Genomic DNA, 56,356 nt, shown 5'->3' with positions numbered 1-56,356 from the left:
TGCGACTCGAACTCGGCCTTGTCGACGTTCAGCACCTCACCGAGGGCGTTGAAGACCTTGCCCTTGGTGATCTGGCCGACCGGGACGGAGATCGCCGAACCGGTGTCGGAGACCTGCGCGCCACGGACGAGACCGTCGGTCGGCTGCATCGAGATGCCGCGGACCACGCCGTCGCCGAGGTGCTGGGCGACCTCGAGGGTCAGGGTCTTCTTGCCCGTGCCGTCGGGGTTGTCCACCTCGACGTGCAGGGCGTTGAACATGTCCGGAATCGCGTCGACGGGGAACTCCACGTCGACGACCGGGCCGATGACCCGCGCGACGCGGCCCGTCGCCGTGGTCGGCTCAACAGTGGTGGTCATTCTCATTCGCTCCCGCGGCTAGCGTCGGCGAGGGCGTTGGCACCGCCGACGATCTCGCTGATTTCCTGGGTGATCTCGGCCTGACGGGCCGAGTTGGCAAGCCGCGTGAGCGACTTGATGAGCTCGCCGGCATTGTCGGTCGCGCTCTTCATCGCGCGCCGGCGAGCGGCGTGCTCCGAGGCGGCCGACTGCAGCAGCGCGTTGTAGATCCGGCTCTCGACGTACCGCGGCAGCAGCGCGTCGAGGACGCCCTCCGCCGACGGCTCGAAGTCGTACAGCGGGAAGATCTCCGCCTTGGCCGGCTTGTCGTCGCTGAGCTGGACCTCGTCCAGCTTCAGCGGCAGCAGCCGGGCGTCCACCGCGGTCTGGGTCAGCATCGACTCGAACTTGGTGGAGACCAGGTGGAGCTCGTCGACACCGCCCGTCTCGGCCGTGAAGGCCTCGATCAGGTCGACCGCCACGGCCTTCGCGTCACCGTAGGTCGGCTTGTCGGAGAATCCCGTCCACGAGCCCGCGATCGCAAGATCGCGGAAGTTGTAGTACGAGACGCCCTTGCGGCCGACGATGTACGTCACCACGTCCTTGCCCTCGGCGCGAAGCTTCGCGCTGAGCGCGATGGCCTGCTTGATGGCGTTGGTCGAGTAACCGCCCGCCAGGCCGCGGTCCGCCGTGATCAGCAGGACGGCGGCGCGCGAGGCGTTCGGGTTCTCGGTGGTGAGCGGGTGCTTGGCGTTGGACCGGGTGGCCACCGCCGTCACCGCCCTGGTGAGCTCATCGGCGTACGGAGTGGAGGCGGCCACCGCGCGCTGCGCCTTGACGATGCGCGACGCGGAGATCATCTCCATCGCCTTGGTGATCTTCTTCGTCGCGGTGACAGAGCGGATCCGGCGCTTGTAGACCCGAAGCTGTGCTCCCATGGGTCGTTACGTCCTTTCCCTCGCTACCGGACTCAGGCCTGCTCGCCGAGCAGCTTGCCGTCGGCGGTGGTGAAGCCCTGCTTGAAGGCGGCGATCGCCTCGGTCAGCGCGTCGACGGTGCCGTCGGCCAGCAGACCGGTCTCGACGATGCCGGCCAGCAGGTCCTTGTGCTGCAGACGCAGGTGGTCCAGGAACTCGCGCTCGAAGCGGCGGATGTCCGCGACCGGGACGTCGTCCAGCTTGCCGGTGGTGCCGGCCCAGATGGAGGCGACCTGCTCCTCGACCGGGAACGGCTGGTACTGGCCCTGCTTCAGCAGCTCGACCATGCGCGCACCGCGCTCCAGCTGGGCCTTGGAGGCCGCGTCCAGGTCGGAACCGAAGGCGGCGAACGCCTCCAGCTCACGGTACTGGGCGAGGTCCAGACGCAGACGGCCGGCGACCGAGCGCATGGCCTTGATCTGGGCGGAGCCACCGACGCGGGAGACCGAGATACCGACGTTCACGGCCGGGCGGATGCCGGCGTTGAACAGGTCGGACTCCAGGAAGCACTGGCCGTCGGTGATGGAGATGACGTTGGTCGGGATGTACGCCGAGACGTCGTTGGCCTTGGTCTCGATGATCGGCAGACCGGTCATCGAGCCGCCGCCGAGCGCGTCGTTCAGCTTGGCGCAGCGCTCCAGCAGACGGGAGTGCAGGTAGAAGACGTCACCCGGGTAGGCCTCGCGGCCCGGCGGGCGGCGCAGCAGCAGGGAGACGGAGCGGTAGGCCTCGGCCTGCTTCGACAGGTCGTCGAAGATGATCAGGACGTGCTTGCCCTCGTACATCCACTCCTGGCCGATGGCGGAGCCGGTGTACGGAGCGAGGTACTTGAAGCCGGCCGGGTCGGAGGCGGGAGCGGCCACGATGGTGGTGTACTCCAGCGCGCCGGCCTCCTCCAGGGCGCCGCGGACGGACGCGATGGTGGAGCCCTTCTGGCCCACGGCGACGTAGATGCAGCGGACCTGCTTCTTCGGGTCGCCCGAGCGCCAGTTGTCACGCTGGTTGATGATCGTGTCGACGGCCACCGCGGTCTTGCCGGTCTGGCGGTCACCGATGATCAGCTGGCGCTGGCCGCGGCCGATCGGGGTCATCGCGTCGATGGCCTTGATGCCGGTCTGCAGCGGCTCCTTGACCGACTTGCGGGCCATGACGCCCGGAGCCTGCAGCTCCAGGGCGCGGCGGCCGCTGGACGCGATGTCGCCCAGGCCGTCGATCGGGTTGCCCAGCGGGTCCACGACGCGGCCGAGGTAGCCCTCGCCGACCGGCACGGAGAGGACCTCGCCGGTGCGACGCACCGTCTGGCCCTCTTCGATGCCGCCGAACTCACCGAGGATGACGACACCGATCTCGCGGGTGTCGAGGTTCAGCGCGAGGCCGAGCGTGCCGTCCTCGAACTTCAGCAGCTCGTTCGCCATGACCGAGGGCAGACCCTCGACATGCGCGATACCGTCCGCCGCGTCAGTGACCGTGCCGACCTCTTCACGCGAGGCGGCGTCCGGCTGGTACGACTGGACAAAGTCGGCCAGCGCGTCCCGGATCTCCTCCGGACGGATCGTAAGCTCCGCCATCAGGCTTCCCTGCTCTCCTAGTTTGCGATCCTCGGCCCGCCATTGAGGGCCGCAAGTATTCGACTCTCGGCCGGGTCTCTCGAACCGGCCGTACGATTTGCCGGCTCCGGGGGGAGCCGGTTCCCGACCGAGGGTCGGATGTGCTTCGGTGCTCAGCCTTCGAGCGACTGGCGAGCGCCTTCGAGGCGGCTCGACACGGTGCCGTCGATGATCTCGTCGCCGATCTGCACCCGGACACCGCCGACGACCTCGGGGTCGACATCGATGTTCAGGTGGACCTGGCGGCCGTACAGCCGGCCCAGAGCACCGGTGAGGCGCTCCTTCTGGCCGTCCGACAGCGGCACCGCGGTGGTGACCAGGGCCACCACGCGCCCGCGCCGCGAGGCGGCGAGCTTCGAGTAGGACTCCAGGCCCTGCTCCAGGCTACGGCCACGCGGGTTGGTGACCAGGGCCGTGACCAGCCGGACGGTGCCCGCGTTGGCGCGGCCGCCGAGCAGCTTCTTGACCAGGGCCGCCTTGGCGACGGTGCCGGCCTTGGGCTCGGTCAGCGCGGAACGCAGCTCGTGCGTGCCCGTCGCCACCCGGCCGAACCGGAACAGCTCGTCCTCGACGTCGTCCAGGACACCGGCCTTCTCGGCGGCGATGACCTCGGCGTACGCGGCCAGCTGCTCGGTGGCGTCGACCAGGTCGCGCGAGCCGGACCAGCGGCTGCGAACCAGGCCGGAGACCAGGTCGACGGTCTCACCGGAGACCTGCCCGGACAGCAGCGAGGAGAGCAGCTGGGCCTTGTCCTGGCCGGACCGGGAGGGGTCCGTCAGCACGCGGCGGAGCGACACCTCACGGTCCAGGAGGACCGTGACGGCGGTGAGCTCCTCGGCCAGCTTGACCGCGTCCACCGAGGTGGAGTCGGTCAGGCCTTCGAGGTTCTGCCGCCCGGCGGCGAGGGCCTCGCGGCTTGCGCCGATCACTTGGCCGCACCCTGAGCAACGGCGGCCTTGGCCTCCAGCTCGTCCAGGAAGCGGTCGATCACGCCGCTCTGCCGGGCGTGGTCCTCAAGGGACTCACCCACGATGCGGGAGGCCAGCTGGGAGGCCAGCGAACCCACGTCCTGGCGCAGGGCGGCAGTCGCCTGCTTCTTGTCGGCCTCGATCTGGGCGTGGCCGGCCGCGACGATGGCCTCGCGCTGGCGCTGGCCCTCCTCGCGCATCTCGACGAGCTGGGCGGCGCCCTGCTCGCGAGCCTGCTCGACGATGCGAGCAGCCTCGTGACGCGCCTCGGCGAGCTCGGCGCGGTACTGCTCAAGCAGGGCCTGAGCCTCGGCCTGAGCGGCCTCGGCTCGCTCCATGCCGCCCTCGATGGCGTCCCGGCGCTCCGACAGCACCTTCTCGATGCTGGGGAGGAGCTTCTTGCCGAGCAGACCGAAGACGATGAAGAAGCAGAGCAGGCCGATGATGATCTCGGGCCACGCGGGGAGGAGAGGATTCATCTTCTCCTCGGCCGCAAGCTGGGCCACGACGCTCATATCTGGACCTTCCTCGAATGGGTCTACGGCGGGATTACTTGTTGCCGAAGACGAACGGCATGACGATGCCGATGAGGGCGAGCGCCTCGGTCAGCGCGAAGCCGATGAACATGTTGGAGCGGATCAGACCCGCGGCCTCGGGCTGACGGGCCATGGCCTGGACACCGTTACCGAAGATGAGACCGACGCCGATGCCGGGGCCGATGGCGGCGAGGCCGTAGCCCAGGGAGGCGACGGAACCGTAGACAGTGCCCTCAGCGAGGAAGCTCATTGCAGTTGTCCTTTGCAGGGTGGTGAACCGGTGGTGATTGGCCACCGGGCGGTCCGGGAGGTTTGGTTCGGGGAGGGGCCGTGGCCCCCTGGCTCAGTGCGCCTCTTCGAGGGCACCGGCGATGTAGCTGCTGGCCAGCATCACGAAGATGTAGGCCTGCAGGAACTGGACCAGCAGCTCGAAGGCGGTGAGGCCGACGGCGACGATGAACGAGGCCGAGCCGTACAGCGCGCCCAGGGTCGGGCTGAGCAGGTACCAGGAGGCGATGGAGAACATCACGATCAGCAGGTGGCCGGCGAACATGTTCGCGAAGGCTCGGACCGCGAGCGTGAAGGGCCGCACGAAGATGTTCGAGAAGAACTCGATCGGCACCAGGATGAACATGACCCAGCCGGGGATGCCCGAGGGCCAGCAGAGGTTCTTCAGACCGCCGACGAAGCCGTGCTTCTTGAAGGTCAGCGTCATGTAGGTGATCCACACGACGGCCGCGAGGCCGGCCGGGAACGCGATCGCCGCCGTCACCGGGAACTGGGCGAACGGGATGATCGACATGATGTTCATCAACCAGATGAAGAAGAACATCGAGACCAGCATCGGGACGTACTTCTCGCCCTTTTTGCCGATCGTCTCCAGCACGATGGAGCGCTTGACGAAGTCGTAGCCGATCTCACCGACCAGCTGCAGCTTCCCGGGGACCAGCCGCGGCTTGGCGAAGGCGGCCCAGAAGAAGACGACCACCAGCAGCGCGACGACGATCGAGAGCAGCATCGGCTTGTTGAACTCGACGCTGCCGATCGAGAAGATCGGCTGGAACTGGAACTCGTTCAGACCCGGGGCCGGGAAGCCACAGCCAGCGTCCCCGAAGTGGCAACTGCCTGAGGCGAGGGACGTGAGTTCAGCACTCACCACGGACTCCTTCGTCGTGACGCATGGTTACGGCAACCTCGGTGTGTCGGCGTGGCCTGCGACCACGTAGCGGCACTGGAACTTGATGGGTTTCTCGCAGACCCCGCGCGGCAGTGCGCTGCACCACAGCGGGATCATCGAAGACGGCGCGGATCCGGGGGGCGATCCGTCCGTCAGGCGGACAGACCAGGCCTCTTCCCGTACTCCGTTGCTGCGACGGACGATAGCAGCCCGTCAGGACGGCATAAACACCGCCCCCCTCGTTGGGGGGACAGTCTGGCCTCGTCACTGTTGACGCCCCGAGTCGGAAGGCTTGTCGCCCTTGTTTTCGGAGGCGTCGGGGTCGACGTAGAAGGTCTTGGCCTTGAGTGCGCCGCGCACCTGGAAGCCCGTCCAGATCAGGGCGCAGCCCAGCAGCGTGAAGGCGAAGGCCTGCCGGTTGAAGAGTTCGGTGTCCTTGAAGACCGCGAGGACGATACCGACCAGCAGGATCTGAGTGGTGTAGACCAGGAGCGCCGCGGCCATCATGATCTGCGGGTTCGACCTGGTCAGCCGGTCGAGTGCGACCTGGCCGAAGCTGAAGAAGGCCATCACCAGCAGCGTTCCGAAGAGAGCGCCGAGCAGCCCCTTGCTACCCGCGACGGCAAAGGAGATCACCATCGCGATGATTCCGGCGACCGCAGTGGGGATCGCGGCGCCTCGGAGGATCCGGGCGTCGTTGGACGGCATGTCGGCAACTCCGGCGGCATGTCGGGTGGCGGGGGGACGGGCACAGAACGTGGTGGGTGACACCGGACCGAAAGGCCGCCGCAGGCCGGCCGCTTGGCGGCGAGCCCGTCGAGGGAGACCGACCAGGGACGGAAGTCCTCCACCTGTCAGGTCTTTCGGCGTGTTCTCGGTACTCGTGAACGGTATCACAAACTATTTGATGAGAGCTTTACCATGAATATGTGGCACCTGTCACACTGATGGCCCAACGATGCAGCCATCCGGGTGAAGCGGCGTGACGTCTCGTCAACTCGCCCGCTAGCCACGGCCGGTACCGCGTCCGCGACCGCCGACCGCGGACGAGCCGCCGTCCAGACCGCCGAGCAGTTCCTTGTCCTTCGCGGACAGCTCGGCCATCGGCGCGGAGGTCGGCGGGGTCGGGCCCTCGCCGCTGCCGCCGGTGGCAGCGCTCTCCGTACCGCCACTCTCCGTGACGCCGCCGCCTGTGGCGCCGCTGCCCGTGGCGGCGGTCCCGGCGGCCGGGGCGGTGTCCGCGACGGCCCGGGCCGGCTTGCGGCGGCGGTAGCGCGGCGGGACGAAGGCCTGCACGGCCCGCGGGGCGCGCGGGCGGAACTGCGGGGTCAGCAGCACCACCAGGCCGACCAGGCAGAGCCCGGCCAGGGTCAGCACCACCGTGCGGCCGGTGTTGGTGACCGAGAAGGCGACGGTGCCGAAGGCGATCAGCGCCGCCCAGAAGTACATGATCAGCACGGCCCGGCTGTGCGAGTGGCCGACCTGGAGCAACCGGTGGTGCAGGTGGCGCTTGTCGGCGGCGAACGGCGACTGGCCGGCCCAGGTGCGGCGGACCACCGCGAGCAGCAGGTCGGCCAGCGGCAGCGCGATGACCGTCAGCGGCAGCAGCAGCGGGATGTAGATCGGCACCAGGGCGTGCACGGTGGCGGTCAGCGATCCGGTCTCGCTGGTGATCAGGTCGGGGTCGACCCGGCCGGTGATGGAGATCGCGGCGACGGCGAGCATCAGGCCCAGCATCATCGAGCCGGAGTCGCCCATGAAGATCCGGGCCGGGTGCAGGTTGTGCGCCAGGAAACCGAGGCACATGCCGATCAGCAGCACGCTGAACAGCACGGCGGGGGCCGCGTCGTTGATCGAGTAGCCGTACCAGAGCCGGTACGAGTAGAGGAAGAAGGCCATCGCGGCGATGCAGACCATGCCGCCGGCCAGCCCGTCCAGACCGTCGATGAAGTTCACCGCGTTGACCATGACGACGACCATGGTGACCGAGATGACCATGCCCTGGGTGGGACTGACCGCGACCGCGCCGAAGCCGGGCACCGGGATCGTGATCACGGTGACGCCCTGCCAGACCATCACACCGGCGGCGATCATCTGGCCGCCGAGCTTCACCAGCGCGTCCACGCCCCATTTGTCGTCGAGCACGCCGAGCAGCCACATGATCCCGGCGCCGGAGAGCAGCGCCCGGATGTCGGTGCCCTCGGAGAAGATCTTGCTCAGGTTGTCCAGCTGGGAGGCCACCAGGATGCCCGCGCAGAGGCCGCCGAACATGGCGATGCCGCCGAGTCGCGGCGTGGGCTCGCGGTGCACGTCGCGGGCGCGGACCGGCGGCATCGCGCCGGCCGCGATCGCGAACTTCCGTACCGGGCCGGTCAGCAGGTAGGTGACGGCCGCGGTGCAGAACAGCACCAGCAGATACTCACGCACCACTGGCCTCCTGCGTCACTGTCCAACGGGTGGGTACCGAAAGTACCCCCGTGCCTGTCCGGGGTTCGAGGTGGGTCGCCACGGCACACACCTTATTGAGTCGGACGCGTGGGGTGTGCATCGCGGTTCGCCCTGGCGGGTAGGTAAGTCGGATGTCTGTGCTCCGGTCGCTCTCACCGGCGGTCGGCGAAGGCCTGCGCGAGCTCCCGGACCCGGGCGCCGGTCCGGGCGTCCGCGCCCTCCGTGAGCAGACGGCCGATCAGTCCGGCGATCTCCGCGAGCTCGGTCTCGCCCATGCCCTGCGAGGTCACGGTGCCGGTGCCGAGCCTGATCCCGGACGCCTCGGCGGGTGGCGCCGGGTCGTACGGCAGTGCGCTCTTGCCGAGCATCAGTCCGGCCGCGGCGCAGCGGCGCTCGGCCTCGGCTCCGCTGACGCCCAGCGGGCCGACGTCGGCGGTGACCAGATGGGTGTCGGTGCCGCCGGTCAGCGGGCGCGCACCGGCCGCCGCGAGCCCGTCCGCCAGCACCCGGGCGCCGGCCACCGTGCGCAGGGCGTACGCGCGGTAGCCGGGGGTGCCCGCCTCGGCCAGGGCGACGGCCTTGCCGGCCACCTCGTTCATCGCGGCGCCGCCCTGGCTGAACGGGAACACCGCCCGGTCGATCCGCTCGGCCAGCTCGGCGATACAGAGCAGCAGGCCGCCGCGCGGACCGCGGAGGAGCTTGTGGGTGGCGGCGACGGTGACGTCCACGTACGGCACCGGGGAGGGCGCCGCACCGGCCGCGACCAGGCCGGTGGTCTGTGCGACGGAGGCGATCAGATAGGCGTCGACCTCGTCGGCGATCTCCCGGAAGGCGGCCCAGTCGGGGTGCCGGGGGTAGGAGATGGATCCGGCCACGATCGCCTTGGGGCGGTGGAGCCGGGCGAGTTCGCGGACCTGGTCGAGGTCGATCAGGCCGTCGTCCCGGCGGACCCCGTAACCGATGAACTCGAACCAGCGGCCGGAGAAGTTGGCCCGCGATCCGCAGCTGAGGTGACCGCCGTGCTCCAGCGACATCGCCAGCACCACGTCGCCCGGCCGCAGCAGCGCCGCGTAGGCCGCCAGCATCGCCGAAGTGACCGAGCGGGGCTGGACGTTGGCGTGCGGGGCGGAGAACAGCTCGCGGGCCCGGTCGATCGCCAGCAGCTCGGCGGCGTCCGCGAGCGCGCAGCCGGTGTGGTGGCGCCGGCCCGGGTAGCCCTCGGCGTACTTGTCGATCAGCGGGCCGGAGAGCGCCGCCAGTACCGCCGCGCTGGTGAGGTTCTCCCCCGCCAGCAGCTGGATCGTCTCGGCCCGCCGCTCGGCCTCGGCGGCGAGCAGGTCGGCCAGCTGCGGATCGGCCCGGTGCAGCGCCTCGGACGCCCAACGGCGCCCCGTCGTCTCGGTGGAGCCGGTCGCGGCATCGGTGACGGTCATGGCGGGGCTCCCGGGCAGGGTCCGTGGCGTGCCTCCCGACCGGAGGCAGGGGGTCTCTCCAGCGTATGACCGGGCCTCCCGGCCGTCCTGCCGACGCGAGGCCGGTGCACCCGGCCGGACGCCGGGAGGGGCGCCGGGGCCAGAGCACCGGTGAGGCACGGAGTTACAGCCCCGGCCCCTGTTTCACACCCGCGCGGGCACTCCGGTGAGCGCGGTGACCACCGGGTCCACCGCGTGGAATATCTCCTCGCCGCAGTTGCGGAACATCCCGATCGGCGCGCCGTACGGGTCGTGCACCTCGTCCGACTCCGGGCTCGCGGCGAGCAGCCAGCCGCGCAGCGCGGCGGCGGCCCGGACCAGCGCGCGGGCACGCTCGGTGACGTCGGCGCCGCGACGCGGGTCGGGCAGGGTGCCCGGGTCGATCGTCCGCACCAGGCGGGTGAACTCCTTCAGGGTGAAGGTGCGCAGGCCCGCCTCGTGGCCCATCGAGATCACCTGGGCGCGGTGGTCGAGGGTCGCGGTGAGCACCAGGTCGGCCTCGACCACGTGCTCGTCCAGCAGCTCACGGCCGGCGAAGCCGCCGCTGTCGGCGCCGTACTCGTCCAGCACCGTGGCGGCGTGCTCCTCCATCGGCGCGCCCTCGTGGCCCCAGGTGCCGGCGCTCTCCACCAGGATGCGCCCGGCCACCCGGGGGCTGAGCCGGGTGTCCAGCTCACGCCGGGTGAGCCGCTCGGCGATCGGCGAGCGGCAGATGTTGCCGGTACAGACGAACAGGATCCGGAAGTGGTCCAGCGGCCGCGGGCCCACGCTCAGGTACGGCGATATGCCGGGCCCGGCATGGAGGGAGGCGGCCGTCAACTGCCGGCCTCCAGGTCGGGGACGACCTCCCTCAGCTGCTCGGCGCTGATCGCGCCGGCCCGCAGCAGGACCGGGACCTTGCCCGTGACGTCGACGATCGAGGAGGCGGTGGCGTGGTCGGCCCGGCCGCCGTCCAGGTAGACGGAGATGGCGTCGCCGAGCTGCTGCTGGGCCTCGTCGCAGGTGCTCGGGGACGGTCCGCCGGTCCTGTTGGCGCTGGAGACGGCGAGCGGGCCGGTGGTGTTCAGCAGCTCGATCGCGACCGGGTGCAGCGGCATCCGGACGGCGACGGTGCCCCGGGTCTCGCCGAGGTCCCAGCGCAGCGAGGGCTGGTGCCGGGCGACCAGGGTGAGCCCGCCCGGCCAGAAGGCGTCGACCAGCTCCCAGGCCTGTTCGGAGAAGTCGGTGACCAGGCCGTGCAGGGTGGTCGGCGAGCCGACCAGCACGGGCGAGGGCATGTTGCGGCCCCGGCCCTTGGCGGCCAGCAGGGCGGCGACGGCCTCCGGCGAGAAGGCGTCGGCGCCGACCCCGTAGAGGGTGTCGGTGGGCAGCACGACGAGTTCGCCGCGGCGGATGGCCGAGGCGGCCTCGCGCAGGCCGGTGGCGCGGTCCCCGGTGTCGGCACAGTCGTAGCGGCGGCTCATCGGTGCGGTCCCCTTCCGAGATTGCTCATTACAGCGATGCCTTGCGCGCCGTGGTGAAGCGCGGGCGGTTGTTGAGGTCGCGGTGGTCGGCTGCGTCCGTCCAGCCGCCCTCCTCGTTGAAGATCCACGGCACCTGGCCGCCCTGGGTGTCGGCGTGCTCGATCACCACGGCCCCACCCGGGCGCAGCAGCCGGGCGGCGACCCGCTCGATGCCGCGGATGGTGTCCAGCCCGTCCTCGCCGGAGAACAGCGACATCTGCGGGTCGTGGTCGCGGGCCTCCGGCGCGACGTACTCCCACTCGGTGAGGGGGATGTACGGCGGGTTGGAGATCACCAGGTCGAAGCGGCCGTCCCAGGAGCGGTCGTCCTCGAAGGCCCGGGTGGCGTCACCGGCGTGCAGGGTGACGCGGGCCCGGTCGGAGCTGGCCTCGATGTTGCGCCGGGTGTACCGCAGCGCGCCCTCGTCCAGTTCGAAGGCGTGCACGGTGGAGCGCGGCAGCTCCTGGGCGAGGGCGAGGGCGATGGCGCCGGAGCCGGAGCAGAGGTCGACCACCAGCGGCTCGGCGACGTCCATGTCCCGGACGGCGTCTATGGCCCACTCGACGACCGACTCGGTCTCCGGGCGGGGCACGAAGACCCCGGGGCCGACCTCCAGCTCCAGATAGCGGAAGAACGCCCGGCCGGTGATGTGCTGCAGCGGCTCGCGCGCCTCCCGGCGGGAGACGGCCTCCCAGTAGCGGGCGTCGAAGTCGGCGTCCTTGACCGTGTGCAGCTGGCTGCGCTTCACGTTGTGGACGTGTGCGGCGAGTTCCTCCGCGTCGAAGCGCGGCGACGGTACGCCGGCCGCGGCCAACCGCTGGGTGGCCTGGGCCACCTCGGCGAGCAGCAGGTTCATCCGTACGACCTCTTGTTTCTGCGCTCCGGCCTGGCTGCCGGTCTCAGTTCTGTTGGGCCGTGGCGAGCTTGGCCGCCGCGTCCGCGTCGACGCAGGACTGGATCACCGCGTTCAGGTCGCCGTCCAGGACCTGGTCCAGGTTGTACGACTTGAAGCCCGTGCGGTGGTCCGAGATGCGGTTCTCGGGGTAGTTGTACGTCCGGATCCGCTCGGAGCGGTCCACCGTGCGGACCTGGCTGCGGCGCGCGTCCGAGGCCTCGCGCTCGGCCTCCTCCTGCGCGGCGGCCAGCAGCCGCGAACGCAGGATACGCATGGCCTGCTCCTTGTTCTGCAGCTGGCTCTTCTCGTTCTGGCAGGAGGCCACGATACCGGTCGGGAGGTGGGTGATCCGGACGGCGGAGTCGGTGGTGTTGACCGACTGGCCGCCGGGGCCCGACGAGCGGTAGACGTCGATCCGCAGGTCGTTGGCGACGATCTCGACCTCGACCTCCTCGGCCTCGGGGGTGACCAGCACGCCCGCCGCGGAGGTGTGGATCCGGCCCTGGGACTCGGTGGCGGGGACGCGCTGCACGCGGTGCACACCGCCCTCGTACTTCAGCCGGGCCCAGACGCCGTGGCCGGGCTCGGTGCTGCCCTTGGTCTTCACGGCCACCGAGACGTCCTTGTAGCCGCCGAGGTCGGACTCGTTGGAGTCGATGATCTCGGTCTTCCAGCCGACCCGCTCGGCGAAGCGCAGGTACATCCGGAGCAGGTCGCCGGCGAACAGCGCGGACTCCTCGCCGCCCTCACCCGCCTTGACCTCCAGGATGACGTCCTTGTCGTCGTTCGGGTCGCGCGGCACGAGGAGCAGCCGCAGCTCCTCGGTCAGCTCCTCGCGGCGGGCCTCGGATTCCTTCACCTCGGCGAGGAACTCCGGCTCCTCGGCGGCGAGTTCGCGAGCGGCCTCGATGTCCTCACCGGCCTGCTTCCAGGCGCGGTAGACGCGGGTGATCGGGGTCAGCTCGGCGTACCGCTTGGCCAGCTTGCGGGCGTTCGCCTGGTCGGCGTGGACCGAGGGGTCGGCCAGCCTCGTTTCGAGGTCGGCGTGCTCGGCGAGGAGCTCTTCGACTGCCTCGAACATGGAGTGGCCTTCTTCCCGTGAGATCCGGTGGTGTGGGGGCGCGCGAGCACCGTGGGACGCGAACGGCGCCGGCCCCCGACGCCCCCGGAACGAGTACGGGGGCGTCGGGGACCGGCGCCGAGGGAGCGCTAGGCCTTCGCGCTGTGCTGCTTGCCGAAGCGGGCCTCGAAGCGGGCCACGCGGCCACCGGTGTCGAGGATCTTCTGCTTGCCGGTGTAGAACGGGTGGCACTGCGAGCAGACCTCGGCGCGGATCTCGCCACTGGCCTCGGTCGAGCGAGTGGTGAACTCGTTGCCGCAGGTGCAGGTCACACGGGTGACCACGTACTCGGGGTGAACGTTGGGCTTCAAGGGGTTCTCCTAGTGTTCGGGAGGGCACCGGGTCGGCGACTTGAATGCCGCACGTGAACCGGGACCGACGGACCAGTCTGCCAGGACCGGCCGCTTCTTCCCAAACCGGGTCCGGTCCGGGGATATTCCGGGCGCGTCCTAGCGGCTCGCGGTGGCGCCCGCTCCGCCGCCCGCCGGGGCCTTCGGAGCCTTCGCAGGGGCCGTGGGGGCCTTCGCGGGGGCCGTGGGGGCGGCCTGGGCCGGGTTCTGCGGCTGGTCCGCCACGATGGCCTGCGGGAGCGGCTGGTCGGCCTTCAGGGCGGCCCAGAGCTGATCGGCCTGGGGCTGCTGCTCGACCACCCGGTTGAGGTCGCCGGGGGCGGTCACCACCGGCAGGGTGACCATGCTGAGCTGGTCGGGGCCGATGCCCTTGAGTTCCTGGGCCAGCCCCACCAGGGAGTTCACCGAGGCCAGTGCCGAGTCGGTGGTGATGCTGCGGGTGAGGGTGTCGCCGACCGACCAGAGCTTGACCGGGTTGCCGAACAGCCCGATCCCGCCGGCCTGCTGGAGCAGCGAGCGCACCATCTGCTTCTGGAGTTCGATCCGGCCGAGGTCGCTGCCGTCACCGACGCCGTGCCGGGTACGGACGAAGGCCAGCGCCTGCTCGCCGTTGAGGTGGTGCTCCCCCGCCGGGAGGTCCAACCCGCTGTCCTTGTCGTGGATGGCCACCGTGGTCGTCACGGTGGCCCCGCCTATCGCGTCCACGACGTGGGCGAAGCCGACGAAGTCGACCTCGACGTAGTGGTCCATCCGCAGCCCGGTGAGCTGTTCGGTGGTCCTGACCGCGCAGGCGGCCCCGCCGGTCTCGTACGCGCTGTTGAACATCGCGCGCTTGGCGCCCGGGGCGGGCCTGCCGGTGGAGTCGGTGCAGTCGGGGCGGGTGACCAGGGTGTCACGCGGTATCGAGACGACCTCGGCGCGCGAGTGGTCCTGGCTGATGTGGACCACCATCGCGGTGTCCGAGCGGGCCGTGTCGCCGGTGTCCCCGCCGGCCAGGCCGCCGTTCGCGCCGGCCCGTGAATCCGAGCCCAGCACCAGGAGGTTGAACGAGCCGTCGGTCGCGGCCGGGGGCCGTGCGGTGCCCAGCCGGGCGTCGATGTCGACGCTCTTGAGGTTGCCGTTGAACTTCACGTAGGCGTAGCCGGCGGCCCCGACGCCGAGCACGACGAGCGCGGCGAACGCACACGCGACCGACCGCAGGACTTTGCGGCGGCGACTCGGAACCCTCTTGTGCTCGGCCATACGGTCCAGAGTAAATCGGACAACATGATCCAAAAGGCTCAATGTGTCCCAACCCTGGAACAAACACGGAACCCCGGACCGCTCGCGCGGTCCGGGGTTCCGTGTTCACGAGTGACCCGAGTGCGGTCAGTCGCCGGACCCGGGGGTCGTCTTGGCGATCTGCATCAGGAACTCGGCGTTGCTCTTGGTCTGCTTCATCTTGTCCAGCAGCAGCTCGATCGCCTGCTGCGAGTCCAGCGCGTGCAGCACCCGGCGGAGCTTCCAGACGATGGCCAACTCCTCGCTGCCCAGCAGGATCTCCTCCTTGCGGGTGCTGGAGGCGTCGACGTCGACGGCCGGGAAGATGCGCTTGTCCGAGAGCTTCCGGTCGAGCTTGAGCTCCATGTTGCCGGTGCCCTTGAACTCCTCGAAGATCACCTCGTCCATGCGCGAGCCGGTCTCGACCAGCGCGGTGGCCAGGATGGTCAGCGAGCCGCCGTTCTCGATGTTGCGCGCGGCGCCGAAGAACTTCTTCGGCGGGTAGAGCGCGGTCGAGTCGACACCACCGGACAGGATGCGGCCGGAGGCCGGCGCCGCCAGGTTGTAGGCACGGCCGAGGCGGGTGATGGAGTCCAGCAGGATCACCACGTCGTGGCCCAGCTCCACCAGGCGCTTGGCACGCTCGATGGCCAGCTCGGCGACGGTGGTGTGGTCCTCCGCCGGGCGGTCGAAGGTCGAGGAGATGACCTCGCCCTTCACCGACCGCTGCATGTCGGTGACCTCTTCCGGACGCTCGTCGACCAGGACGACCATCAGGTGGCACTCGGGGTTGTTGTGGGTGATCGCGTTGGCGACCGCCTGCAGCACCATCGTCTTACCGGTCTTCGGCGGCGCGACGATCAGACCGCGCTGGCCCTTGCCGATCGGCGACACCAGGTCGATGATCCGGGTGGTCAGCACGCCCGGGTCGGTCTCCAGGCGCAGCCGGTCCTGCGGGTACAGCGGGGTCAGCTTGTTGAACTCGGGGCGGCTGCGACCGCTCTCCGGGTCCATGCCGTTGACGGAGTCCAGCCGCACCATGGCGTTGAACTTCTCGCGGCGCTCGCCGTCACGCGGCTGGCGCACCGCACCGGTGATGGCGTCACCCTTGCGCAGGCCGTTCTTGCGGACCTGGGCGAGCGACACGTAGACGTCGTTCTGGCCCGGCAGGTAGCCGGAGGTGCGCACGAACGCGTAGTTGTCGAGGATGTCGAGGATGCCCGCGACCGGGATCAGCACGTCGTCCTCGCCGACCTGCGGCTCGACCACGCCGGCCTCGAAGCCCTCGCGGCGGGTGCCGCGGCCCCGGCGGTCACGGTAGCGGCCACGACGGCCCCGGCGACCGTCGCCGAACTCGTCGTCGTCGTAACCGCCCTGCTGCACCTGCGGCTGGACCTGCTGGCCGCCCTGACGGCTCTGCTGGCCGTCGCTCTGGGCGCTCTGCTGCTGGCCCTGCTGCGCGGGCTGGCGGTCGGTGCGGTCCCGGCGGTTGCGGCGGTCGCGACGCGACTCGCGCGAGTCGGCGTCCTGGCCGGCCTGGGCCTCGCCGCCCTCCTGACGGCCGTCGCGCTCGCCGCCCTCGCGGCGGTCGCGGCGGTCCCGGCGGTCGCGGCGGGTCTCGGTACGACCCTCCTCGCGGCCCTCGAAGGTGCGGGTGGCGTCCGGGCGGGCCTCGGCCTGCTTGGCCTCGGTGGCGACCGCGGCGGGCGCCTCGGCGGTCTCGGCGACCGGCGCGCCGGCGGCCGAGGTGGCCCGGCGGCGGGTGCGCTCGGCACGGGCCGGCGCGGCGGTCTCGGCGGCGGCCTGGACCGGGATCTCGATCTGGGCGGCCTGTGCCTCGGCGGCCGGGGCCTCGGCCTGCGCGGCGCGGCTGCGACGGGCGGGCTTCTCGGCCGGCTCGGCCTGCGCGGCGGCCTCGGCCGGAGCGGCCTTGGCGGCGCGCTTGGCGGCCGGGGCGGCGGTGCTGCCGCCGGCCGCGAGCAGCGGGTCCCCGCCGCTCTTCTCCTTGATGGCCTCGATCAGCTGGCTCTTGCGCAGGCGTCCCGTGCCGCTGATTCCGAGCGTCGAGGCGAGCTTCTGCAGCTCGGCCAGGACGAGGCCGTCCAGGCCCGCGGCGGCGGTGCGACGGCGCCGGGCCGGGGCCGCGGGGGCGGCGGCTGCGTCCGGCGCCTCGGCGTCCGGGCGCGCGCCCATCAGATCGGTGGTGTCGCTCACTAAGGGTCCTTCCCTGGAGCGGACGTCGGCCTGTCTGGCTCGGCGACCGGTTGTGCTGTCCTGACCAACGCTCGACTGCGTCGGTCCGAGGCGGTGATCCCCCGAATGGCGGTTGGCCCGTCGGGGGAGAGCTGCGAGGTGCGGTGCGTGAAGCACGGTGGTGCTGAGTGGCGCGGTCGAGTGCCGACCTGCGCTGTTGCCTGCGAATCCCGGGCCCCCGTCGCGTGACAGCGGCCCGTGCTCCGCCCGTCCTCGCCTCTAGGTGGGAGGCCGCGGGTGGGAGTCAGGTGCCATCACGGCTTCGGGATGCGGCCGCATGTGCGCAGGCAGGCTGCGTACGCGCTGCGGTGGGCTCCCGGAGAATCGTCGCCCCGGATATCGCCGGGACTCCGCGTGAGCGGAGTGCTGGGATCGGGACGCGGCGCACCGAGCCCCGGAGGGCACCTGGTGCAGCAATGAGGTTAACACTACCGACCCCCTCAGACATTCCCCAGCCTTGCGCTTACCAATCGTGTCCGGAGGACCCGGCTCCGGCCGTGCCGGACCGGGCCCAGCGGACGACGTGCTCAGACGTCGAGCGGGAGCACCGCGGCCCCGGCCCGGTCGAGTTCCAGCCGGTGGGCGGCGAACGCCGGGCCGCCACCGTGGCCGTGGTCACCGGCGAACGCCAGCACCTTGTCGGCGCCCGCCTCGTCGGTGAGCGCGAGGACGGTCGGCCCCGCGCCGGAGATCACCGCGGGGATCCCCTCCGCGCGCAGCGCGCCCACCAGGGCGGCGCTGTCCGGCATCGCGGAGGCCCGGTAGTCCTGGTGCAGCCGGTCCTCGGTGGCGGCGAGCAGCAGCTCGGGCCGCCGGGTCAGGGCCTCCACCAGCAGCGCGGCGCGGCCCGCGTTGACGGCGGCGTCGGCCAGCGGAACGGTCTTGGGCAGCAGGCCGCGGGCGGTCTCGGTGAGCACCTCGGTGGCCGGGACGAACACCACCGGGACGACCCGGTCGGACGGCTCCAGGGTGACGGCCCTGGCCGACTCCTCGTCCGTCCAGGCCACCGTGAAGTTGCCACGCAGGCAAGCCGCGACGTTGTCCGGGTGGCCCTCCAGTTCGGAGGCGAGGACCAGCAGCGCGTCGTCGTCCAGGGCGGACGGGCCGCCGATGGTGACGGCGCGGGCGGCCACGATGCCGGCGCAGATCGCGGCGGAGGACGAGCCCAGGCCGCGGCCGTGCGGTATCCGGTTGGCGCAGACCACCTCGAGGCCGCGCGGCTGGCCGCCGAGCCGGTCGAAGGCGGCCCGCATCGAGCGGACCACCAGGTGGCGCTCGTCGCGGGCCAGGGTGTCGGCGCCCTCGCCGGCGATGTCGACGGAGAGCCCGGAGTCGGAGACCCGGACGACCACGTCGTCGTACAGACCCAGCGCGAGTCCGAAGGCGTCGAAACCGGGGCCGAGATTGGCGCTGGTCGCGGGGACCCGGACCCGGACGGCGGCGGCACGGAACGCAGGACCGGCCATGCGGTGGACTCTCCTGGGGAAATCGGGCGGCGCGAAGCGCGTCGGTGCGAGGGTGGGGAGGGGCCGCGGGCCCCGGCCGGGGCGGGCGGTCACAGTCGTTGGTGCGGCCCGCACAGGGGCCGGACCCGGGGCATGTGCCACACGGCCGGACCCAGAGTATCGAAGACAGGTTCCACAGTGGTACACCCCGTAGGCCTTCGATCTGGTGTGTTGCCGCTTCTGGCCGGAATACATGCGGCGATGGCGTCGGAAAGCGCCATGAAATTGACACAAAAGTGTCAGCCGGGAACGGCGGTGGGCCGACCCCCGAAAGGGTCGGCCCACCGTGCGCCCGTGGGTCCGCCGGTCAGTCCAGCAGGCCGAGCCGCTGGGCGGCCGCCTCCGGGTCGACCGGGACGATCTGCGGCTGCGGCGCGCCGGCCACCGCCCAGTCCGGGTCCTTGAGGCCGTTGCCGGTCACCGTGCAGACGATCCGCTGGCCCGGGTCGACCAGGCCGGCCTCCGCCTTGGCCAGCAGGCCGGCCACCGAGGCGGCCGAGGCGGGCTCCACGAAAACGCCCTCCTGAGAGGCCAACAGCCGGTAGGCTGAGAGGATCTGACGGTCGGTCACCTTGTCGATGAGGCCGCCCGACTCGTCGCGCGCGGCGAGGGCGAAGTCCCAGGAGGCGGGGTTGCCGATCCGGATCGCGGTGGCGATGGTCTGCGGCTTGAGCACCGGGGCGCCGTCCACGATCGGGGCCGAGCCGGACGCCTGGAAGCCCCACATCCGCGGCCTGCGGGTGCTCAGGCCGTCCGCGGCGTACTCGCGGTAGCCCTTCCAGTAGGCGGTGATGTTGCCCGCGTTGCCGACCGGGAGGACGTGGATGTCGGGCGCGTCGCCGAGCATGTCGACGATCTCGAACGCGGCCGTCTTCTGGCCCTCGATCCGGACCGGGTTCACCGAGTTGACCAGCGCCACCGGGTACTTCTCGGACAGTTCACGCGCAAGGGTGAGGCAGTCGTCGAAGTTGCCGTCCACCTGAAGGATCCTGGCGCCGTGCACCAGCGCCTGGCCCATCTTGCCGAGCGCGATCTTGCCCTGCGGCACCAGCACCGCCGACACCATCCCGGCGCGCACCGCGTAGGCGGCGGCGGAGGCCGAGGTGTTGCCGGTGGAGGCGCAGATGACCGCCTGGGCGCCGTCCTCCTTGGCCTTGGAGATGGCCATCGTCATGCCCCGGTCCTTGAAGGAACCGGTCGGGTTGGCGCCCTCCACCTTGAGGTAGACGTCGCAGCCGGTGCGCTCGGAGAGCACCTGGGCGGGGACCAGCGGCGTGCCGCCCTCCAGCAGGGTGACCACGGGAGTCGTGGCGCTGACCGGCAGACGGTCGCGGTACTCCTCGATCAGGCCGCGCCACTGGTGGGTGTGCGCGCCTCGGGCGATCGCTGCGTTCATGGTGCTTCCTACTCCCCTTCAACCCGCATGATGCTGGCCACGTCCCGCACGCTGTCCAGCGCGCGGAGCTTGTCGACCGTCGCCGACAGCGCGGCGTCGGTGGCACGGTGGGTGACCACGACGAGCGAGGCGTCGCCGTCGCGGCCCTGCTGGCGCACGGTGTCGATGGAGACGCCGTGCTCGGCGAAGGTGGACGCCACCTGGGCGAGCACGCCCGCGCGGTCGTCCACGTCCAGGCTGACGTGGTACCGGGTGACCACCTCGTCCATCGGCTTGGCCGGCAGCCGGGTGTACACCGAGTCGCCGGGGCCGGTGGCGCCGGCGAGCTTGTTGCGGCAGACCGCGACCAGGTCGCCGAGGACCGCGGAGGCGGTCGGCGCGCCGCCCGCGCCCGGGCCGTAGAACATCAGCCGGCCGGCCGCCTCGGCCTCGACGAACACCGCGTTGTACGCCTCGCGGACGGAGGCGAGCGGGTGCGAGAGCGGGATCATCGCCGGGTGGACCCGGGCGGTGACCGACTCGCCGTCCGCCGCCCGCTCGCAGATCGCCAGCAGCTTGACCACGCAGCCCATCCGCTTGGCGGAGGCGATGTCGGCGGCGGTCACCTCGGTCAGGCCCTCGCGGTAGACGTCCGCCGCGGTGACCTTGGTGTGGAAGGCGATGCCGGCCAGGATCGCGGCCTTGGCGGCGGCGTCGAAGCCCTCGACGTCGGCCGTCGGGTCCGCCTCGGCGTAGCCGAGCGCGGTGGCCTCCTCCAGCGCCTCCGAGTAGCCGGCGCCGGTGCTGTCCATCTTGTCGAGGATGAAGTTGGTGGTGCCGTTGACGATCCCGAGCACCCGGTTGACCCGGTCGCCCGCGAGCGACTCGCGCAGCGGGCGCAGCAGCGGGATCGCGCCGGCCACCGCGGCCTCGTAGTACAGGTCCACCCCGGCCTCGGCGGCCGCGGCGTGCAGTTCGGTGCCGTCCTTGGCGAGCAGCGCCTTGTTCGCGCTGACCACCGAGGCGCCCTGCTCGAACGCCGACAGGATGAGGTGTTTGGACGGCTCGATACCGCCCACCACCTCGATCACCACATCGATGTCGCCCCGGTTGACCAGGGCCTCGGCATCGGTGGTGATCAGGTCCTCGGGCACGCCCGGGCGGGCCCGGCCCGCCCGGCGGACCGCGATGCCGACGAGCTCGACCGGCGCGCCGATGCGCGCGGCGAGGTCGGCGGCGTCCGTCGTCATGATGCGCGCCACCTCGGAGCCCACCACACCACAGCCCAGCAACGCCACCTTCAGCGGCCGCGTACGCATCATCCGACTCCGCTCTGCATTCATCGTGCTTCGGTAGTTCCGACGGGGTTTCGGGGGTCCGCCGGACCTTCGGTCTGTTCCAGTCTCCGGGACTTTCCGCACGGATCTACGGTCGTTCCATGATCTGAGACAAGGATTTCGTCATCCGATATCGAGACGCAGGAGATCCTCCTCCGTCTCGCGCCGGACGATCACCCGGGCCGAACCGTCCTTGACGGCCACCACGGGAGGCTTCAGGGCGTGGTTGTAGTTGCTCGCCATCGAGCGGCAGTACGCGCCGGTGGCGGGCACCGCGATCAGGTCGCCCGCGGTCAGGTCGGCCGGCAGGAAGGCGTCCCGGACGACGATGTCGCCGGACTCGCAGTGCTTGCCCACCACGCGGACCAGCATCGGCTCGGCGTCGCTGGAACGCGACACCAGGGCGACCGAGTACTCGGCGTCGTAGAGCGCGGTACGGATGTTGTCGGACATGCCGCCGTCCACGCTGACGTAGGTGCGCAGGCCCTCCAGCGCCTTGACGGTGCCGACCTCGTACAGCGTGAACGCCGTCGGGCCGACGATCGCCCGGCCCGGCTCCACGCTCAGCCGGGGGGCGCTCAGCCGGGCGGCGGCGCACTCGCGGCGGACGATCTCGGCCAGCGCGGCCGCGATCTCGGCCGGTTCGCGCGGGTCGTCCTCGCTGGTGTACGCGATGCCGAGGCCGCCGCCGAGGTCGATCTCGGGCAGCTCGACGCCGTGCTCGTCGCGGATCTCGGCGAGCAGGCCGACCACCCGGCGGGCGGCGACCTCGAAGCCGGCCGTGTCGAAGATCTGCGAGCCGATGTGCGAGTGGATGCCGCGCAGTTCGAGGCTCCGGTGGGCCAGGACCCGGCGGACCGCCTCGGCCGCGGCGCCCCCCGTCAGCGAGAGCCCGAACTTCTGGTCCTCGTGCGCGGTGGCGATGAACTCGTGGGTGTGCGCCTCGACACCGACCGTGATCCGGATCAGCACCTGCTGCCGGACGCCGTGCCGGGCCGCGATCGCCGCCAGCCGCTCGATCTCCTCATAGGAGTCCACCACGATGTGGCCGACACCGGTCTTCACCGCGTGTTCGAGCTCGGCCACCGACTTGTTGTTGCCGTGCAGCGCGATCCGCTCCGCCGGCATCCCGGCGGCCAGCGCCACCGCCAGCTCGCCCGGGCTGCAGACGTCCAGGTTCAGGCCCTCCTCGTGCAGCCAGCGCACGACGGCCTTGGAGAGGAACGCCTTGCCGGCGTAGTACACGTCCGCCTCGGTGCCGAAGGCCTCCCGCCAGGCGCGCGCCCGGGCCCGGAAGTCCTCCTCGTCCAGCACGTACGCCGGGGTGCCGAACTCGGCGGCCAGCCGCTTGACGTCGATGCCGCCGACGGTGGCCACGCCCTCGGCGTCCCGGGTGACGGTCCTCGACCAGACCTTCGGGTCGAGCGCGTTCAGGTCGCTCGGCGGCGCCTGGTAGTGGCCCTCGGGCAGCACGTCGCCGTGGCGGGGACCTGCGGGGTGTGCGGAGCGGCTCATCTGTCTTCTCGTCCTTGACCTATGGCGAGGGGCGGCGACGGTCTCCGTCGACCGTCCGCCGCCCCCGCTGCGCGCTTGGGGGTGGTGCTACATCCGCTCGGGCGCCGAAACGCCCAGGAGCGTGAGGCCGTTGGCCGTGACCGTTCGCGTGGCCTCGACCAGCCAGAGGCGGGCCCGGTGCGTGTCCGTGAGCTCCTCGTCGCCCTTCGGCAGGAACATGCAGTTCTCGTACAGGCGGTGGTACTTGCCCGCGAGGTCCTCCAGGAACCGCGCGACCCGGTGCGGCTCGCGCAGCTCGCCGGCCGTGGCCAGGACGCGCGGGAACTCGCCGAGGGCGCCGAGGATGTCGTTCTCCCACGAGGTGGAGAGCAGCTCGGGTTTGAAGTCCTCCGCCGCGCCCTTGTCCACGCCGAGCTGAGCGGCCTTGCGCGCCACTCCGCACATCCGGGTGTGCGCGTACTGGACGTAGTAGACCGGGTTCTCGTTGGTCTGGCTGGTCAGCACGTTGATGTCGAGCGTGATGGTGGAGTCGGTGGACGAGCGCGCCAGGGTGTAACGGGCCGCGTCCACGCCGATCCAGTCGACGACGTCGTCGATGGTGATGATGTTGCCGGCCCGCTTGGACATGCGGACCTCTTCGCCGTCGCGAAGCATCTTCACGAACTGGCCGATCCTGACCTCGATGTTGCGGTCCATGTCGTCGCCCGCGCAGGCCGAGATGGCCTTGAGCCGGTTGACGTAGCCGTGGTGGTCCGCGCCCAGCATGTACACCGAGACCTCGGAGCCGCGGTCCCGCTTGGAGAGGTAGTACGCGGCGTCGGCGGCGAAGTAGGTGGTCTCGCCGTCGGCCTTGATCAGGACGCGGTCCTTGTCGTCACCGAAGTCGGTGGTGCGCAGCCAGATCGCGCCGTCCCGCTCGAAGACGTGGCCCTGCTCGCGCAGCCGCTCGATGGCCTGCTCGATGGCGCCGGAGTCGTGCAGCGACTTCTCCGAGAACCAGGTGTCGAAGTGGGTGCCGAACTCGTCCATCGAGCGCTGGATCTCGGCCACCATGAGCTTGAGGCCCTCGGTGCGGAAGACCTGGAGCTGCTCGTCCCCGGGCAGGTCGAGCACGCCCGGGACGCCGTCGGTGATCGCCTTGGCGATGTCGCCGATGTACTCGCCGACGTAGCCGTCCGCGGGCACCTCGCGCCCGTTGGCGGCGGCCTGGAGCGAGGCGGCGAACTTGGAGATCTGCACACCGGCGTCGTTGAGGTAGTACTCGGTGGTGACGTCGGCGCCGGAGGCCTTCAGCACGCGGGCCAGCGAGTCGCCGACGGCGGCCCAGCGGACGCCGCCGATGTGGATCGGGCCGGTCGGGTTGGCGGAGACGAACTCCAGGTTGATCCGCAGACCCCTGAGCGCCTCGTTGCGGCCGTACTCCGCGCCCGCCTCGACGATGGTGCGGGCCAGCTCGCCCTGGGTGGCGGCGTCGAAGGTGATGTTCAGGAAACCCGGCCCGGCGATGTCGACCCCGGCGACCCCGGGCAGCTCTCGCAGACGGGCGGCGACCAGCTCGGCCACGGCTCGCGGCGGCTTGCCGGCCGGCTTCGCGAGCTGGAGGGCCACGTTCGTCGCGTAGTCGCCGTGGTCCCTGTTCTTGGGTCGCTCGACCGTCACGTGCTCGGGCACGGCGACGGCCAGCTCACCCGCCTCGACGGCGCCGCTCACTGCGGCCTGGACTGCCTGGGAAAGTTCTGCGGGGGTCACGACGCCAAGCGTAGGCGAGACGGGGTGCCCGCCCGCCACCCGGTTTACCGGTTGAGACACCCGGCCGCCGTGGCGGCGGGGGTGTCAGCCACGATCCGTCCGATCTGTTCGCTCAGGGCGAAATTCGCCCGGTGTCCCGCCCAGCACCATCAACCGCCGCACCAGCGCCACCAGATCGGCCGGGTCGAAGGGCTTGCCCAGGTAGCCGTCCACCCCGACCGACTCCCCCAGATCGAGATCGGCCGGCGTGCAGGCGCTGACGATCGCGATGGGCAGCCGGCGCGTCCCCGGCGCCGCCCGCAGTCGGGCCGCCGTGCGCAGACCGTCCAGCCGTGGCATCACCACGTCGAGCGTCACGACGTCCGGCTTCACCCGGCGGACCACCTCCAGGCACTCGGCCCCGTCGGCGGCGGTCACCACCTCGAAGCCCTCGAGTTCAAGATTGACCCTGATCAGCTGGCGGATCGCCTCGCTGTCGTCCACCACGAGGACCCGCCCGGACTCTCCAGACACCTCACCGAGGGTATCGGCGCGCCCCGCGCCCCGTCCGGCCTTTCGCCACTTCCGCTTCCGCTCCCCGCCGCCCGATCGACCGGCCGATCACCCGTCGGCGAAACCCGTGCACGGAGCACGCCCCGGGCCTGGTAATGTTCTCCACGTCGGAGCGAACGCGAAGACACCAAACAGGCCCCCGTAGCTCAGGGGATAGAGCACCGCCCTCCGGAGGCGGGTGCGCAGGTTCGAATCCTGCCGGGGGCACTTCGCGAGAAGTGCAACAGAGGCCCAGGTCAGTGGAGTTCATCCACGGATCTGGGCCTTCGTCATGTTCCGGGCCGTACCGGCCCCGTGCCCCGCCCGCCGGGCCGGCCGCCGGGGATGGCGGGCTGTGACGGCGGGCCGGGCGGCCGGCTCAGGAGGCCGCCGCCTCGGCCTCGGTGTAGAGGTCGGCGACGGTGTGGTCGAAGTAGGCGCTGTAGGAGGTGTCGGAGGTGTCCCCGCCCTGCTGGTAGCCGCCGATGGTGCCGATGACGTGGCCGGTGGCGGTGCTGATCCAGGGGCCGCCACTGGTGCCGCCCGGGTAGTCGGGGCAGTCGACGACGCGCTGGTAGGCGGACTCGCGGCCGGTGGTGTTGGCGCAGAGGATCGGGGCCTCGGAGTCGGCGGGGTAGCCGTAGAGGCGGACGGCGGAGCCGAAGGGCTCGTCGGTGCCGAGCTGGTTGGCGCCGACCACGTCCTCGATCCGCCGGCCGTTGCTGGGGGCGGTCTCCAGGATCGCGAAGTCCTCGTCCTGGTCGCCGTTCTGGGACCAGCCGGCGGCGGTGTGGACGGCGGTGACCCGCCAGGTGCCGTACGGGGCGGTGCCGTTGTGGTAGCCCGGGGCGAAGGTGACGCCGTCGGCACCGCCGAGGCAGTGGGCGGCGGTGAGCAGCAGGTTGCCGGTCGGGCTGTGCAGCACGCTGGCGGTGCAGAAGTGGTTGCCGGGCCCGACCCCGCCGCTGAACAGGGCGCCCACGGTGGCCGCTTCGGGGGTGGCCTGGGCCTCGGCGGTGGTGCCGGCCCTGACCGTGGTCGGCGCGGCGGTCGGCGCGGACGCGCGGGCGAGGAGCGACGGGTCCTCGGCCGAGGCCTCGTCCGAGGGGGTGGGCTCCGCCGTGGGGGTGGGCTCCGTCGTGGGGGACGGCGGGTCCCCGGCGGTCGACGGGGCGGCGGGCGGCGGGACGGCCGGGGCCGTGACCGCCGGGGGCGGGCTGCCGACGGCCGTCGCCTCGGAGGTCACACCGTGGGTGCCCGCCACCACCGTCGCCGCGGTGAGGGCGGCGAGAGCGGTGAACAGGACGGGGGCCAGAAGGCGTCGGCGGGGGTTACGGCGGCGGTGCTGGCCCATACCTGCTCTGCTCCTGCCTCGGGGGTCGGCGCGAGTACGGTCCGACTATGGCGGGTGGAGCTGGGAAGGGTGTTATGCGCGGCTGGGAGCCGGATGAGAAATAGGTCACTCCGCCGGACGTCCGGCGCCGCCGGCGCCCCCGGCACCGCCGCCCTGGCCCACCGGACCGGCCGGCGCCGCGGCCAGTTCGGCGGGGGTGATGAACGCGGTGTGCGTCCCGGCGGTGGTGCAGGCGAAGGCCCCGGCCACCGAGCCCGCCCGGGCGCAGTCCAGCGGCGGGCGGCCCTGGAACCAGGCGTGCAGGAACCCGGTGACGAAGGCGTCGCCCGCACCGTTGGTGTCGACCACCGGGCGGCCCGGGTCGACGGCCGGGAGGTGGCGCGGCGGGGCGTCACGGGTGAGCAGGTGGCAGCCCTCGGCGCCGGCGGTGGCGATCACGGCGGTGGCCCGGCCCTCGGCGAGGATTCCGCGCATCACCTCCTCGTGCCGGCCCCGGCAGCCGGCCACGGAGAGGAAGACCAGGTCGGAGTTGACCGCGTAGTCCCGGTGGTGCGGCTCGCGGCCGTCCCAGTCGTGCAGGTCGGTGGAGGTGGTGCGGCCGAGCCGGTGGAGGTCCCCGTACATGGCGCGGTTGGTGCCGGTGATGGAGAGGTGCACATGCCGGCTGCGCTCGACGTACGGCAGGTAGAACGAGCGCGGCAGCCGCAGGTCGGCGGGGTGGCGGGCGTCGAAGAAGGAGAAGCGCCGGCCGGCGGCGTCCACCAGGTTGACCGCGCGGGGGGTGCCGTGCGGCGAGACGAGGTGGGCGAAGGTCAGGCCCTGGCGGGCGTACTCGGCGAGCACCAGCCGGCCCTGCGGGTCGTCGCCCAGGTAGTCGATGAAGGCGGTGCGCAGGCCGAGGTGGTGGGCGCCGAGGGCGACGCCGTTGCCGGTGTGGGCGACGTAGTCGCGGACGGGCCCGACCTGCTGCGATTCGCCGGGCGGGACTTCGAGCCGGTCGACCCGGACGATGGTGTCGACGCCGGCGCCGCCGACGACGAGCAGGTCGAACTCGAACGGCTCGGGGTCCGGCACGGCGGCGCCTCCTTGGTCCTGGACGGTGCCCAGGAGGGTCCTGAGACGGTGCCCAGGAGTCAAGCAGGCCCCGGAGGCCGACTGCAAGACCTTGCGGCAACTTTCAGGAGGCCCGCTGTCTCCCGGTGGGCGTCACCGCCCCCGCCTTGGCGCTCGCGTCCGTCTCCCGCGCCGTGACCCGCGCCCGCGCGCCCGCCTCGGCACGCGTCGCGGCGCTGGCGCTGGCACCGGCACCGGCACCGGCACCGGCACCGGCACCGACCGCACCGACACCGACCGCCCTCGTGGCCTCGCCGGGCGCCGGGCGGTGGTTGATCAGCAGGAACGCGGCCAGCGCCGCGAGCAGCAGGACGCCCGTCGCCACCCAGGTGGCGGTCACATAGCCGTGCACCGCGCCCTGCGCCCGGACCCGCGGGTCGGCGGCGATCCGGGTGGCGAGGTAGCTCGCGGTGGCACTGGCCGCGACGGTGTTCAGCAGCGCCGTACCGAAGGAGCCTCCCACCTGCTGGGCCGAGTTGATGGTGGCCGACGCCGCGCCGGCCTCGTTCCGGGCGACGCCGAGGGTGGCCAGGCTCGTCGACGGCATGAACACCATGCCCATACCGAGGCCGAGCAGCAGTTCGGCGGGCAGCACCGTGCCGGCCCACGGGCTGTCCACCGTCATCCGGGTCAGCCAGGCCATCCCGCCCGCCGCGATCACCAGGCCCGAGGCGACCAGGTTCCTGGTGGGCACCCTGGTCGTCATCCGGGCCGAGAAGCCGGTCGAAGTGGCGACGATGGAGACCGTCATCGGCAGGAAGGAGAGGCCCGACAGCACCGGCGAGAAGTGCTTGATCACCTGCAGGTAGTAGGTGAGGAAGAGGAACAGCCCGTACATCCCGATCATGGTCAGGCCGATCGAGAGGGCGGCGCCGCCGCGGTTGCGGTCGGCGACGATGTGCAGCGGGAGCAGCGCGTGTCTGGTGCGCCTCTCGACCAGGACGAAGACCACCAGCAGGACGACGCCCAGCGCCAGCGCGCTCAGCACCAGCCCGTTGCCCCAGCCCCTGGTCACGGCCTCGGACATGCCGAAGACGACGGCCAGCAGGCCGCCGCAGCCCAGCACCGCGCCGGGCAGGTCCAGTCTGACCCGGTGCCCCTTGCCGATGTGGTCGGCGGTGAGGACGTAGGAGGCGGCGAAGGCCGCGGCGGCGGCGATCGGGGTGTTGACGAACAGGCACCAGCGCCAGTCCAGGTACTCGGTCAGCAGGCCGCCCAGGATCAGGCCGATCGCGGCGCCGCCGCCGGCGATCGCGCCGAAGACGCCGAAGGCCGTACCGCGTTCCCTGGGATCGGTGAAGGTGGTGGAGAGCAGTCCCAGTGCCGACGGGGCCAGCAGCGCGCCGAAGGCGCCCTGCAGGGCGCGGGCCCCGAACAGCATCGCCGGTCCGGACGCCGAGCCGCCGAACGCGGAGGCGAGGGCGAAGCCGATCAGGCCGACGGTGAAGACGCGTCTGCGGCCGAAGAGGTCGCCGAGCCGGCCGCCGAGGAGCAGCAGGCCCCCGAAGGCGAGCGTGTAGGCGGTGATCACCCACTGCCGGTTGGCATCGGAGATGCCGAGGTCCCGCTGGGCCGACGGCAGAGCGATGTTCACGATGGTGGCGTCGAGGACGATCATGAGCTGGGCGATGGCGATGACCGTCAGGGCCCACCATCGGCGGCTGTCCGCCGCCTCACGACCGGTGGCAGGGTGCGAAGACACTGGAGAGCCTTCCGGACGGGTACGGAGAGGTCGCGCAGTCGTCTTCCAGCCAAACGCCCATGGCAGGGAATGGCAAGGAAAAATCCCGCCAAATCCATAGGAATGGGACAAAAGAACCAGGTCACCGGGGTCGGAGGGACCAGAGCCCCGGGCCGGAGGACGAGGCCGCCCTCCGGCCCACGGGCCCCGCGGTCATCAGGTGTGACCGCCGGGGCCCGGGCGCCTCCGGCCGGAACCGGTGCCTACAGCGCGGTCAGCTCCGCGACCAGGTCGTCCAGGCCCAGCGAGCCCTGCGACAGCGCGGCCATGTGCCAGGCCTTGAGGTCGAACACCTCGCCCCGCGCCTCGTGCGCCGCCTGCGCCGCCGCCCGGCCGCGCAGCCAGGCGCGCTCGCCCAGCTTGTAGCCGATCGCCTGGCCCGGCATGCCCAGGTAGCGGACCAGCTCACTGTCCAGGAAGTCCGTGGACAGCCCGCAGTACAGGCCGAAGAACTCCCGGGCGGCGTCCGGCAGGACGGGCTCGCCCGGCCGGTACGGGGAGTCCGCGGGGAAGTCCAGGCCGACGTGCATGCCGATGTCCACGATCACCCGCAGCGCCCGCATCATCTGGGCGTTGAGGTAGCCGAGCCGGTGGCCGGGGTCGGTGAGGTAGCCCAGCTCGTCCATCAGGCGCTCGGCGTAGAGCGCCCAGCCCTCCAGGTTGGCGCTCACCCCGCCGATGCTGACCTGGTAGGTGGAGAGCCGGTCCGCGACGTAGTTCCACTGCGCCAGCTGGAGGTGGTGGCCGGGAACGCCCTCGTGGTACCAGGTCGAGACCAGGTCCCAGACCGGGAACGCCTCCCGGCCGATGGTCGGCAGCCAGGTCCGCCCGGGGCGGGTGAAGTCCAGCGAGGGCGCGGTGTAGTACGGCGCGGCGGCGCTGCCGGACGGGGCGATCATCGACTCGACCCGGGTGATCGGCTCGGCCAGGTCGAAGTGGGTGCCCTGGAGGTCGGCGATCGCCTGGTCCATCAGGCCCTGGAGGTACTCACGGGCGGGCTCGGCGCCCTGGATGGCCGGGCCGTCGCTCTCCAGCCACTTCATCGCCTCCATCGGGGTGGCGCCGGGCCGCACCTTCTCGGCCTCCACCCGCATCTGCGCCAGCAGGTCGTGGAACTCCTGCCAGGCCCAGCCGTACGCCTCGTCCAGGTCCAGGTCGGCGCCGGTCCAGTAGCGGACGAAGCGGCCGTAGCGCTCACGGCCGGTGGTGTCGGGGGCGTCGGCGGCGGCCGGGCCGTAGACGTCGCGCAGCCAGTCGCGCAGTTCGGCCAGCGCCCCGGCCGCGGCCACCGCGTGCTCGGACAGGCCCGCGCGCAGGCCCTCCGGGGCGTCCTGGACGAGCTCGCCGAACCAGCCGCCGGGCTGCTCCCCCTCCAGCCACTCGCCGATCTGCCCCACCACGGTGGTGACCTGGCGGGGGCCGGAGAGCAGGCCGCGCCCGATGCCCTCGGTCAGGGTCTCGCGGTACTGCGCCAGCGCGACGGGCACCCGGGCCAGCCGGCGGCCGAGCACCTCCCACTGCTGCTCCGTGTCGGTGGCCATCAGGGTGAAGACCTCGCGCACGTTGTGCACCGGCGAGCCCATGTTGCGGACCGCACGGAAGTTCTCGCCCGCGTCGTGGACGGCCAGTTCGGCGGTGAGCCGCTCGCGCAGCAGCCGGGCACAGCGGCGCTCGGCCTCGTCCTCGGCGGCGCCGGCCTGCTCGGCCTCGGCGAGCCGGGCAAGGGTGTGGCGGCCCAGTTCGGCGACCGCCTCGTCACCGGCCGGGGAGAGGTCGGGCAGCCGGTCGTCATCGGGGTGGAGGCCCAGGTACACCGCCGTCAGCGGGTCGAGCACGGCAAGGGCCTGGACGTAGGCATCGGCGATACGGCGTGGGGTGGTGCCGTCGGAGCTGATCAGTTCTTCAACCATTCGGACATCATTTCGCGGCCCGGGCCGATTGCAAGTCCCTTACGCGCCGCCTCGACCGGCCCGGTTCAGGCGCCGGACCGCCGGGCCCGCCACCACTGCCGGAGCAGGCCCGGATCCCAGGTGGGCCGTCCGCGCGCGAAGGGCCGGAAACAGAGGCCGATCAGCACCGCGCAGAAGTGTCCGAGATCCGTGAAGGTGTGCGACGTGATCAGCGGCACCAGGTAGAAGACCACCACCCCGCCCCCGTACAGCCACCGCAGGCGGCCGGCGAACCGGTAGGTGAGCACCGCGGCCACCCCGGCCAGCGCGTACGAGACGCCGACGTCCACGGTGCGGGCGAGGCTGTCGTGCAGCCGGCCGCTGGTGATGCCCCAGGCGACTATCCCCTCGCTGACGAAGGTGGCCCCGACGTGCGCGGTCGCGGCGACCGTGAACCAGCGCCAGGTGCCCAGCCAGCGTTCGGCGTTGGCGTGGAAGAGGGTGAAGAGGACGAAGTAGGAGAGGAAGCTCGCCTGCTCCGTCCAGATCGCGCTGGCGATCAGCGCGTGCACCGGGTGCGAGCGCAACTGGTCCAGATTGGTGGACCGGGCCGCCAGGAACCAGTGCAGCCTGGCCGGGTTCATCCGCGCCACGACGAAGCTGGTGGCCGCCAGCACCAGCAGCCAGAGGTACGTCCCCGGCGCCGACCCGATCCACCCCCCGACCGCCCGCGGCACCCGGCGGACGAGGCTCGCACGCGTGGACGTCTCTGGCATCCGGCCGGGCTTCCTCGTCGACGGTTCGGGCATTTCCCCCCATAGTGGGCGCCTCCCCCACCACCGCCCGGCACCCTCGGCTCGCGTGTTGCCCCCGCACGAGCAGCGCCAGCCCCCGGCCCGCGTCCGCCAGGGCACAGCGGACACGAGCGGCCTGAGCCGGACTCATGCCGCGGCGGCGAACGCGACGACAAGCATGGTCGTCATCGGTTCAGCCCTGCCGGGCTTCGGCTTCCCGCTCATGACGCAGCCCCTTCCGCAGGAGTTCGACGACCCGGTTGATCACATCGGGCGAGGCGGAGCCCATGCGAATGAGGTAGGTGCCGGTCAACCTGCCGTGGCGCCAGTCGACTTCGACGGTGGGCAGCCGTGTATCGGCGAGGGTGAGGACGGCGAGGAGGTCGTCGAGCGCGTCAGCGGCCTCGCGTCGGCGGTCGGCCGTGGCGCGGTCAAGTCGCGATTCCATCAGACCGCCTCCCCGGCCGGCCTGTCCGCCGCGCACTCGAACCACACGAGCTTGCCGCGCGCGGTCGGGAGCCACCCCCAGGCCTGCGCCAGCGCCTCGACCAGCAGCAGCCCCCGGCCGCCCGTGATCGGATCGTGCGTCCCCGACGGGTCCGGTGGCAGCCGACTCACATCGGCCACCTCCACCCGCAACCGCTCCCCGGTCCACCGGACCAGCACCCGGCACCGGACCCCCGTGTGCTCCACGGCGTTGGCGATCACTTCCCCGGCGCACAACTCCACGTCCCGCAACGCCCCGTCCGAGAACGGCACCTGCCAGGCCCGCGCGATCTCCACCACCAGCCGCCGAGCCCCCGGCACCGCATCGACACACGGCTCGACCCCCCACTCACGCGGCACCGGGAATCTCGCAGTGTTGAGCGGACTGATCATCATAAATCGCCCTCGCCTCTGATCGGATCTCCCGGGCCTCCCCGAGAGGAATCCAGATTCTCGTACGGCCCGATCGGCGATAAGGCCGCCGAGTGTTACCGAGGCGGTAATACGCCGACCTCAACGTAGATATGCTGATCCAGCACCGGCTATGCTCCCCACTGGAGGCTGCGCCACGATGACAGGCCCCCACTCCACACCTCAGCCTTTGATTTCTGTTGAGATCCTTGCGCGCGAAGACCTCCGCCTGGCACTCGCAGAACACGACTTCGCCAGCGCCTTCACACTGATCAAGAAGTACGGCGGCCTCTCCCAAAACAGGATCGGCGCCGCCTGCCAGCTCACCCCAGGCAAGATCTCCTTGATCATGTCTGGCAACCAGAAGGTCACTTCATATGAAGTAATTGTGCGAATTTCCGACGGCCTGGCCATTCCCGGCCATCTACTGGGATTGGCCGCACGCCCCTGGGAGGAATCTTTCACCGCAGCCCCGGAGACTCCGCCCACCGCACAAACTTCCTGCGACTTCCCGTGGCAGCCGACAGTAACTGCCGATCTCGCGACCCATCTCACCAGAACCGATCTCGCTATGGACAGACGCACCGCAGCCAAGGTCATCGCTGCCGCCGCCGTTACCGGCACGACACTCTTGGACCCCTTGGAAGGTTGGCTCGCTCAACCAGCCCGAGTGGAGAACCACCGCCGGCCAGGGAAACTTGGTAAGCACGAGGTCACCCAACTCGAACACGCAGCCATCGCTTTCCGGCAATGGGACCACCAGTTCGGCGGTGGTCTGCGCTGCAAAGCCGTGATGGGACAACTGAACGAGACGGCATCGGCCCTCGAAGACCGTCAAACACCGGAGATTGAAAAACGGCTCTACTGCATCATGGCGCAGCTCGCTGGTACTGCCGCGACCATGGCATGGGACTCTGGCCAGCAACGGCGGGCGCAGGACTACTACGGTCTAGCTCTTCGTGCGGCCCACGCAGGCGGGGATTGGCCGTTCGGGGCAAACGTACTCGCTGGAATGGCCCGGCAAATGCTCTACGGCGACCGCCCGAACGACGCGCTCGAACTTGTCCGGCTCGCCCAGGAAGGGAGCCGGAGCACCAACGGGCCACGTGTTCGCGCGATGCTGCGCACACGCGAAGCATGGGCGTATGCAGCAATGGGCCGAGTCCCCGCTTTCTGGCGAGCAACTGACCAAGCACAGGAAGAGCTCGACGCTGCCGGGCTGGCCAGCGAGGAAGCACACTGGATCGCCTACTTCGACCGTGCTGAGATTTACGGGGTGATCGGGGGGCGGCTGCTGGATCTCGCACGGCTCAACCCGCACACCCATGCCGACCCGGCAGCCGACTACATCCGGACCGCGCTAACAGAACGCGGGGCCGAGGCCGGCCGCTCACATGCACTCGACCGGATTGGGCTCGCCGAAACACGATTCCTGGCAGGTGACCTCACCAACGCCGTTGAAGAAACAGAATTGGCGGTCAGGGCAGCCTCACGAACGCAGTCCACCCGTGTCCGGACGCGGCTGGGTGCCCTCTATCAGTACACCGTGGGGCGCTCGAACAACGCTGCTGTCCGAGACGCTCGCGATAGCATCCGCGAGCTGCTGGCGAACTGACCGAAGGGGAACGGCATGACCGTCATCTCAGTGACTGGGCACATGGACCTGACCGAGGAGAGCACCCAGCTGGTCCGCGACGCGCTTCTGGAACTGCTCGGCCGACACACCGATGGTCAGCTCACCGGCGTTTCCTGCCTCGCCAAGGGCGCCGACTCCCTGTTCGCCGAAGCCGTCCTCGCCCGCCGAGGACGGCTCGTGGCCGTCATCCCCTCCGCCGACTACCGCACCGCCAAGGTGAAACCCGAGTTCGCCGAGCAGTTCGACCAACTCCGCCACGCGGCCACCGAAGTCACTGTGATGCCCTTCCCCGAAGCCAACCGCGCCGCTTACGAGGCCGCCAACCACGAACTCCTTCGCCGCGCAGACCTGCTGGTAGCCGTCTGGGACGGCCGACCCAGCGCCGCCCGTGGCGGTACTGCGGACACCGTCGCCGCAGCCCGCGCCGCCGGACTGCCCGTCGAGATCGTGTGGCCTGAAGGAGCAGCCCGGAAAGGCTGACGGGCCAAGGCCAGGCGACACTGAGGCAGGTCCGATGAAGGAGCTGTGGCCATGAGGTTTGGTCTTGTCGTGCGTTTCACCGCTCGTGACGCGGCAGCGGCTCGCGCCTTCGACGAGCTGACCGCGGAGACCCTGGAGGCGATCCGCGCGCTGGAGCCCGGCACTCTCGTCTACGCCTGCCACACCGTGCCGGACGAGCCGAACGTCCGGGTCTTCTACGAGCTGTACGCGGATCGCGAGGCGTTCGAGCAGCACGAACGGCAGCCTCACGTCCGCCGGTTCCTGGAGGAACGGGCCCAGCACCTCGCGTCGTTCGATGTCACCTTCCTGAACGAGGTCGCGGGCAAGGGCACGTCCGGCGAAGCCGTCTGCTGACGAAGGGACAGCCCCGCACAGGAAGTCGGTGGGGCCGACTTCCTGTACGGGGCAGGCGAGGGTGGCGGCGGTGTTCGTTCCGGAAGTGGGGTGCAGGCCGGGAACGGATCGGAGCGGGGCCCATTACGCTGGCCGCCATGGAAGCCAGCCCAGCGCCCTCGCCGCCCGTTTCCGACGGCCGCCCGCGTCGTAGCGGGTACCGGAGGCTGCCGGTGCAGCAGCGGCGGGAGCAGCTGATCTCGGTGGCCCTGGAGCTGTTCGCCTCACGGCCGCCGGAGGAGGTCAGCCTGGACGATGTCGCGGAGGCGGCGGGGGCGTCGCGGCCGCTGGTGTACCGCTACTTCGCGGGCGGCAAGCAGCAGTTGTACGAGGCCGCGCTGCGCAGCGCGGCGGAGGAACTGACCAGCCGGTTCACCGTGCCGCCGGCCGGGACCCCGACCGAGCAGCTGTCGGCCGTGCTGGACAGCTACTTCACCTTCGTGGCCGAGCACGACGCCGGGTACTCGGCGCTGCTGCGGGGCGGTTCGGTGGTGGAGACGGCGCGGACCTCGGCGATCGTCGACGACGTACGGCGGGCGGCGCTCCGGCGGACGCTGCGCCACCTCGGGGTGCGGGAGGCCGGGCCCCGGCTGACGCTGCTGGTGCGCTCGTGGATCTCGGTGGTCGAGGGCGCGTCGCTGAGCTGGCTGGACGAGGGCCGCACGCTGCCGGTGGCCGAGCTGCGGGACTGGCTGGTGGACCAGTTCGTGGCGATGGCCGCGGCGACGGCGCTGCGCGATCCGCAGTCGGCGGAGGTGCTGGCCGGCGTGCTGGCGCTGGAGGACCCGGCCGATTCACGGACCGAACGGCTCCAGGCCGTGCTCACCCGGTAGCCCCGCCCCCCGGGACCGGGTACCGGGCGGGGTGCTCAGGCCTTGCCGAGCACCTGGCGCCGGCGGCCGAGCCCGTCGATCTCGATCTCGACCACGTTCCCCGGCGCCAGGAGCGGGGTGCCCGGGCGGCCCGGGGTGACGCCGGCCGGGGTGCCGGTGACGATCACGTCGCCCGGCTCCAGCACCATGAACTGGCCGGCGTACCGGACCAGTTCCAGCACCGGGAAGATCATCCGGACGGTGGAGCCGTCCTGCCGCAGCTCGTCGGAGTGGCCGCACACCGGCCCCGGCCTCTTGCCTGCGAGGCATGTCAAGGCACCCGCCCGCGAACCAGGCGGCTCCGCCCTCCGCCCCCGTCCGCCCCCGGCGAACAGCCGCACGCCCAGGGCGAACAGCCGTTGTGGGCGGGGAGCCCGGCACACAGGATCGGGACATGGAGATCACCCGCGTACGACCCGAGTTGTCCATGATCACCCTGGAGTTCGGGACGGCCTACCTCTGGCGGGACGAGGACGGGCTGACCCTGGTCGACACCGGTGTCGCCGGATCGGCGGCGGCCGTCGAGGAGGCGATCCGCTCGCTCGGGGCGGACCCGTCGGCGCTGCGCACCATCGTGCTGACGCACCACCACGAGGACCACACCGGCTCCGCCGCCGAGCTGGCCGGGCGCTGGGGCGCCGAGGTGGTGGCGCACCGGCTGGAGGCGCCGGTGATCCGGGGCGAGCGGCCGCCGGTACTGCCGGTGCTGAGCCTCTTCGAGCAGGAGATCCGGGACGGCCTGCCGCCGCTGCCGTCGGCCCCGCCGTGCGCGGTGCACCGGGAGGTGGTGGACGGGGACGTGCTCGGCTTCGGCGGCGGCGCGGTGGTGGTGCACGTGCCGGGGCACACCGACGGCAGCATCGCGCTCCACCTGCCCGGCCCCGGTGTGCTGTTCACCGGGGACGCGGTGGCCAATCCCGGGGGCCGGACCATGTGCGGGGTGTTCAACACCGATCCGGTACGGGCCGCCGGCTCCCTCCGCCGCCTGGCGGGGCTGCCGGTGGAGACGGCGGTGTTCGGGCACGGCGACCCGATCACGGCCGGTGCGTCAGCCGCCCTGCGGGCCGCCGCCGAGCAGCCGCTGGAGCGGTAGCGGCCGCGCCTCCCCCGGCCGCGTCTCCCCCGGGCGCGCCTCCCCCCGGCCGACACGGTCCCGTTCGCGCTGCCAGTGGTCCAGGTCGCGCAGGGCGTCGGCGCGGGCGTCCGGCTCGCCGGCCAGCGCCGGGACCAGTTCGCGCAGCAGGGCGACGGCGGCGCCGGGACTGCCGCCGCGGGCCTGCCAGAGGGCCAGGTCGTGGCAGGTCCGCAGGGTGCGCAGGTCGGTGGGGCCGCAGATCCGGGCGAGGTCGGGGATCAGCGCCTCCAGCATCCGGACGGCCTCCTCCGGGGCGCCGTCCGCGCCGCGCTGCCAGGCCTGGTCGGCCCGGCGGCGCAGCTGTTCGGGGCTGGGGTCGTCCGGTCCGAGCAGGCCGGGCCGGACGTCCCGCAGCCGGCGCCGGACCTCGGCGGCGTCGGCGGGCCGGTCGGCCGGGTCCTTGGCGAGCAACTGGCGCACCAGGGCGGCCAGCGCCGGGTCGGTGGTGCGGACCGGCGGCGGGACGTCGTTCAGGTGCTGGTACATCATCGCGGCGGCCGTCCCGGCGTTGAACGGGCGCCGGCCGGTGCAGAGCTGGAAGAGCACGATGCCGAGCGCGTAGAGGTCGGCCCGGCCGTCGAGCGGGGCGCCGGCCCAGCACTCGGGCGCCAGGTAGGGCACGGTGCCGATGACGTTGCCGGTGGAGGTGAGGCCGACGGACTGGCTGAGCAGCCGGGCGATGCCGAAGTCCAGCACCTTGGCCTCGCCGGCCTCGGAGATCATGATGTTCTCGGGCTTGATGTCCCGGTGCACCACGCCCGAGCGGTGCGCGGCGTCCAGGGCCTTGCAGACCTGGCGGATCCAGCGCAGCGAGAGCGCCGGGTCGGGGATGCCCTCCTTGAGCACGGCGGACAGCGGCCGGCCGCGGACCAGCTCCATCACCAGGTAGTGGGTGGACCAGGCGCCGTCCTGCACCCGGCCGTAGTCGTGCAGGGTGACGATGTGCGGGTTGGAAAGGCTGCCGACGGTCCTGGCCTCCAGGATGAAGCGGTCGACCGCCTCCTGGTCGCTCGCGTTCTCCTCGGAGAGGACCTTGACCGCGACCGGACGGCCGAGTCTGGTGTCGTGGGCCGCCCAGACCACGCCGAATCCGCCCCGGCCGAGCTCCCGGTCCAGCCGGTAGCGGCCGTCCAGCACCTCCCCCGCCCTCATGCCTTCCCCCAGTCCGCCAAGTCCGATGGATCCGAACGGTGTTCACCGCGACCGGGGCCACCATAGCGGTGGGGGAAGACATCGGGGTGAACGGCTCACGGCTTCGGCTTGGGCAGGCCCTCCGGGTTCAGTTCGGAGGTCGGGACGGCCTCGTTGTCCAGGCCCCAGCGCTTGAGCACCTGGCCGTAGCTGCCGTTCCCGATGACCTCGTTCAGCGCCTCGTTGACCGCCTTGACCAGCCCGTTGTCCTTCCTGGTGGTCGCCGCGATCTTGCCGACCACATTGGCGCCGCCGCCCGAGTAGGTGCCGATGATCTCGGTCTCGCCGGTCTGGACGGCGTGGAACGAGGCGCTGGGGTTGGGGCCGACGTAGATGTCGATCCGGCCGGAGGAGAGCGCGAGGTAGTAGTCGGAGGAGTTCTGGTAGTACTTGATGTCGGCCGGCTTGAGGCCGTTCTTCACGTTCTCCTCGTTCCAGGAGACCAGCAGCTTCTCCTGGTTGGTGCCGGAGGAGACGGCGATGGTCCGGCCGGCGATGTCCTTGGGCCCGGTGATCTTCCAGCCGCTGCCCTTCCTGGCCTCGAAGCCGAGGATGTCCAGCCGGTAGGTGGCGAAGTCGTACTTCTCCTTGCGGGCCTCGGTGACGGTGATGTTGGAGAAGCCGACGTCGTACTTGCCGCTGTCCAGGCCGACGAAGATGTTCTCCCAGGAGACCGGGTTGAACTCCGCCTTCAGGCCGAGGACGTTGGCGATCAGGGAGGCGATGTCCGGCTCGACGCCGATGATGGTCCTGTCGTCGTTGGCGTAGAAGTCCAGCGGCGGCGTGGTGCCGAGCGAGTCGACGACCGTCAGCGTCCCTCTCTTTCTGATCTCCTCCGGGACCAGTGCCGCGATGGCGTCGACCTTCGGTGTGGTGACGCGGTTCTGATTGGGCGTCAGATTGACCGTGATGCCGTTGGGCGCGGTGCTGCCCTTGGCGGGCGCGAGTTCCGCCGTGGCGTCCGAGGAGCCGCCGCAGGCGGCCAGGGTGAGGGCGGCGGCGGCCGCGACGGCGGTCACGAGGGCACGGCGGGGCAGGGACATGGCGGAACTCCTTGACGGGTGAAGGGGTTTCGGGGACGGCACGAGCCGGGGTCAGAGGACCTTGGCGAGGAAGGCGCGGGTGCGCTCGTGCTGCGGGTCGTCCAGGACGGCACCCGGCGGGCCCTGCTCGACCACCACGCCGCCGTCCATGAAGACGACGGTGTCGGCGACCTCGCGGGCGAAGCCGATCTCATGGGTGACCACGATCATCGTGGTGCCGCTCCCGGCCAGGCCCCTGATGACGTCCAGCACCTCACCGACCAGCTCCGGGTCGAGCGCCGAGGTGGGCTCGTCGAAGAGCAGCACCTTGGGTTCCAGGGCCAGCGCGCGGGCGATCGCCACCCGCTGCTGCTGCCCGCCGGAGAGCTGCCGGGGGTAGGCGTCCGCCTTGTCCGCGAGGCCGACCCGGCCGAGCAGGTCCAGCGCGGCCGTCCGGGCCTCGGCCTTCCGTCGGCGCAGCGCGCTGACCGGCGCCTCGATGATGTTCTCCACCACGGTGAGGTGCGGGAACAGGTTGAAGTTCTGGAAGACGAAGCCGATGTTGGTGCGCTGGCGCAGCACCTCGCGCTCCTTGAGCTCGTGCAGCCGGTCGCCGGACCGGCGGTAGCCGATCAGCTCGCCGTCGATGGCGACGAAGCCCCTGTCCAGCTTCTCCAGGTGGTTGATCGCGCGCAGCAGGGTGGACTTGCCGGAGCCGGACGGACCGAGCACCACCGTCACCGAGCCGGCCGGGACGTCGAGGTCGACGCCGCGCAGCACGGCGAGCTGCCCGAAGCTCTTGTGCAGGCCCCTGACCTGCACCATGGGTTCGGCGGCGAGCGTGGTCATGAGCGTCCTCCGGGGGCCTTGTCGGCGGGGGCACGGGCAGCGGTACGGGCAGCGGTACGGGCAGCGGTACGAGCGGCGGTACGAGCGGCGGTACGAGCGGGACCGCGGCCGGTCCGGAGGCCCCGGACGAAGGCCAGGGCCCGCCGCAGCGGGGTGGGCGGCGGGGTGCGCTCGGCGCCCCGGGCGAAGTAGCGCTCGACGTAGTACTGGCCGATCGACAGCACGGTGGTCAGCAGCACGTACCAGACGGTGGCGACCATCAGCAGCGGCACCACCCGGCCGGTGCGGCCGTAGACGACCTGCACCTGGTAGAAGAGCTCGCCGATGGCCATCACATAGACCACCGAGGTGCCCTTGAAGAGCGAGATCACCTCGTTGGCGGCGGCCGGCAGGATGCCGCGCATCGCCTGGGGGAGCACGATCCGCCAGGCCTGGCGCCAGCGCGGGACGCCGAGCGCGGCGGCGGCCTCGCGCTGGCCGGCGTCGACGGAGATGATGCCGCCGCGGATGATCTCGGCGGCGAACGCGGCCTGGTGCAGGCCGAGGCCGAGCACGGCGGCGCCGATCGCGCCGAGCACGCCGACCGTCTCGAAGTCCGCGAAGGTCGGGCCGAACGGGATGCCGACGCCGAACCGCTTGTAGAGATAGGACAGGTTGAACCAGAAGACCAGCTGGACGATGAGCGGGATGGACCGGAACGCCCAGACGTAGGCCCAGGCGATGGACTGCAGGACCGCGCTGCGGGACAGCCGCATCGCGGCCACCACGGCGCCCAGCAGAAAGCCCAGCACGGTGCCGTAGAAGGTGAGTTCGAGGGTGCGGCCGACGGCCCGCAGGATGGTGTCGGCGGAGAAGAAGAGCCGGAAGGTGGCCCAGTCCCAGCCCGGGTTGGTGGCCAGCCCGTGGGCGAACTGGGCCAGGACGACGAGCGCGGCGAGGCCGGCCGCCCAGCGCCAGGGGTGCCGGGCGGGGACGGTCCGGAGCCCGGCCAGCTCACCCAGGTCGAGGGCGGCGGCCGGTCTGGCCGCCGGTTTGACCAGGGGGCCGGTCGCGGTGGTGACGGTCATGGTGGGATTCCTCCAGGAGACCTGACGCAGGGGGGCCCGAAGCCCGGACAGGGGATCACGCGTGCTCGGGCGGGCTGATCAGGGACTCCTTGATGGCCGAGTCGGCGACTCCCCACTTCGCGAGGATCCGCTCGTACGTCCCGTCCTTGATCAGCTGGTTGACGGCCGCCTGGAACGCGGGGGTGAGCGTGGAGCCCTTCTTGAAGGCGAAGCCGACGTCCAGACGGTGGAACTCACCGAGGAACCTCGTCCCGGACGCCTCCTGCGCGGCCTGGTAGCGCAGGCCGTTGATGGTGGACATCGAGATGTCCACCCGGCCCTGCTGGAGGCTGGTCAGCGCGGCGCCGGTGTCACTGAACGCCTTCACCTCGTACGGCTTCCTGCCCGCGTCGGTGCAGACGTTCTTCCTGCTGTTGAGCGTGGTCTCGAAGGTGGTGCCGGCACCGGTGCCGATGGTCAGGCCGCAGAGCTGGAGCAGGTCGGTGACCGGCTGAATGGTGGTGTTGTCCTTCTTGACCGCGAAGCCCTGGCCGTCGTCGATGTAGGTGACGAAGTCGATGGTCTTCAGCCGGGCCGTGGTGACGCCGAAGTTGCCGGTGCCGACGTCGAACTTGCCGCTGCCGAGGGCGGGCAGGATGGTCTCGAACGCGGCCTCCTCGCGCTGCACGGTCAGGCCGAGCACCCTGGCCACCGCGTCGGTGAAGTCGATGTCGATCCCGGCCGCCTTCTTGGTGGCCTGGTCGGCGTAGAACGCGCCGGGCGGGGTGCCGAACGAGGACCCGAACTTCACCGTGCCGGAGGTGCGGACGTCCTCCGGCAGCAGTGCGGCGGCGGCGTCCGACCTGGCGATCCCGGAGACGATGTCCTGCGTGGCGGCGGCGAGCGCCTCGCCGCCGCCACCCGGCCGGGCGGCGATCTTCGGGTCCGAGCCGCACGCGGCCAGCGCCAGGACCGGCAGCAGGGCGGTGGCCGCGTACAGGCGGCGGACGATGGTGGTTCTCACGGGAGTCGGTGCCTTTCGGGGGTTCGGACGGTGCGGCCGGGCAGGTGCTTCTCGAACGGCAGCGGGCCGATGGTCAGCGGGTCGGCCGTGACGTCGAAGAGCGGGGTGTAGCCGGTCGCCAGGTAGAGGCCCTTGGCCTCCGGCTGGCGTGGCCCGGTGGTGAGGTAAATACGGGTGTAGCCGGCCGCCTCGGCGGCCCGTTCCAGCTCCGTCAGGACCCTGCGGGCCAGGCCCCGGCGGCGGTGTGCGGAGTGCGTCCACATCCGCTTCAGCTCGGCGGTCCGCTGGTCGTACCGCTTGTACGCGCCCCCCGCCACCGGCTCGCCGTCCTCCAGCAGGAGCAGCAGGACGCCGGCCGGCTCCGCGAAGGCGTCCTTCGGGTAGCGGGTCATCTCCTGGTGGGCGTCCGCTCCGTACCGGCTGACGTACTCGTGGGTGAGTTCGCGCAGCAGCGGCTCGACCAGCGGGTCGTCGATGGTGACCCGGCGGACCTCGACGGCCAGGCCGGTACGGCTCACGCCTGCACCGCGATCAGCTGGTGGCGGTCGCGCTCGGCCCGGGCCGCCTTCGCGGCGCAGGACGCGTTCGGCCGGTGGACCAGCGGGATCTGGAGCTTGTCGGGCATGGTGACTGACCTTTCGGGTTGTGCGGACATCCGGTGGACCGCGGGTGGGCCGGGGCCGGAGCAGGCCATGGCGGAGCCGGACGCGGCACGCGAGGCGCGGAACACGGCTGCGCGGCGGCGACGGTGAAGGGGTGAAGGTGCAGGCGACGGTGGCGGAATCGGTGACCGGGGAACTGCCGGAGCGCAGTGGGGAGGAGGGCGAAGCGGAAGGCGGCAGCGTGCGCCTGATCAGCCGTCAGCGGTGGACGGCTTCCCGGCCCGCGTCGGGGCACCGAGGGAGGGGTCTCCGAGAGGAGAGCAGGGCCGGCTGGGCGGCCCGCTGCCGGGTCAGCCGCGACACGCCGCGGACCACACCCGACCGAAGTCGATGTGGTCGCGGGTGACCAGGGGCTGCTCGGCGTACATGGCCCCAAGTTGAACAGCCGCCGATGCGGTACGTCAACCACCCTCCATTACCGCTCTGTTGCGATCTCCTGTCGCCCCGCGACCCTGTCATCCCGCCCTTGACACGCGCCGATCGAGCATGCGTACGATCACAGCGGAGTGCAGTGCAGTGCCGGCCGCGTTGAGGGACGCGGGCCGGTGCGACGGCAGTACGTGACCACACCCGTACCTCCCCGCCTGCCCGCACCTCCAGCCTGGAGTCCTCCTCATGGCCACCCCGCAGGACGTCCTCCCCGCACCCGCCCTCCGCAAGAGCACCGGACCCACCGCCGACCCCGCCACCGGCCCCGGGACCGGCCCCGGGACCGGCCCCGGGACCGGCCCCGCCGAGGCCCGGATCGTCGCCCGCCGCCGCCCCGGGCAGTGGGTCTCCGCCGCCGTCGCCCTGCTGCTGTTCGCGATGGCCGTCAGCTCGGCGATCCGCAACGACGCCTTCCAGTGGGACGTGGTGGCCGACTGGTTCACCGCCACCTCCGTCCTGAACGGCCTCACCCTCACCCTCTGGCTGACCGCCGTCACCCTCACCCTCGGCTTCGTCCTCGGCACCCTGCTCGCCACCATGCGGCTCTCCACCAACCCGGTGCTGCGCACACTCAGCTGGGTCTACATCTGGATCTTCCGCTCCACCCCGCCCCTGGTGCAGCTGCTCCTCTTCTTCAACATCGGCGCGCTCTACCCGACCCTCGGCCTCGGCATCCCGTTCGGCCCGGAGTTCGTCACCGTCAAGACCGTCAACCTGATCGGCCCCACCCTCACCGCCGTGATCGGCCTCACCCTGCTGGAGGCCGCGTACGCCGCCGAGGTGGTGCGCGGCGGCATCCTCTCGGTCGACCGCGGCCAGCTGGAGGCCGCCTCCGCGCTCGGGCTGAGCCGTTGGCGGGTGCTGCGCCGGATCGTCGTCCCCCAGGCGATGCGCTCGATCGTGCCGACCGCGGGCAACATGCTGATCGGCGCGCTCAAGGGCACCAGCATCATCAGCGTGCTGGCCGTCTCCGACCTGCTGTACTCGGTGCAGCTGGTCTATCTGCAGAGCTACCAGGTCATCCCGATGCTGCTGGTCGCCACCATCTGGTACATCGTGATCACCACCGTTCTCTCCATCGGCCAGTACTACGTCGAGCGCCACTACGCCAAGGGCGCCACCCGCGAGGGCCTGCCGCCCACCCCGCTGCAGCGGGCCCGCGCCGCCTACCGCCGGCTGCGCACCGCCGCCGACGCCGATGCCGATGCCGATGCCACCGACGCCGCTGCCGTCGCCGGCCGGGCCGCCGGGGAGGCCCGGTGAACACCCTGGTGATCGTCGGCGCCGGGCCACGGGGCACCGGGCTGCTGGAGCGGATCGCCGCCAACGCGGCCGAACTGCTGCCCGCCCGGCGGCCGTTGCACATCCACCTGGTCGACCCCCACCCGCCCGGCGGCGGCCGGATCTGGCGCTACGACCAGTCCCCGCTGCTGCGGATGAACTCGATGGCCGAGGACGTCACGATGTTCACCGACGAGAAGTCCACCATCGAGGGGCCGGTCCGCCCCGGCCCCTCGCTCGCCGAATGGGCCGCCCGCAGCGAGGAGTTCGCGCCCTACCAGGAGATACCCGACCCCGGCGTCCGGGCCGAGCTGCGCACCCTCGCGCCCACCGACTTCCCCACCCGCCGGGCCCAGAGCGCCTATCTGGACTGGGTGTTCCGGCGCGCCGTGGCCGACCTGCCGCCGCAGGTCACCGTCACCGTGCACCGGGACACCGTCCGCCGGATCGAGGGCCCCGGCGACGGGCCGCAACTGGTCCACCTCGGCGACCGGGTGCTCACCGCCGACCAGGTCGTGCTCACCCTCGGCCACCTCGACTCCGCGCCACACCCCCGGTACGCCGCCGACGCCGACTTCGCCGCCCGGCACGGCCGCTTCCACCTCCCGCCCGCCTTCTCCGCCGACGCCGACCTCTCCGGCATCGCACCCGGCGAACGGCTCGTCCTGCGCGGTTTCGGCCTGGCCTTCGTCGACCTCGTCGCCCTGCTCACCGAGGGCCGCGGCGGCCGTTTCGAGGAGACCGCCGACGGCCTGGCCTACCGCCCCTCCGGCCGCGAGCCGGTGATCCACGTCGGCTCCCGGCGCGGCGTGCCGTACCACTCCAAGACCGGCTACCGCCTCCAGGGCCCGCCCGCCCCGCTCCCCCGCTACTTCGACGCCACCGCCGTGGACACCGTCCTCGCCCGCCCCGGCCCGCTCGAACTACGGCGCGACTTCTGGCCGTTGATGGCCAAGGACATCGGCTTCGGCCACTACCACGAGCTGTTCCACGCCCACCCCGAACGCACCGCGCTGCCCTGGCCGGAGTTCCTGGCCGGGTACGACCGGCACGACTGGTACTCCCCCGAGCTCGGCGAGCTGGTCGCCGCGGCCGTCCCCGACCCGGCCGACCGGCTGGACTTCGAACGGCTGGACTTCCCGCTGGCCGGCCTCGAACTCGGCTCGGCCGAGGAGCTCCAGCGGCACCTGCGCGACTACATCACCGCCGACGCCGACCGCCGCGCCGACCCCGCCCACAGCGCCGACCACGGCGCCTTCCTCGCCCTGCTCTCGCTCTTCGGGCAGGTGCCCCGCATCCTCGCCTCCGGCCGGCTCACCGCCCGCTCGGTCGGCGAGGAGGTGGACGAGTGGTTCTTCGGCTACTTCAGCTACCTTGCCTCCGGCCCGCCCGGCTTCCGGCTGCGCCAGTTGCTCGCGCTCTCCGAGGCGGGCGTGGTCCGCTTCCTCGGCGCGGGCGTCCGGGTGGAGCGGGACGAGACCACCGGCACCTGGCGGGCCTCCGGCGCCACCGTGCCCGGCCACACCGTCACCGCCACCGCCCTGGTCGAGGCGTACCTGCCCAGGCACGCCCTGGCCCGTACCCGCGACCCGCTGCTGGCCGGGCTGCACCGTGCCGGGCGGATCGTCGAGGAGGTGGTCGCGGACGAGAAGTACACCCACCGCTCCGGGCTGCTCACCATCGCCCCCGGTGACAGCCGCGTCCTGGACCCGGCCCTGGACGGCGCCCCGCACCCGCGCCGCACCGCCCTCGGTCCGCACACCAGCCTCCGCGCGGCCGCCGCCTTCGCCCGCCCGCGCACCGACTCCCCCGGCTTCCGCCAGAACGACGCCGCCGCCCGCACCCTGCTCCGCGCCCTCGCCGGGACCCAGGCAGCCGCCCTGGCCGCCTGAGCCCCCGTACCGCCGGGCCGCCGGGGAGCTGCGCCGCCGCCGAAGCCCGTACCGGGCCCGCGCCCGGCCACCCGCCAGGTGGAAGGATGGCCCGTCAGGGCCCGCAGCGGCGCGCGGCCCGGACGAGCCGGAGGAGAGCGGTCATGGCCAAGCAGGCCCCGCAGAGCGATCCCGCGCAGGACGCCCCCCAGGTGTCGGCGCCCCAGCACGCGGCGGCCGGGCTGCCCGCGGTCGGCCACAGCCTGCGGATGGCCGCCGAGCAGATGGGCGCCCGCCGCACCCTCGCCACCCTGCGCAAGGTCAACCAGCCGGACGGCTTCGACTGCCCCGGCTGCGCCTGGCCGGAGCCCGGCAGGACGCACACCGCCGAGTTCTGCGAGAACGGCGCCAAGGCCGTCGCCGAGGAGGCCACCGAACGGCGGATAACCGCCGAGTTCTTCGCCGCCCACCCGGTGGCCGAACTCGCCGGGCGCTCCGGCTACTGGCTCGGCCAGCAGGGCCGGCTCACTCGGCCGATGCTGCTCGACGAGGGCGCCACCCACTACGTCCCGGTCTCCTGGGACGACGCCATCGGGATCGTCGCCGAGGAGCTGCGCGCCCTGGACACCCCGAACGGCGCCGCCTTCTACACCTCAGGCCGGACCAGCAACGAGGCCGCCTTCGCCTACCAGCTGCTCGCCCGCCGCCTCGGCACCAACAACCTGCCGGACTGCTCCAACATGTGCCACGAGTCGTCCGGTTCGGCGCTCACCGAGACGCTCGGCATCGGCAAGGGCAGCGTCAGTCTGAAGGACCTCTACCAGGCCGACCTGATCATCGTGGCCGGCCAGAACCCGGGCACCAACCACCCCCGGATGCTCTCCGCCCTGGAGCGGGCCAAGCGCGCCGGCGCGACCGTCGTCAGCGTCAACCCGCTGCCCGAGGCCGGCCTCGAACGGTTCAAGAACCCGCAGCACGCCCGCGGCCTGGCCGGCCACGGCACCAAGCTGACCGACCTCTTCCTGCAGATCCGGCTCGGCGGCGACCTCGCCCTGTTCCGCGCCCTCAACCAGCTGATCCTGGAGGCGGACGACGGCGTCGACCGGGCGTTCGTCGAGGAACACTGCCACGGCTTCGAGGAGTTCGCCGCCGAGGCCCGGACCACCGACCGCGCCGAGGTGCTGGCCGCCACCGGCCTGCCCTGGGAGCAGATCGAGGAGCTGGGCCGGCTGGTGCTGGCCTCCCGGAAGGTCATCGTCTGCTGGGCGATGGGCCTCACCCAGCACAAGCACGCCGTGCCGACCATCCGCGAGGTGGTCAACTTCCTGCTGCTGCGCGGCAACGTCGGCCGGCCGGGCGCCGGGGTCTGCCCGGTCCGCGGGCACAGCAATGTGCAGGGCGACCGGACGATGGGCATCTTCGAGCGGCCGTCCGCCGCCTTCCTGGACGCGCTCGGCAAGGAGTTCGGCTTCGAGCCGCCGCGCGCGCACGGCCACGACTCGGTGGACACCATCCGCGCGATGCGCGACGGCCGGGTGAAGGTGTTCTTCGCGATGGGCGGCAACTTCGTCGCGGCCACCCCGGACACCGAGGTCACCGAGGCGGCGATGCGCCGCTGCCGGCTGACCGTGCACGTCTCCACCAAGCTCAACCGCTCGCACGTGGTGACCGGCGCCCGGGCGCTGATCCTGCCCACCCTCGGCCGCACCGACCGGGACATCACGGCCAGGGGCCCCCAGTTCGTCAGCGTCGAGGACTCGATGGGCCAGGTGCACTCCTCGCGCGGCGGCCTGCGCCCGCCCGCGCCGGGCCTGCTCTCCGAGGTGGCGATCGTCTGCCGGCTGGCCCGCGCCGTGCTCGGGCCGCAGGACAGCGTGCCGTGGGAGGACTTCGCCACCGACTACGACACCCTGCGGGACCGGATCGCCCGGGTGGTGCCGGGCTTCGAGAACTTCAACGACCTGGTCCGCCGGCCCGGCGGCTTCACCCTGCCGCACGGCCCGCGCGACTCCCGGACCTTCCCGACCGCGACCGGCCGGGCCAACTTCAGCGTCAACCCGCTCACCGCGCCCGAGGTGCCGGCCGGCCGGCTGCTGCTCCAGACACTGCGCTCGCACGACCAGTACAACACCACGATCTACGGTCTGGACGACCGCTACCGCGGCATCACCGGCGGCCGCCGGGTGGTCCTGGTGAACCCCGCCGACGCCGCCGAACTCGGCCTGCCCGAGGGCGGGTACGTCGACCTGGTCGGCGAGTGGAAGGACGGCGTGGAGCGCCGCGCCCCGCACTTCAAGGTGGTCCACTACCCGGTGGCCCGGGGCGGCGCGGCCGCGTACTACCCGGAGACCAATGTGCTGGTGCCGCTGGACTCCACCGCCGACATCAGCAACACCCCGACCTCGAAGGCCGTGGTGATCCGCTTCGAGCCGGACAGCGGCGCCCGCTGAGCCCGCCGGGCCCGGGGCCTGAGCCCCGGGCCCCGGGCGGGCCGGTCAGTTCTGGTTGGCCGGCAGGGTGCCGGTGGCGCCGGCCGTGGCGGACGCGGCCGACGACCCCTTGCCGGACGGCGAGCCGGTGCCCGTGGGCGCCTGGGTCCCCGTGCCGGACGGCGTCGTCCCCGTCGGGGTGCCGGTGGGAGTGTCGGTCGGCGAATCGGTGGGCGTCCCGGTCGGGGTGCCGGTGCTCGGCGTACCGGTGGGCGTACCCGTCGGGGTGCCGGTCGGCGTCGTGGTGGGCGTCCCGGTCGGGGTGCCGGTGGGCGTGGACGGCTGGCCCGGCGTCGCCGGGTCGGTCGGCGTCGTGCCGGGCGCCGGAGTGCCGGGGGCCGGCGTCCCCGGAGCGGGCGTGCCCGGCGCCGGGGTGCCGGGCGTGGCCGGGACCTGGTTGGCCGGGCTCGGGGCGATCGGGGTCACCGAGTCCCAGCCGGCCGGGAGGTCCGGCACCTTCCAGGCGCCGCCCTGCTCGTCCGAGGCGGTCTCCGGGTCCGGTCGGACGGCACCGAGGATCGGCATCGAGCCGATCGGCGACACCTTGATGACGGCGCCGGGCCGGGGCGCCTGGACGACCAGCCCGCCGCCGATGTACATCGCGACGTGGGTGGCGCCCTCGAAGTAGATGACCAGGTCGCCGGGGCGCATCTGGTTCAGCGGGATGTGCTGGAGCTGGGCCCACTGCTCCTGGCTGGTGCGCGGGATCGGCCGCCCGGCGTGCAGCCAGGCCTGCGAGGTGAGGCCCGAGCAGTCGAAGACGTCCGGCCCGGCGCCGCCCCACACGTACGGCTTGTTGAGCTGCGCCAGCGCGTACGTGATGGCGGCTCGGCCGGCCAGCGAGGGGGTGCGCTCGCCCTTGCCGAGCACGCCGGAGGCGAGGAAGGCCAGCTGGGCCTCGTCGGCCTTGGCCTTCTCCAGCTTCTCCAGCTCGGCGCGCTGGGCGCCGGTCAGCGAGGAGACCAGTTGCTCGACGGCGGTCAGGTCGGTGGCGACCTTGGCCTTGGCGGCGTCCTGCTGGGCGGCCAGCGCCTGGGAGTCCTTGAGCGCGTCCTCGTTCTGCTTCCGCAGCCCGGTGAGCGCGTCGCGGTCGGACTTGAGCCGGTCCAGGAAGTCGGACTGCGAGCGGCTGGCGGTGGCGAGCAGCTCGGCGATGGTGACCGCCTCGTACGGGTCCTTGGAGAGCAGCAGTTCGGCGTAGGCGGAGGCGGCGCCGTTGCGGTACTGGGCGGCGGCGAGCTGGGCGGCCACGTCGGTGCCGGCGTCCACCTGCTTCTGCTGGCGCTCCAGCCGGCCCTGGAGGTCGGCGAGCGCGGCCTGCTGCTCGGCGACCCTGGCGACGGAGGCGTTGTACTGCTCGGTGGCCGCCTCGGCGCCCTTGTACAGCTCGTGCAGCTGGTCGAGCAGCGGGCCGAGGGTGGCCTTGGCGTCGGCCAGCGGGTCGGTACCGGGGACGGTGGCCGGGGCGCCGACACCCGGGCCGCCCGGGTCGGGGGCGGCGTACGCGGCCTGGGTGGCCAGTGGCAGGGCGAGCGCGGCGGCCGCGAGCACGGCTCCGCAGCGCAGGGCGGCCCGCACCCACGGTCGTACGCCCGTCGACTCCGTGCGTTGTGCAGCCCCGCCCATGGGTTCGTCCTCCCCGCCCCTGCCCGACGTCCGGGGTCCCCGGACCCCGCCGATCCTGCCATGGGTTACTCGCCGGAAACAGGCCGCACCAGGACCGGCTGATGAATTCTCCGTTCATCTGTGAGACAGGTCTCAGCAAACCGGAGCGAACCAGGATTTTCTCCACTAATGTCCAGCTCAGCACGGGCAGGGACACCCTGCGGCAAGGCGATGGAAACCCGTGGGACACTCACGGAACCACGATTCCCGACCCAGTTCACCTTCCGTTTACCAAGCGTCCCTACCGTCGCGACCGACACCAACGTCCGTGCGACAACTACGACGATTGTTTGGGTATGGAACACATCTCGTTCCTGGTAGCCGTTGTGATCATCACGGCACTCGCCTTCGACTTCACCAACGGCTTCCACGACACCGCCAACGCGATGGCCACCTCCATCGCCACGGGAGCCCTCCGCCCGAAGGTCGCAGTCACCATCGCGGCCGTCCTCAACTTCGCGGGCGCGTTCCTCTCCGTGAAGGTCGCCACCACCATCTCCGGCGGCATCGTCAACGAGAAGGCCGGCATCCATCCCGAGATCATCTTCGCCGCGCTGGTCGGCGCGATCCTGTGGAACCTGCTCACCTGGCTGAGAGGTCTGCCGTCCAGTTCCTCGCACGCGCTCTACGGCGGCCTGATCGGCGCCACCGTGGTCGGCGTCGGCGTCAACGGGGTCAACTTCGACACCGTGCTCAGCAAGATCCTGATCCCGGCGATCGCCTCCCCGCTGGTCGCGGGCCTGGCCTCGTGGGGCGCCACCAAGCTGGCGTACGCGATCACCCGCAAGAGCGACGGCAAGACCGTCACCAAGGGCTTCAAGACCGGCCAGATGTTCTCCTCCTCGCTGATCTCGCTGGCGCACGGCACCAACGACGCCCAGAAGACGATGGGCATCATCACCCTGACGCTGGTCTCGGTCGGCGCCCTGCCCAAGGGCGCGCTGCCCCCCACCTGGGTGATCATCTCGGCCGGTGCGGCCATCGCGCTCGGCACCTACATGGGCGGCTGGCGGATCATCCGCTCGATGGGCAAGGGACTGGCGGACATCCAGGCGCCGCAGGGCTTCGCCTCCGAGTCGGCCGCCGCGACCGTCATCCTGACCTCCTCGCACATGGGCTTCGGCCTCTCCACCACCCAGGTCTGCTCGGGCGGCATCATGGGCGCCGGCCTCGGCGGCCCGAAGGGCGAGCTGCGCTGGAGCCTGGTCCGCCGCATGGTCTACACCTGGGGCCTGACCCTGCCCGCGGCCGCCGCGGTGGCGGGCGGCGCGGCCTTCCTGGTCGAGCAGGGCACCTGGGGCGTGGTCGTGGCCGGCGCCGCCCTGGTGGCCGGCTCGGGCGCGATGTGGCTCGTCTCGCGCCGCCAGCCGGTCGGCGCGGACAACGTCAACGACATCACCCCGGTCGAGGTCGCCCCGGCCCCCGCGCCCGTCACCCCCACCCCCGCCTCGACCACGGTCGCGGCCTGAGCGCCGCAGGCTGAGGAGCACACACCATGCACATCAAGTGGAACGCCCTGGCCCAGACCGCCGGTGTCAGCTTCGGCATCACCGTCGCCGTGGTCTCCGTCTTCGCGCTCGGCATCCTGGCGCTCTCCCGCCGCGAGGCCGTGACGGCCCGGCACGCGGGCACGGACGCCCCGGCCGCCGGCGGCAGCGGCCGGCTGGCGCTGGCCGGCGCGTACGCCTGCTTCGGCGTCTGCGCGGCGGCCGTCGTCTACGGGCTGACGCTGATCGCCGGCAAGTAGCACGGCCGTACGGCCGTGAAGGAGAGGGGCCGGGGAGTGGAATCACCACTCCCCGGCCCCTCTCCTCATCCCGCCGTCCCGACGCCGTCCGGCCGGTCGGCCGCCCCGGGCTCAGTCCTGCTGCGAGGTGCGCAGCGCGGTCTCCCGGATGAACAGCACCGTGATGAAGGCCAGCAGCGCGAACGGCGCCGCGACCAGGAACACCACGCCCACACCGTGCCCGAAGGCGTCCGTCACCAGCGGGACGACCGGGGCGGGCAGCTTGTGCAGGTCCGGGATGCCGCCACCGCCGGCGCCGGCGGCCGGGATGTGCGCGGCGGTGAGGTTCTCCGTCAGGTAGTGGCCGACCCTGTTGTTCATCAGGGCGCCGAGCGCGGAGACGCCCATCGCACCGCCCATGGTGCGGAAGAAGGTGACCACCGAGCTGGCCGCGCCGAGCTCGCTCCGCGCCACCGTGTTCTGCACCGCCAGGACGAGGTTCTGCATGGTCAGGCCGAGGCCGACGCCGGTGATGGCCATGTAGAGCGAGAGCAGCCCGTAGTGGGTGTCGGCCCGGACGGTGCCGAGCAGGGCGAAGCCGATCGCCAGCAGCAGGGTGCCGGAGACGAGGTACGCCTTCCACTTGCCGTACTTGGTGATCATCTTTCCGGCCACGGTGGAGGAGACGGCCAGGCCGAGGATCATCGGCAGGGTCATCAGGCCGGCGATGGTCGGGGACTTCTCCCGGGCCAGCTGGAAGTACTGGCTGAGAAAGGTGGTCGCGCCGTACATCCCGATGCCGACCAGCACGCTGGCGACCGCCGCCAGGGTGACGGTGCGGTAGCGGAAGAGGTGCGGCGGGATGATCGGCTCGGCGGCCCGGCGCTCGATCACCACGGCCAGGGCGCCCAGCGCCAGGCCGCCGCCGACCATGGCCGCGGTCTGCCAGGAGAGCCAGGCGTAGTTCTTGCCGGCCAGCGTGATCCAGATCATCAGCAGGCTGACGGCGCCGGTGATGACCAGCGCGCCCAGGTAGTCGATCTTCACCTTGCGCTTGACCACCGGCAGCTTGAGGGTGCGCTGCAGCACCAGGATCGCGGCCAGCGCGAACGGGATGCCGACGTAGAAGCACCAGCGCCAGCCCAGCCAGGAGGTGTCCACGATGACGCCGCCGATCAGCGGCCCGCCGATGGTGGCCAGGGCGAAGACGGCGCCGAAGTAGCCGCTGTACCGGCCGCGCTCACGCGGCGGGACCATCGCCGCCAGGCAGATCTGGGCCAGCGCGGTGACACCGCCGGCGCCGATGCCCTGGAGGGCACGGCAGGCGATCAGCTGTCCGGTGTTCTGGGAGAGACCGGCCAGCGCCGAGGAGGCGATGTAGATCACCAGGGCGATCTGCAGCAGCAGCTTCTTGCTGGCGAGGTCGGAGAGCTTGCCCCAGATCGGGGTGGAGGCGGTGAGCGTGAGCAGGGTGGCGGTGATCACCCAGGTGTAGGCGGACTGACCGCCGTGCAGGTCGGTGAGGATCCGCGGCAGCGCGTTGGAGACGACCGTCGACGAGAGCACGGCCACGAAGAGACCGAGCAGCAGGCCGGAGAGCGCCTCCATCACCTGCCGGTGCGTCATGGGCTGGTCGTCGGCGGTGGCGGCTCCGGTCGCGGCGTGGGTGGTGACGGTCATCTGGGTCCTTCTGCGGGGTACGGGGGATGCGAGAAATCGTTGCCTTAAGCAACCATAGGGGCGATGGTTGACTAAGGCAACTTTCTTCAAGCCCAAGTAAAGTCCCGCCGTACGACCCCGCCCCGGCCGGCGCCGGGGCCCCCGCAGCGGCTCAGGGCGCGACGGCCTCCCCGACCACGTCGTTGAAGCGGTGCAGCAACTCGGCGAAGCGGACCACGTCCTCCTCGGACCAGTTCTCCATCAGCTCCCGCACCCGCTTCACCCGGACGTCCCGGGCGCCCAGGTAGCGCCGCCGCCCGTCCTCGGTCAGCGAGACCAGCGCGGCCCGGCGGTCCTGCGGATCCGCCTCCCGGGACACCAGACCCAGCTCCTCCAGCGCTCTGATCTGCCGGCTCACCGTGGCCTTGCCCACAGCGAAGTGCACGCCGACGTCCGTCACCCGCACCCGGCCGGCCTGCTCGATGTAGCCGAGCATGCTGTACGCCATGCCCTCCAGCCGGGGATGGACCCGGCGGGACAGCTCCGCCACCCGGGCCCGGCCCCGCCGGAACATCAGCGCGACCTCGCGCTCCACCGCCAGCAGGGGATCTTCGTCACTCACCGTATTCGCCGCACTCACCGCGCCAGTATCCCGCAGGCCACCCCGGGCCGGACCCGGCGCGGGATGACAAACAACCTAACTAGTTGATGGTATGAAGTATCCGTTTTTCCCTCATACACAAGGAGATGTCGATGGCCGCCCCAGGGCAGGGACTCGTCGCCGAACTCAAGGGAGCGGTCACCCCGCGCGCGGCGCTGATGGTGATTGCCGTGCTCCTTCTCCAATTCGGCTTCATCACCTCGTACGTCGGGGCGCTGCACGAGCCGACCCCGCACAACCTGTCGATCGCGGTGGTCGCCCCGCCGCAGGTCTCCCCCAAGCTGGTCGAGGCGCTGGACTCGGTGCCGAACGACGCCGTCCGGGCCGTCACCGCGCCCGACGCGCAGACCGCCACCGAGCAGCTCAAGGACCAGAAGATCTACGCCGCGCTGGTGGTGAACCCGGCCGGCACCGAGGACACCCTGCTGGTCGGCAACGCCCGCGGCCCGGCGGCCGCCAAGGCCGCCGAGTCGGTCGTCACCGGCCTGAACAAGGCGCAGGGCCGGACGGTCGTGACCCAGGACGTGGCACCGCTGGCCAAGGGCGACACCAACGGCCTCTCCTCCTTCTACCTGGTGATCGGCTGGTGCGTGGGCGGCTACCTGGTCGCCTCGATCCTCGGCATCAGCGCCGGCTCGCTGCCCGCCAACCCGCACCGGGCGCTGATCCGGCTCGGCACCCTGGCGCTCTACTCGATCGCGGCCGGCATCGGTGGCGCGGTGATCGTCGGACCGGCCCTGAACGCGCTGCCCGGATCGTTCTGGGGCCTCTCCGCCCTGGGCGCCCTGGTGGTGTTCGCGGTCGGCGCGGTCACCATGGCACTGGAGTGCCTGTTCGACATCATCGGCATCGGTGTCGCGGTGCTGCTCTTCGTGGTGCTCGGCAACCCCAGCGCGGGCGGGGTCTTCCCGCCGCCGATGATGCCGCCGTTCTGGCGGGCCATCGGGGCGTGGATCCCGAACGGCGCGGGCACCGACGCGGCCCGCTCGATCGCCTACTTCGGCGGCACCAACCTGGGCATGCCCCTGCTGGTCCTCGCCGTCTGGGCGCTGGCCGGCGTCGGAATCACCTTCCTCGCCGTGCTGCGCAAGCCGCGCTACGGCCGCGAGATAGTGCACGCGTAGGGCGCCAGGGCCTGTCAGACAAGCCCTAGGCCGCGTATTCGGTCGTGATCAATGGGTTCGGGTGAGGTCCTTGATCCAGATCATTGCGCCGCGGAGGTGAAGGCCGGCGAGGTAGCTTTCCGGGCTCTTGTCATACCGGGTCGCGATGCCTCGCCAGGCCTTCAGCTTGTTGATCAGGCGCTCGACGGTGTTCCGCTCCTTGTAGAGCTCGGCGTCGTGGCTGACGGGCCGGCCGCCCCGGCTGCCCTTCTTCTTCCGGTTGGCGACCTGGTCCTTCTTCTCCGGGATGACCGCCTTGATGCGGCGTTTGCGCAGGTGGGAACGGTTGCCGCGGGACGAGTAGGCCTTGTCCCCGGCGACCGCGCCGGGTCGGGTGCGGGGACGGCCGACGGGTCCGCGGACCCGGACCTTCTCCAG

General features: G+C 71.7%; 51 protein-coding genes, 1 tRNA gene and 1 pseudogene (1 of these 53 cut by a window edge). 12 read left to right on the top strand and 41 right to left on the bottom strand.

Annotation, left to right across the window (positions count from 1 at the left end; all coding sequences use genetic code 11):
- From atpD to ACIQIB_RS15550, 23 genes are all read right to left on the bottom strand, one after another.
- Nucleotides 1-359 carry the beginning of a F0F1 ATP synthase subunit beta gene (gene atpD / locus ACIQIB_RS15660; RefSeq protein ID WP_363604812.1) on the bottom strand. 1,087 nt of this gene lie to the left of the window's left edge, so the window shows 359 of its 1,446 coding nt (coding positions 1-359); it begins with the start codon at nt 357-359; its stop codon lies off the left edge, out of view.
- A 2-nt stretch (nt 360-361) separates the two neighbouring features.
- Complete coding sequence (locus ACIQIB_RS15655) at nt 362-1,276, bottom strand: F0F1 ATP synthase subunit gamma (protein ID WP_363604811.1); 915 nt, start codon at nt 1,274-1,276, stop codon at nt 362-364.
- 32 nt (nt 1,277-1,308) lie between these two features.
- Nucleotides 1,309-2,883, bottom strand: a complete 1,575-nt coding sequence (atpA, locus tag ACIQIB_RS15650; protein ID WP_400758388.1) for a F0F1 ATP synthase subunit alpha — start codon at nt 2,881-2,883, stop codon at nt 1,309-1,311.
- A 152-nt stretch (nt 2,884-3,035) separates the two neighbouring features.
- Entirely contained in the window at nt 3,036-3,851 is an 816-nt protein-coding gene (locus tag ACIQIB_RS15645) for a F0F1 ATP synthase subunit delta (protein ID WP_363604807.1), read from the bottom strand.
- Complete coding sequence (locus ACIQIB_RS15640; RefSeq protein WP_363604805.1) at nt 3,848-4,405, bottom strand: F0F1 ATP synthase subunit B; 558 nt, start codon at nt 4,403-4,405, stop codon at nt 3,848-3,850. Before ACIQIB_RS15640 ends, ACIQIB_RS15645 begins: the two co-directional genes overlap by 4 nt.
- Nucleotides 4,406-4,439: 34 nt before the next feature.
- Nucleotides 4,440-4,676, bottom strand: a complete 237-nt coding sequence (gene atpE, locus ACIQIB_RS15635) for an ATP synthase F0 subunit C (protein ID WP_363604803.1) — start codon at nt 4,674-4,676, stop codon at nt 4,440-4,442.
- A 93-nt stretch (nt 4,677-4,769) separates the two neighbouring features.
- Complete coding sequence (gene atpB / locus ACIQIB_RS15630) at nt 4,770-5,582, bottom strand: F0F1 ATP synthase subunit A (RefSeq protein ID WP_363604801.1); 813 nt, start codon at nt 5,580-5,582, stop codon at nt 4,770-4,772.
- Between the two features lie 285 nt (nt 5,583-5,867).
- Complete coding sequence (locus ACIQIB_RS15625; RefSeq protein ID WP_363604799.1) at nt 5,868-6,311, bottom strand: hypothetical protein; 444 nt, start codon at nt 6,309-6,311, stop codon at nt 5,868-5,870.
- Between the two features lie 297 nt (nt 6,312-6,608).
- Complete coding sequence (locus tag ACIQIB_RS15620; protein WP_400758386.1) at nt 6,609-8,030, bottom strand: MraY family glycosyltransferase; 1,422 nt, start codon at nt 8,028-8,030, stop codon at nt 6,609-6,611.
- A 173-nt stretch (nt 8,031-8,203) separates the two neighbouring features.
- A complete protein-coding gene (gene glyA / locus ACIQIB_RS15615) occupies nt 8,204-9,484 on the bottom strand; it encodes a serine hydroxymethyltransferase (RefSeq protein WP_363604796.1) in 1,281 nt (426 codons plus the stop codon).
- Nucleotides 9,485-9,667: 183 nt separating this feature from the next.
- Nucleotides 9,668-10,309: a protein-tyrosine-phosphatase gene (locus ACIQIB_RS15610; RefSeq protein WP_363604907.1), complete on the bottom strand. Its 642-nt coding sequence runs from the start codon at nt 10,307-10,309 to the stop codon at nt 9,668-9,670.
- Nucleotides 10,310-10,338: 29 nt separating this feature from the next.
- Complete coding sequence (locus ACIQIB_RS15605) at nt 10,339-10,986, bottom strand: L-threonylcarbamoyladenylate synthase (RefSeq protein ID WP_363604794.1); 648 nt, start codon at nt 10,984-10,986, stop codon at nt 10,339-10,341.
- A gap of 28 nt (nt 10,987-11,014) precedes the next feature.
- Nucleotides 11,015-11,881 carry a peptide chain release factor N(5)-glutamine methyltransferase gene (prmC, locus tag ACIQIB_RS15600; RefSeq protein WP_363604793.1) on the bottom strand — a complete coding sequence of 289 codons (867 nt, stop codon included), beginning with the start codon at nt 11,879-11,881 and terminating at the stop codon, nt 11,015-11,017.
- A gap of 43 nt (nt 11,882-11,924) precedes the next feature.
- Nucleotides 11,925-13,001 (bottom strand): peptide chain release factor 1, encoded by a 1,077-nt coding sequence (gene prfA / locus ACIQIB_RS15595; protein WP_363604792.1) that lies wholly within the window; start codon nt 12,999-13,001, stop codon nt 11,925-11,927.
- Between the two features lie 128 nt (nt 13,002-13,129).
- A complete protein-coding gene (gene rpmE, locus ACIQIB_RS15590; protein WP_363604790.1) occupies nt 13,130-13,351 on the bottom strand; it encodes a 50S ribosomal protein L31 in 222 nt (73 codons plus the stop codon).
- A 138-nt stretch (nt 13,352-13,489) separates the two neighbouring features.
- Nucleotides 13,490-14,632 carry an LCP family protein gene (locus ACIQIB_RS15585; protein WP_363604788.1) on the bottom strand — a complete coding sequence of 381 codons (1,143 nt, stop codon included), beginning with the start codon at nt 14,630-14,632 and terminating at the stop codon, nt 13,490-13,492.
- Nucleotides 14,633-14,758: 126 nt separating this feature from the next.
- Nucleotides 14,759-16,864 (bottom strand): transcription termination factor Rho, encoded by a 2,106-nt coding sequence (gene rho / locus ACIQIB_RS15580; RefSeq protein WP_400758383.1) that lies wholly within the window; start codon nt 16,862-16,864, stop codon nt 14,759-14,761.
- Nucleotides 16,865-17,430: 566 nt separating this feature from the next.
- Complete coding sequence (gene thrB / locus ACIQIB_RS15575; RefSeq protein WP_400758382.1) at nt 17,431-18,369, bottom strand: homoserine kinase; 939 nt, start codon at nt 18,367-18,369, stop codon at nt 17,431-17,433.
- A gap of 346 nt (nt 18,370-18,715) precedes the next feature.
- Nucleotides 18,716-19,804 carry a threonine synthase gene (gene thrC, locus ACIQIB_RS15570; RefSeq protein WP_400758380.1) on the bottom strand — a complete coding sequence of 363 codons (1,089 nt, stop codon included), beginning with the start codon at nt 19,802-19,804 and terminating at the stop codon, nt 18,716-18,718.
- An 8-nt stretch (nt 19,805-19,812) separates the two neighbouring features.
- A complete protein-coding gene (locus tag ACIQIB_RS15565; protein WP_363604783.1) occupies nt 19,813-21,105 on the bottom strand; it encodes a homoserine dehydrogenase in 1,293 nt (430 codons plus the stop codon).
- 138 nt (nt 21,106-21,243) lie between these two features.
- Nucleotides 21,244-22,635 carry a diaminopimelate decarboxylase gene (gene lysA / locus ACIQIB_RS15560; protein ID WP_400654599.1) on the bottom strand — a complete coding sequence of 464 codons (1,392 nt, stop codon included), beginning with the start codon at nt 22,633-22,635 and terminating at the stop codon, nt 21,244-21,246.
- A gap of 87 nt (nt 22,636-22,722) precedes the next feature.
- The gene (gene argS / locus ACIQIB_RS15555; RefSeq protein ID WP_400758379.1) at nt 22,723-24,384 is read right to left on the bottom strand and encodes an arginine--tRNA ligase; all 1,662 of its coding nucleotides are present in this window, start codon (nt 24,382-24,384) and stop codon (nt 22,723-22,725) included.
- An 84-nt stretch (nt 24,385-24,468) separates the two neighbouring features.
- On the bottom strand, nt 24,469-24,897 hold the full coding sequence (locus ACIQIB_RS15550; RefSeq protein WP_400758377.1) for a response regulator: 429 nt from the start codon (nt 24,895-24,897) through the stop codon (nt 24,469-24,471).
- Nucleotides 24,898-25,071: 174 nt separating this feature from the next.
- Here ACIQIB_RS15550 and ACIQIB_RS15545 point away from each other — a divergent pair.
- Nucleotides 25,072-25,143: transfer RNA gene (locus ACIQIB_RS15545), tRNA-Arg, on the top strand.
- 151 nt (nt 25,144-25,294) lie between these two features.
- On the opposite strand, the gene ACIQIB_RS15540 is transcribed toward ACIQIB_RS15545, so the two are convergent.
- The 7 genes from ACIQIB_RS15540 to ACIQIB_RS15510 form a co-directional block, all read right to left on the bottom strand.
- The gene (locus ACIQIB_RS15540; RefSeq protein ID WP_400758376.1) at nt 25,295-26,269 is read right to left on the bottom strand and encodes a trypsin-like serine peptidase; all 975 of its coding nucleotides are present in this window, start codon (nt 26,267-26,269) and stop codon (nt 25,295-25,297) included.
- Nucleotides 26,270-26,374: 105 nt separating this feature from the next.
- Entirely contained in the window at nt 26,375-27,343 is a 969-nt protein-coding gene (locus ACIQIB_RS15535) for a carbohydrate kinase family protein (RefSeq protein WP_363604777.1), read from the bottom strand.
- 103 nt (nt 27,344-27,446) lie between these two features.
- Entirely contained in the window at nt 27,447-29,084 is a 1,638-nt protein-coding gene (locus ACIQIB_RS15530) for an MFS transporter (RefSeq protein WP_400758374.1), read from the bottom strand.
- 242 nt (nt 29,085-29,326) lie between these two features.
- A complete protein-coding gene (locus ACIQIB_RS15525) occupies nt 29,327-31,033 on the bottom strand; it encodes a DUF885 domain-containing protein (RefSeq protein WP_400758372.1) in 1,707 nt (568 codons plus the stop codon).
- Between the two features lie 65 nt (nt 31,034-31,098).
- Complete coding sequence (locus tag ACIQIB_RS15520; protein ID WP_400758370.1) at nt 31,099-31,788, bottom strand: rhomboid-like protein; 690 nt, start codon at nt 31,786-31,788, stop codon at nt 31,099-31,101.
- Nucleotides 31,789-31,999: 211 nt separating this feature from the next.
- Entirely contained in the window at nt 32,000-32,254 is a 255-nt protein-coding gene (locus ACIQIB_RS15515) for a hypothetical protein (RefSeq protein WP_363604772.1), read from the bottom strand.
- The gene (locus tag ACIQIB_RS15510; protein ID WP_400758483.1) at nt 32,254-32,685 is read right to left on the bottom strand and encodes an ATP-binding protein; all 432 of its coding nucleotides are present in this window, start codon (nt 32,683-32,685) and stop codon (nt 32,254-32,256) included. The genes ACIQIB_RS15515 and ACIQIB_RS15510 overlap by 1 nt, the downstream gene beginning before the upstream one ends.
- A 208-nt stretch (nt 32,686-32,893) precedes the next feature.
- On the opposite strand from ACIQIB_RS15510, the gene ACIQIB_RS15505 reads away from it, so the two are divergent.
- From ACIQIB_RS15505 to ACIQIB_RS15490, 4 genes are all read left to right on the top strand, one after another.
- Nucleotides 32,894-34,318 (top strand): hypothetical protein, encoded by a 1,425-nt coding sequence (locus ACIQIB_RS15505; RefSeq protein WP_400758368.1) that lies wholly within the window; start codon nt 32,894-32,896, stop codon nt 34,316-34,318.
- Between the two features lie 15 nt (nt 34,319-34,333).
- Complete coding sequence (locus tag ACIQIB_RS15500) at nt 34,334-34,819, top strand: hypothetical protein (protein ID WP_363604767.1); 486 nt, start codon at nt 34,334-34,336, stop codon at nt 34,817-34,819.
- 51 nt (nt 34,820-34,870) lie between these two features.
- The gene (locus ACIQIB_RS15495) at nt 34,871-35,194 is read left to right on the top strand and encodes an antibiotic biosynthesis monooxygenase (protein ID WP_363604765.1); all 324 of its coding nucleotides are present in this window, start codon (nt 34,871-34,873) and stop codon (nt 35,192-35,194) included.
- 137 nt (nt 35,195-35,331) lie between these two features.
- A complete protein-coding gene (locus ACIQIB_RS15490) occupies nt 35,332-36,066 on the top strand; it encodes a TetR/AcrR family transcriptional regulator (protein ID WP_400758365.1) in 735 nt (244 codons plus the stop codon).
- Between the two features lie 35 nt (nt 36,067-36,101).
- On the opposite strand, the pseudogene ACIQIB_RS15485 reads toward ACIQIB_RS15490, so the two are convergent.
- Nucleotides 36,102-36,329 (bottom strand): annotated as a pseudogene (locus tag ACIQIB_RS15485) (fumarylacetoacetate hydrolase family protein); the annotation flags it as partial.
- Nucleotides 36,330-36,499: 170 nt separating this feature from the next.
- On the opposite strand from ACIQIB_RS15485, the gene ACIQIB_RS15480 reads away from it, so the two are divergent.
- Nucleotides 36,500-37,198, top strand: coding sequence for an MBL fold metallo-hydrolase (locus tag ACIQIB_RS15480; protein WP_400758363.1), 699 nt, complete (start codon nt 36,500-36,502; stop codon nt 37,196-37,198).
- On the opposite strand, the gene ACIQIB_RS15475 is transcribed toward ACIQIB_RS15480, so the two are convergent.
- The 6 genes from ACIQIB_RS15475 to ACIQIB_RS15450 all read right to left on the bottom strand — a co-directional run bounded on the left by ACIQIB_RS15475 (nt 37,154) and on the right by ACIQIB_RS15450 (nt 42,890).
- A complete protein-coding gene (locus ACIQIB_RS15475; protein WP_363604756.1) occupies nt 37,154-38,392 on the bottom strand; it encodes a serine/threonine-protein kinase in 1,239 nt (412 codons plus the stop codon). The genes ACIQIB_RS15480 and ACIQIB_RS15475 overlap by 45 nt on opposite strands.
- A gap of 95 nt (nt 38,393-38,487) precedes the next feature.
- On the bottom strand, nt 38,488-39,474 hold the full coding sequence (locus tag ACIQIB_RS15470; protein ID WP_363604755.1) for an ABC transporter substrate-binding protein: 987 nt from the start codon (nt 39,472-39,474) through the stop codon (nt 38,488-38,490).
- Nucleotides 39,475-39,525: 51 nt separating this feature from the next.
- Nucleotides 39,526-40,302 (bottom strand): amino acid ABC transporter ATP-binding protein, encoded by a 777-nt coding sequence (locus tag ACIQIB_RS15465; RefSeq protein ID WP_400758361.1) that lies wholly within the window; start codon nt 40,300-40,302, stop codon nt 39,526-39,528.
- Complete coding sequence (locus ACIQIB_RS15460) at nt 40,299-41,369, bottom strand: amino acid ABC transporter permease (protein ID WP_400758358.1); 1,071 nt, start codon at nt 41,367-41,369, stop codon at nt 40,299-40,301. Before ACIQIB_RS15460 ends, ACIQIB_RS15465 begins: the two co-directional genes overlap by 4 nt.
- 55 nt (nt 41,370-41,424) lie before the next feature.
- On the bottom strand, nt 41,425-42,372 hold the full coding sequence (locus tag ACIQIB_RS15455) for an ABC transporter substrate-binding protein (protein ID WP_363604750.1): 948 nt from the start codon (nt 42,370-42,372) through the stop codon (nt 41,425-41,427).
- Nucleotides 42,369-42,890 carry a GNAT family N-acetyltransferase gene (locus ACIQIB_RS15450; protein WP_363604749.1) on the bottom strand — a complete coding sequence of 174 codons (522 nt, stop codon included), beginning with the start codon at nt 42,888-42,890 and terminating at the stop codon, nt 42,369-42,371. The genes ACIQIB_RS15455 and ACIQIB_RS15450 overlap by 4 nt, the downstream gene beginning before the upstream one ends.
- Nucleotides 42,891-43,649: 759 nt before the next feature.
- Between ACIQIB_RS15450 and ACIQIB_RS15445 the strand changes: the two genes are divergently transcribed.
- The 3 genes from ACIQIB_RS15445 to ACIQIB_RS15435 all read left to right on the top strand — a co-directional run bounded on the left by ACIQIB_RS15445 (nt 43,650) and on the right by ACIQIB_RS15435 (nt 49,065).
- The gene (locus ACIQIB_RS15445) at nt 43,650-44,726 is read left to right on the top strand and encodes an amino acid ABC transporter permease (protein ID WP_400758356.1); all 1,077 of its coding nucleotides are present in this window, start codon (nt 43,650-43,652) and stop codon (nt 44,724-44,726) included.
- A complete protein-coding gene (locus tag ACIQIB_RS15440; RefSeq protein ID WP_400758354.1) occupies nt 44,723-46,636 on the top strand; it encodes an FAD/NAD(P)-binding protein in 1,914 nt (637 codons plus the stop codon). Before ACIQIB_RS15445 ends, ACIQIB_RS15440 begins: the two co-directional genes overlap by 4 nt.
- Nucleotides 46,637-46,779: 143 nt before the next feature.
- A complete protein-coding gene (locus ACIQIB_RS15435; RefSeq protein WP_400758352.1) occupies nt 46,780-49,065 on the top strand; it encodes an FdhF/YdeP family oxidoreductase in 2,286 nt (761 codons plus the stop codon).
- Nucleotides 49,066-49,110: 45 nt separating this feature from the next.
- Here ACIQIB_RS15435 and ACIQIB_RS15430 read toward each other — a convergent pair whose 3' ends face one another.
- A complete protein-coding gene (locus ACIQIB_RS15430; RefSeq protein WP_400758350.1) occupies nt 49,111-50,730 on the bottom strand; it encodes an NlpC/P60 family protein in 1,620 nt (539 codons plus the stop codon).
- 335 nt (nt 50,731-51,065) lie between these two features.
- Here ACIQIB_RS15430 and ACIQIB_RS15425 point away from each other — a divergent pair, with 335 nt between their 5' ends.
- On the top strand, nt 51,066-52,238 hold the full coding sequence (locus ACIQIB_RS15425) for an anion permease (RefSeq protein WP_400758348.1): 1,173 nt from the start codon (nt 51,066-51,068) through the stop codon (nt 52,236-52,238).
- A 26-nt stretch (nt 52,239-52,264) separates the two neighbouring features.
- Entirely contained in the window at nt 52,265-52,516 is a 252-nt protein-coding gene (locus tag ACIQIB_RS15420; RefSeq protein WP_400758346.1) for a hypothetical protein, read from the top strand.
- 111 nt (nt 52,517-52,627) lie between these two features.
- On the opposite strand, the gene ACIQIB_RS15415 is transcribed toward ACIQIB_RS15420, so the two are convergent.
- Both ACIQIB_RS15415 and ACIQIB_RS15410 read right to left on the bottom strand, forming a co-directional pair.
- Entirely contained in the window at nt 52,628-54,175 is a 1,548-nt protein-coding gene (locus tag ACIQIB_RS15415) for an MDR family MFS transporter (RefSeq protein ID WP_400654566.1), read from the bottom strand.
- A 151-nt stretch (nt 54,176-54,326) separates the two neighbouring features.
- Nucleotides 54,327-54,776: a MarR family winged helix-turn-helix transcriptional regulator gene (locus ACIQIB_RS15410; RefSeq protein ID WP_400654564.1), complete on the bottom strand. Its 450-nt coding sequence runs from the start codon at nt 54,774-54,776 to the stop codon at nt 54,327-54,329.
- Between the two features lie 131 nt (nt 54,777-54,907).
- Here ACIQIB_RS15410 and ACIQIB_RS15405 point away from each other — a divergent pair, with 131 nt between their 5' ends.
- Nucleotides 54,908-55,939: an ABC transporter permease gene (locus ACIQIB_RS15405; protein ID WP_363604734.1), complete on the top strand. Its 1,032-nt coding sequence runs from the start codon at nt 54,908-54,910 to the stop codon at nt 55,937-55,939.
- A gap of 48 nt (nt 55,940-55,987) precedes the next feature.
- Here ACIQIB_RS15405 and ACIQIB_RS15400 read toward each other — a convergent pair.
- On the bottom strand, nt 55,988-56,356 hold a 369-nt coding region (locus ACIQIB_RS15400), incomplete at its 5' end, for a transposase (RefSeq protein WP_400758344.1).

It is taken from the genome of Kitasatospora sp. NPDC092286, assembly GCF_044755565.1.
Classification (GTDB): domain Bacteria; phylum Actinomycetota; class Actinomycetes; order Streptomycetales; family Streptomycetaceae; genus Kitasatospora.
This window is presented reverse-complemented; position numbering and strand designations above follow the sequence as displayed.

Excerpts from the sequence above, each read along its gene's own strand:
- ACIQIB_RS15655 (WP_363604811.1), bottom strand. The coding sequence starts at position 1,276 with ATGGGAGCACAGCTTCGGGTCTACAAGCGCCGGATCCGCTCTGTCACC.
- atpA (WP_400758388.1), bottom strand. The coding sequence starts at position 2,883 with ATGGCGGAGCTTACGATCCGTCCGGAGGAGATCCGGGACGCGCTGGCC.
- ACIQIB_RS15640 (WP_363604805.1), bottom strand. The coding sequence starts at position 4,405 with ATGAGCGTCGTGGCCCAGCTTGCGGCCGAGGAGAAGATGAATCCTCTC.
- atpE (WP_363604803.1), bottom strand. The coding sequence starts at position 4,676 with ATGAGCTTCCTCGCTGAGGGCACTGTCTACGGTTCCGTCGCCTCCCTG.
- ACIQIB_RS15625 (WP_363604799.1), bottom strand. The coding sequence starts at position 6,311 with ATGCCGTCCAACGACGCCCGGATCCTCCGAGGCGCCGCGATCCCCACT.
- glyA (WP_363604796.1), bottom strand. The coding sequence starts at position 9,484 with ATGACCGTCACCGATGCCGCGACCGGCTCCACCGAGACGACGGGGCGC.
- ACIQIB_RS15605 (WP_363604794.1), bottom strand. The coding sequence starts at position 10,986 with ATGAGCCGCCGCTACGACTGTGCCGACACCGGGGACCGCGCCACCGGC.
- prmC (WP_363604793.1), bottom strand. The coding sequence starts at position 11,881 with ATGAACCTGCTGCTCGCCGAGGTGGCCCAGGCCACCCAGCGGTTGGCC.
- prfA (WP_363604792.1), bottom strand. The coding sequence starts at position 13,001 with ATGTTCGAGGCAGTCGAAGAGCTCCTCGCCGAGCACGCCGACCTCGAA.
- ACIQIB_RS15585 (WP_363604788.1), bottom strand. The coding sequence starts at position 14,632 with ATGGCCGAGCACAAGAGGGTTCCGAGTCGCCGCCGCAAAGTCCTGCGG.
- thrB (WP_400758382.1), bottom strand. The coding sequence starts at position 18,369 with ATGGCCGGTCCTGCGTTCCGTGCCGCCGCCGTCCGGGTCCGGGTCCCC.
- thrC (WP_400758380.1), bottom strand. The coding sequence starts at position 19,804 with ATGAACGCAGCGATCGCCCGAGGCGCGCACACCCACCAGTGGCGCGGC.
- ACIQIB_RS15565 (WP_363604783.1), bottom strand. The coding sequence starts at position 21,105 with ATGATGCGTACGCGGCCGCTGAAGGTGGCGTTGCTGGGCTGTGGTGTG.
- lysA (WP_400654599.1), bottom strand. The coding sequence starts at position 22,635 with ATGAGCCGCTCCGCACACCCCGCAGGTCCCCGCCACGGCGACGTGCTG.
- ACIQIB_RS15540 (WP_400758376.1), bottom strand. The coding sequence starts at position 26,269 with ATGGGCCAGCACCGCCGCCGTAACCCCCGCCGACGCCTTCTGGCCCCC.
- ACIQIB_RS15525 (WP_400758372.1), bottom strand. The coding sequence starts at position 31,033 with ATGGTTGAAGAACTGATCAGCTCCGACGGCACCACCCCACGCCGTATC.
- ACIQIB_RS15520 (WP_400758370.1), bottom strand. The coding sequence starts at position 31,788 with ATGCCAGAGACGTCCACGCGTGCGAGCCTCGTCCGCCGGGTGCCGCGG.
- ACIQIB_RS15515 (WP_363604772.1), bottom strand. The coding sequence starts at position 32,254 with ATGGAATCGCGACTTGACCGCGCCACGGCCGACCGCCGACGCGAGGCC.
- ACIQIB_RS15510 (WP_400758483.1), bottom strand. The coding sequence starts at position 32,685 with ATGATCAGTCCGCTCAACACTGCGAGATTCCCGGTGCCGCGTGAGTGG.
- ACIQIB_RS15500 (WP_363604767.1), top strand. The coding sequence starts at position 34,334 with ATGACCGTCATCTCAGTGACTGGGCACATGGACCTGACCGAGGAGAGC.
- ACIQIB_RS15495 (WP_363604765.1), top strand. The coding sequence starts at position 34,871 with ATGAGGTTTGGTCTTGTCGTGCGTTTCACCGCTCGTGACGCGGCAGCG.
- ACIQIB_RS15490 (WP_400758365.1), top strand. The coding sequence starts at position 35,332 with ATGGAAGCCAGCCCAGCGCCCTCGCCGCCCGTTTCCGACGGCCGCCCG.
- ACIQIB_RS15480 (WP_400758363.1), top strand. The coding sequence starts at position 36,500 with ATGGAGATCACCCGCGTACGACCCGAGTTGTCCATGATCACCCTGGAG.
- ACIQIB_RS15475 (WP_363604756.1), bottom strand. The coding sequence starts at position 38,392 with ATGAGGGCGGGGGAGGTGCTGGACGGCCGCTACCGGCTGGACCGGGAG.
- ACIQIB_RS15470 (WP_363604755.1), bottom strand. The coding sequence starts at position 39,474 with ATGTCCCTGCCCCGCCGTGCCCTCGTGACCGCCGTCGCGGCCGCCGCC.
- ACIQIB_RS15465 (WP_400758361.1), bottom strand. The coding sequence starts at position 40,302 with ATGACCACGCTCGCCGCCGAACCCATGGTGCAGGTCAGGGGCCTGCAC.
- ACIQIB_RS15460 (WP_400758358.1), bottom strand. The coding sequence starts at position 41,369 with ATGACCGTCACCACCGCGACCGGCCCCCTGGTCAAACCGGCGGCCAGA.
- ACIQIB_RS15445 (WP_400758356.1), top strand. The coding sequence starts at position 43,650 with ATGGCCACCCCGCAGGACGTCCTCCCCGCACCCGCCCTCCGCAAGAGC.
- ACIQIB_RS15435 (WP_400758352.1), top strand. The coding sequence starts at position 46,780 with ATGGCCAAGCAGGCCCCGCAGAGCGATCCCGCGCAGGACGCCCCCCAG.
- ACIQIB_RS15430 (WP_400758350.1), bottom strand. The coding sequence starts at position 50,730 with ATGGGCGGGGCTGCACAACGCACGGAGTCGACGGGCGTACGACCGTGG.
- ACIQIB_RS15425 (WP_400758348.1), top strand. The coding sequence starts at position 51,066 with ATGGAACACATCTCGTTCCTGGTAGCCGTTGTGATCATCACGGCACTC.
- ACIQIB_RS15420 (WP_400758346.1), top strand. The coding sequence starts at position 52,265 with ATGCACATCAAGTGGAACGCCCTGGCCCAGACCGCCGGTGTCAGCTTC.
- ACIQIB_RS15415 (WP_400654566.1), bottom strand. The coding sequence starts at position 54,175 with ATGACCGTCACCACCCACGCCGCGACCGGAGCCGCCACCGCCGACGAC.
- ACIQIB_RS15405 (WP_363604734.1), top strand. The coding sequence starts at position 54,908 with ATGGCCGCCCCAGGGCAGGGACTCGTCGCCGAACTCAAGGGAGCGGTC.